This window comes from Butyrivibrio sp. WCD3002 (assembly GCF_000424265.1).
GTDB lineage: Bacteria > Bacillota > Clostridia > Lachnospirales > Lachnospiraceae > Butyrivibrio.
This window is the reverse complement of sequence record NZ_AUJO01000008.1, coordinates 115,343-173,013: the sequence shown is the minus strand read 5'-3', so window position 1 is coordinate 173,013 and position 57,671 is coordinate 115,343. Positions and strand designations below refer to the sequence as shown.

The 57,671-nt window shown below is 42.5% G+C and carries 51 protein-coding genes and 1 tRNA gene (2 of these 52 running past the window's edge); 42 read left to right on the top strand and 10 right to left on the bottom strand.

Going from position 1 to position 57,671, the window contains the following annotated elements; translation table 11 throughout:
* From dnaJ to thiI, 7 genes are all read left to right on the top strand, one after another.
* Positions 1–412: the end of a molecular chaperone DnaJ gene (dnaJ, locus tag G608_RS0110960; RefSeq protein WP_026496057.1), read on the top strand. Its footprint begins 770 nt before the window's first position; the window shows 412 of its 1,182 coding nt (coding positions 771–1,182); its start codon lies beyond the left edge, outside the window; its stop codon occupies positions 410–412.
* Between the two features lie 237 nt (positions 413–649).
* Positions 650–1,888, top strand: coding sequence for a PD40 domain-containing protein (locus tag G608_RS22880; protein WP_051209198.1), 1,239 nt, complete (start codon positions 650–652; stop codon positions 1,886–1,888).
* 89 nt (positions 1,889–1,977) lie between these two features.
* A complete protein-coding gene (locus G608_RS20920) occupies positions 1,978–3,159 on the top strand; it encodes a Gfo/Idh/MocA family protein (RefSeq protein WP_051209195.1) in 1,182 nt (393 codons plus the stop codon).
* Positions 3,160–3,407: 248 nt separating this feature from the next.
* Entirely contained in the window at positions 3,408–4,466 is a 1,059-nt protein-coding gene (prmA, locus tag G608_RS0110945) for a 50S ribosomal protein L11 methyltransferase (protein WP_026496056.1), read from the top strand.
* A 15-nt stretch (positions 4,467–4,481) separates the two neighbouring features.
* Complete coding sequence (locus tag G608_RS0110940) at positions 4,482–5,264, top strand: RsmE family RNA methyltransferase (protein WP_026496055.1); 783 nt, start codon at positions 4,482–4,484, stop codon at positions 5,262–5,264.
* 41 nt (positions 5,265–5,305) lie between these two features.
* The gene (locus G608_RS0110935; protein WP_026496054.1) at positions 5,306–6,514 is read left to right on the top strand and encodes a cysteine desulfurase family protein; all 1,209 of its coding nucleotides are present in this window, start codon (positions 5,306–5,308) and stop codon (positions 6,512–6,514) included.
* 93 nt (positions 6,515–6,607) lie between these two features.
* Positions 6,608–7,810, top strand: a complete 1,203-nt coding sequence (thiI, locus tag G608_RS0110930) for a tRNA uracil 4-sulfurtransferase ThiI (RefSeq protein WP_026496053.1) — start codon at positions 6,608–6,610, stop codon at positions 7,808–7,810.
* A gap of 269 nt (positions 7,811–8,079) precedes the next feature.
* Here thiI and G608_RS0110925 read toward each other — a convergent pair whose 3' ends face one another.
* A complete protein-coding gene (locus G608_RS0110925) occupies positions 8,080–8,310 on the bottom strand; it encodes an HPr family phosphocarrier protein (protein ID WP_026496052.1) in 231 nt (76 codons plus the stop codon).
* Positions 8,311–8,399: 89 nt separating this feature from the next.
* Between G608_RS0110925 and mtaB the strand changes: the two genes are divergently transcribed.
* The 12 genes from mtaB to G608_RS0110865 all read left to right on the top strand — a co-directional run bounded on the left by mtaB (position 8,400) and on the right by G608_RS0110865 (position 18,503).
* A complete protein-coding gene (gene mtaB / locus G608_RS0110920; RefSeq protein ID WP_026496051.1) occupies positions 8,400–9,740 on the top strand; it encodes a tRNA (N(6)-L-threonylcarbamoyladenosine(37)-C(2))-methylthiotransferase MtaB in 1,341 nt (446 codons plus the stop codon).
* Positions 9,741–9,858: 118 nt separating this feature from the next.
* Positions 9,859–10,134, top strand: coding sequence for an IreB family regulatory phosphoprotein (locus G608_RS0110915; protein ID WP_026496050.1), 276 nt, complete (start codon positions 9,859–9,861; stop codon positions 10,132–10,134).
* Entirely contained in the window at positions 10,134–10,553 is a 420-nt protein-coding gene (ruvX, locus tag G608_RS0110910) for a Holliday junction resolvase RuvX (RefSeq protein ID WP_026496049.1), read from the top strand. The genes G608_RS0110915 and ruvX overlap by 1 nt, the downstream gene beginning before the upstream one ends.
* Positions 10,554–10,571: 18 nt before the next feature.
* Positions 10,572–10,832, top strand: coding sequence for a DUF1292 domain-containing protein (locus tag G608_RS0110905; protein ID WP_026496048.1), 261 nt, complete (start codon positions 10,572–10,574; stop codon positions 10,830–10,832).
* Positions 10,833–10,859: 27 nt separating this feature from the next.
* The gene (locus G608_RS0110900; protein WP_242829379.1) at positions 10,860–11,348 is read left to right on the top strand and encodes a Fur family transcriptional regulator; all 489 of its coding nucleotides are present in this window, start codon (positions 10,860–10,862) and stop codon (positions 11,346–11,348) included.
* Positions 11,341–13,023 carry a ribonuclease J gene (locus G608_RS0110895; RefSeq protein WP_026496046.1) on the top strand — a complete coding sequence of 561 codons (1,683 nt, stop codon included), beginning with the start codon at positions 11,341–11,343 and terminating at the stop codon, positions 13,021–13,023. The genes G608_RS0110900 and G608_RS0110895 overlap by 8 nt, the downstream gene beginning before the upstream one ends.
* Positions 13,024–13,034: 11 nt before the next feature.
* Positions 13,035–13,430, top strand: a complete 396-nt coding sequence (locus G608_RS0110890; protein WP_026496045.1) for an endolytic transglycosylase MltG — start codon at positions 13,035–13,037, stop codon at positions 13,428–13,430.
* Positions 13,427–14,068, top strand: coding sequence for an O-methyltransferase (locus G608_RS0110885; RefSeq protein ID WP_026496044.1), 642 nt, complete (start codon positions 13,427–13,429; stop codon positions 14,066–14,068). Before G608_RS0110890 ends, G608_RS0110885 begins: the two co-directional genes overlap by 4 nt.
* Before the next feature lie 43 nt (positions 14,069–14,111).
* Positions 14,112–15,359 (top strand): peptidase U32 family protein, encoded by a 1,248-nt coding sequence (locus G608_RS0110880; RefSeq protein WP_026496043.1) that lies wholly within the window; start codon positions 14,112–14,114, stop codon positions 15,357–15,359.
* A gap of 73 nt (positions 15,360–15,432) precedes the next feature.
* The gene (locus tag G608_RS0110875; protein ID WP_026496042.1) at positions 15,433–17,544 is read left to right on the top strand and encodes a glutamine synthetase III family protein; all 2,112 of its coding nucleotides are present in this window, start codon (positions 15,433–15,435) and stop codon (positions 17,542–17,544) included.
* Positions 17,545–17,733: 189 nt separating this feature from the next.
* Positions 17,734–17,806, top strand: a tRNA-Gln gene (locus G608_RS0110870).
* Between the two features lie 40 nt (positions 17,807–17,846).
* On the top strand, positions 17,847–18,503 hold the full coding sequence (locus tag G608_RS0110865; RefSeq protein ID WP_026496041.1) for a hypothetical protein: 657 nt from the start codon (positions 17,847–17,849) through the stop codon (positions 18,501–18,503).
* Positions 18,504–18,574: 71 nt separating this feature from the next.
* Here G608_RS0110865 and G608_RS0110860 read toward each other — a convergent pair whose 3' ends face one another.
* Both G608_RS0110860 and G608_RS20915 read right to left on the bottom strand, forming a co-directional pair.
* Positions 18,575–20,257, bottom strand: coding sequence for an EAL domain-containing protein (locus tag G608_RS0110860; RefSeq protein ID WP_026496040.1), 1,683 nt, complete (start codon positions 20,255–20,257; stop codon positions 18,575–18,577).
* A 3-nt stretch (positions 20,258–20,260) separates the two neighbouring features.
* Positions 20,261–21,409: an AI-2E family transporter gene (locus G608_RS20915; RefSeq protein WP_196810184.1), complete on the bottom strand. Its 1,149-nt coding sequence runs from the start codon at positions 21,407–21,409 to the stop codon at positions 20,261–20,263.
* A 142-nt stretch (positions 21,410–21,551) separates the two neighbouring features.
* On the opposite strand from G608_RS20915, the gene G608_RS0110850 reads away from it, so the two are divergent.
* Positions 21,552–21,989: a sugar 3,4-ketoisomerase gene (locus G608_RS0110850; protein WP_026496039.1), complete on the top strand. Its 438-nt coding sequence runs from the start codon at positions 21,552–21,554 to the stop codon at positions 21,987–21,989.
* On the opposite strand, the gene G608_RS0110845 is transcribed toward G608_RS0110850, so the two are convergent.
* Positions 21,960–23,555 carry a hypothetical protein gene (locus G608_RS0110845; protein ID WP_026496038.1) on the bottom strand — a complete coding sequence of 532 codons (1,596 nt, stop codon included), beginning with the start codon at positions 23,553–23,555 and terminating at the stop codon, positions 21,960–21,962. The genes G608_RS0110850 and G608_RS0110845 overlap by 30 nt on opposite strands.
* 67 nt (positions 23,556–23,622) lie before the next feature.
* Between G608_RS0110845 and G608_RS0110840 the strand changes: the two genes are divergently transcribed.
* The 3 genes from G608_RS0110840 to G608_RS0110830 are packed head-to-tail and all read left to right on the top strand — an operon-like array spanning position 23,623 to position 27,035.
* Positions 23,623–25,404 carry a DUF6020 family protein gene (locus G608_RS0110840; protein WP_196810183.1) on the top strand — a complete coding sequence of 594 codons (1,782 nt, stop codon included), beginning with the start codon at positions 23,623–23,625 and terminating at the stop codon, positions 25,402–25,404.
* A gap of 3 nt (positions 25,405–25,407) precedes the next feature.
* Positions 25,408–26,181 carry an acyl-[acyl-carrier-protein] thioesterase gene (locus G608_RS0110835; protein ID WP_026496036.1) on the top strand — a complete coding sequence of 258 codons (774 nt, stop codon included), beginning with the start codon at positions 25,408–25,410 and terminating at the stop codon, positions 26,179–26,181.
* A 20-nt stretch (positions 26,182–26,201) separates the two neighbouring features.
* A complete protein-coding gene (locus G608_RS0110830; RefSeq protein WP_026496035.1) occupies positions 26,202–27,035 on the top strand; it encodes a CvfB family protein in 834 nt (277 codons plus the stop codon).
* On the opposite strand, the gene G608_RS0110825 is transcribed toward G608_RS0110830, so the two are convergent.
* Both G608_RS0110825 and G608_RS0110820 read right to left on the bottom strand, forming a co-directional pair.
* On the bottom strand, positions 27,028–28,569 hold the full coding sequence (locus tag G608_RS0110825) for a hypothetical protein (RefSeq protein ID WP_196810182.1): 1,542 nt from the start codon (positions 28,567–28,569) through the stop codon (positions 27,028–27,030). The genes G608_RS0110830 and G608_RS0110825 overlap by 8 nt on opposite strands.
* A 231-nt stretch (positions 28,570–28,800) precedes the next feature.
* Positions 28,801–28,992, bottom strand: coding sequence for a YjfB family protein (locus G608_RS0110820; RefSeq protein WP_026496033.1), 192 nt, complete (start codon positions 28,990–28,992; stop codon positions 28,801–28,803).
* A gap of 224 nt (positions 28,993–29,216) precedes the next feature.
* Here G608_RS0110820 and G608_RS0110815 point away from each other — a divergent pair, with 224 nt between their 5' ends.
* From G608_RS0110815 to G608_RS20910, 5 genes are all read left to right on the top strand, one after another.
* Positions 29,217–30,299: a PucR family transcriptional regulator gene (locus G608_RS0110815; RefSeq protein WP_026496032.1), complete on the top strand. Its 1,083-nt coding sequence runs from the start codon at positions 29,217–29,219 to the stop codon at positions 30,297–30,299.
* A 241-nt stretch (positions 30,300–30,540) separates the two neighbouring features.
* The gene (ftsE, locus tag G608_RS0110810) at positions 30,541–31,230 is read left to right on the top strand and encodes a cell division ATP-binding protein FtsE (RefSeq protein WP_026496031.1); all 690 of its coding nucleotides are present in this window, start codon (positions 30,541–30,543) and stop codon (positions 31,228–31,230) included.
* Positions 31,217–32,113, top strand: coding sequence for a permease-like cell division protein FtsX (ftsX, locus tag G608_RS0110805; RefSeq protein ID WP_026496030.1), 897 nt, complete (start codon positions 31,217–31,219; stop codon positions 32,111–32,113). The genes ftsE and ftsX overlap by 14 nt, the downstream gene beginning before the upstream one ends.
* The gene (locus G608_RS0110800) at positions 32,106–33,338 is read left to right on the top strand and encodes a murein hydrolase activator EnvC family protein (RefSeq protein WP_026496029.1); all 1,233 of its coding nucleotides are present in this window, start codon (positions 32,106–32,108) and stop codon (positions 33,336–33,338) included. Before ftsX ends, G608_RS0110800 begins: the two co-directional genes overlap by 8 nt.
* 12 nt (positions 33,339–33,350) lie before the next feature.
* Complete coding sequence (locus tag G608_RS20910) at positions 33,351–34,613, top strand: S41 family peptidase (protein ID WP_035795341.1); 1,263 nt, start codon at positions 33,351–33,353, stop codon at positions 34,611–34,613.
* 85 nt (positions 34,614–34,698) lie between these two features.
* Here the strand turns inward: G608_RS20910 and G608_RS0110790 are convergent, their stop codons facing one another.
* Positions 34,699–36,264, bottom strand: coding sequence for a glycoside hydrolase family 43 protein (locus G608_RS0110790; protein ID WP_026496028.1), 1,566 nt, complete (start codon positions 36,262–36,264; stop codon positions 34,699–34,701).
* A gap of 198 nt (positions 36,265–36,462) precedes the next feature.
* On the opposite strand from G608_RS0110790, the gene G608_RS0110785 reads away from it, so the two are divergent.
* From G608_RS0110785 to G608_RS0110770, 4 genes are all read left to right on the top strand, one after another.
* Complete coding sequence (locus tag G608_RS0110785) at positions 36,463–37,422, top strand: hypothetical protein (RefSeq protein ID WP_026496027.1); 960 nt, start codon at positions 36,463–36,465, stop codon at positions 37,420–37,422.
* 33 nt (positions 37,423–37,455) lie between these two features.
* Positions 37,456–39,243 (top strand): alpha-galactosidase, encoded by a 1,788-nt coding sequence (locus G608_RS20905; protein WP_035795338.1) that lies wholly within the window; start codon positions 37,456–37,458, stop codon positions 39,241–39,243.
* A gap of 20 nt (positions 39,244–39,263) precedes the next feature.
* Complete coding sequence (locus G608_RS22490; RefSeq protein WP_051209187.1) at positions 39,264–39,875, top strand: rhodanese-like domain-containing protein; 612 nt, start codon at positions 39,264–39,266, stop codon at positions 39,873–39,875.
* 69 nt (positions 39,876–39,944) lie between these two features.
* Positions 39,945–40,124: a hypothetical protein gene (locus G608_RS0110770; protein ID WP_026496026.1), complete on the top strand. Its 180-nt coding sequence runs from the start codon at positions 39,945–39,947 to the stop codon at positions 40,122–40,124.
* On the opposite strand, the gene G608_RS20895 is transcribed toward G608_RS0110770, so the two are convergent.
* On the bottom strand, positions 40,125–40,898 hold the full coding sequence (locus G608_RS20895; protein WP_051209185.1) for a PHP domain-containing protein: 774 nt from the start codon (positions 40,896–40,898) through the stop codon (positions 40,125–40,127).
* Positions 40,899–41,045: 147 nt separating this feature from the next.
* Between G608_RS20895 and G608_RS0110760 the strand changes: the two genes are divergently transcribed.
* On the top strand, positions 41,046–42,353 hold the full coding sequence (locus G608_RS0110760; RefSeq protein WP_026496025.1) for a zinc ribbon domain-containing protein: 1,308 nt from the start codon (positions 41,046–41,048) through the stop codon (positions 42,351–42,353).
* A 20-nt stretch (positions 42,354–42,373) separates the two neighbouring features.
* Complete coding sequence (locus tag G608_RS0110755; protein ID WP_026496024.1) at positions 42,374–43,759, top strand: uracil-xanthine permease family protein; 1,386 nt, start codon at positions 42,374–42,376, stop codon at positions 43,757–43,759.
* Positions 43,760–43,854: 95 nt separating this feature from the next.
* On the opposite strand, the gene G608_RS22485 is transcribed toward G608_RS0110755, so the two are convergent.
* Positions 43,855–45,099, bottom strand: a complete 1,245-nt coding sequence (locus G608_RS22485) for a helix-turn-helix domain-containing protein (RefSeq protein ID WP_051209182.1) — start codon at positions 45,097–45,099, stop codon at positions 43,855–43,857.
* A gap of 339 nt (positions 45,100–45,438) precedes the next feature.
* On the opposite strand from G608_RS22485, the gene G608_RS0110745 reads away from it, so the two are divergent.
* The 8 genes from G608_RS0110745 to G608_RS23250 all read left to right on the top strand — a co-directional run bounded on the left by G608_RS0110745 (position 45,439) and on the right by G608_RS23250 (position 56,882).
* Entirely contained in the window at positions 45,439–47,388 is a 1,950-nt protein-coding gene (locus G608_RS0110745) for an ABC transporter substrate-binding protein (RefSeq protein WP_026496023.1), read from the top strand.
* Positions 47,389–47,536: 148 nt separating this feature from the next.
* Entirely contained in the window at positions 47,537–48,541 is a 1,005-nt protein-coding gene (locus G608_RS0110740; RefSeq protein WP_026496022.1) for an ABC transporter permease, read from the top strand.
* Between the two features lie 15 nt (positions 48,542–48,556).
* On the top strand, positions 48,557–49,801 hold the full coding sequence (locus tag G608_RS0110735) for an ABC transporter permease (RefSeq protein ID WP_026496021.1): 1,245 nt from the start codon (positions 48,557–48,559) through the stop codon (positions 49,799–49,801).
* Between the two features lie 72 nt (positions 49,802–49,873).
* Complete coding sequence (locus G608_RS0110730; protein WP_026496020.1) at positions 49,874–50,917, top strand: ABC transporter ATP-binding protein; 1,044 nt, start codon at positions 49,874–49,876, stop codon at positions 50,915–50,917.
* Positions 50,874–51,725 carry an ABC transporter ATP-binding protein gene (locus G608_RS20885; protein WP_051209180.1) on the top strand — a complete coding sequence of 284 codons (852 nt, stop codon included), beginning with the start codon at positions 50,874–50,876 and terminating at the stop codon, positions 51,723–51,725. The genes G608_RS0110730 and G608_RS20885 overlap by 44 nt, the downstream gene beginning before the upstream one ends.
* Positions 51,726–51,841: 116 nt before the next feature.
* On the top strand, positions 51,842–54,463 hold the full coding sequence (locus G608_RS0110720; protein WP_026496019.1) for a beta-mannosidase: 2,622 nt from the start codon (positions 51,842–51,844) through the stop codon (positions 54,461–54,463).
* 191 nt (positions 54,464–54,654) lie between these two features.
* Positions 54,655–56,325, top strand: coding sequence for a SulP family inorganic anion transporter (locus tag G608_RS0110715; RefSeq protein WP_026496018.1), 1,671 nt, complete (start codon positions 54,655–54,657; stop codon positions 56,323–56,325).
* A 56-nt stretch (positions 56,326–56,381) separates the two neighbouring features.
* Positions 56,382–56,882, top strand: a complete 501-nt coding sequence (locus tag G608_RS23250; RefSeq protein WP_155833271.1) for a zinc-ribbon domain-containing protein — start codon at positions 56,382–56,384, stop codon at positions 56,880–56,882.
* Between the two features lie 10 nt (positions 56,883–56,892).
* On the opposite strand, the gene G608_RS0110705 is transcribed toward G608_RS23250, so the two are convergent.
* Positions 56,893–57,671: the 3' portion of a YitT family protein gene (locus G608_RS0110705; RefSeq protein ID WP_026496016.1), read on the bottom strand. 82 nt of this gene lie beyond the right edge of the window; the window shows 779 of its 861 coding nt (coding positions 83–861); the start codon falls outside the window, past its right edge; its stop codon occupies positions 56,893–56,895.

Genomic DNA, 57,671 nt, shown 5'->3' with positions numbered 1-57,671 from the left:
TGAGGTTATTGTTGCAGATCATCCTATTTTCCAGAGACAGGATTACGATATTTATTCAACAGTTCCTATGTCTTATGCTATTGCAGCTCTTGGCGGAACAGTGGCAATCGATACTGTTGACGGCAAGGTGCTCTATGATGTTAAGGCTGGAACTCAGACAGATACCCGTGTAAGACTTCGCGGTAAGGGTGTTCCTACCCTCAGAAACAAGGACATCCGTGGTGACCACTATGTAACACTGGTTGTTCAGGTTCCTGATAAGCTTTCTAAGGAAGCTAAGGATCTGCTTAAGCAGTTTGATGAGAAGACCGGTGACAGTCTTCACGCAGCCGATACCATTACCGGCGATTCCGACGGTGATAACGATAACGGCGGAAAGAAAAAGGGCGGATTCTTCGGTAAGAAAAAATAAACCTCTGCACATATATTTAATGATTATCAGCCCATCTGTGGTTTGTGCCTCAGATGGGTCTTTTAATGGAAAACTGCACTCTGATTTCTAAACATTGGAATAAGCGACAGCCCCAATTAGTTGTGTTAAAATTATTAGAGGTAAATTTTTTAATAATTTATCTGTCAGGTGTCAAATAAATGGACATATTATATTTTTTTCGAATACTGTTGCCTTTTTTTCTGATTGGAGGTCAGCATGAGATTTTCCGCGATGTTATTTGGGGTTTTCAGTAAAAAGGGGTGTAGTGAGGATACTGTACAACAGATATCCGGTGCCGGTTTCAAATTGGCAGAGCCCTGTGTTTCTGTTGAGGAGATAGGCTGTCAGCTGCTTATACACAATGAAGATGCTGATATAAAAACAAAAATAAATGGTGTAAGTGCCTATGAGTACCTGCTGGAGATCTGTCTTGGTAAAGTTTATGCCCAGGTGGATGCAGGCTGGGCAATGCATGCAGGTGAGAACCCGGTTTCTCTGCTTTGGAGAAATAAGGATTTAGTTAAATCGGTACATTATAAGGATTTTGAGAAGGATGCTGACGGAAGCTTTAGGGAAGTAAGGATTGGTGATGGCGAGCTTGATGTGGGTTCAGTTTTTCAGTTTGCGAGAGCGCAGGGGCTTATTCAGATAGCTGATCAGGACAGCTCTGATGGGGACATCATTGATGACCTTAAGCATTTTAGAGAGAGCTTTTCATACCTGTCCCAGTGTAGGGATGATTCTGTCAGCTATTTAAATATCCTCGACACTGTGACCGGAAAGGTTAAGGTACTGCAAAAATTCGATAAGGTAATAGAAGCTCCTAACTGGGTGAAGTGCACTAACACCTTGATTTTCAATTCCGAAGGTAAGATATGGAGCTACGGAATTAATACAGGTGAGACGAAAGAAATTCCAAGCGGAGAGTGCGACAACTGCAATAACGACCATGTGCTGTCGCCGGATGAAAAATATATTGCTGTAAGTCACGGAGCAATAGGAGAAGGCTTTACATCCAGGATATATATTCTTCCTATCGATGGAGGAGAGCCAAGACTCATAACTCCAAATACTCCCAGCTTTTTACATGGATGGAGCCCTGATGGAAAGCATATTTGGATGAACTCCACAAGGTCCGGCCTTATGCAGGTCTGGAGAATGAACCGGGATGGAAGCGGACAGACTCAGATGACTGATAATGAGAGGAATAACTGGTTTCCGCATGTATCTCCTGATGGAGAGAAGGTAATCTACTTATCCTATGCAAAGGATGAGCTGGATCCCGGAGAGCATCTTCCAAACATGAATGTGGAGCTTTGGCTCATGGACTATGATGGGAATAATAAGAAGAAACTGCTGTCATTCTTTGGAGGACAGGGGGCAATAAATGTTAATTCCTGGTCAGAGGATAGCAGATATGTTGCTTTTGTAAGTTATGAGCTGATGCATCAGTGATTTGTGATAGGCGGAGCTTGGTGCTATTATTGAAAACCATGGCAGAACTTTAAATGATAAGGCAGAACTTTAGCTGATAAGGGGGAAGCATGAGCGAAATGAGAAAATTGAAAACAGCAGTTGTGGGATGCGGAATGATAAGCGATATCTATATCAGGAACCTGGCACAGCTTTTTAGTGTCACGGATCTTGTGGCAATCGCTAACAGAACTGTGGACAAGGCAAAAGAAAAGGCCGGTTTTTTTGGAATTTCCAAAGCAATGACCATTGATGAAGTGGCTGATGATCCTGAAATTGAGCTGGTGGTTGTACTTACGCCTGCGCCAGCCCACTATGATATAATCAAAAAGATGCTCCTTAAGGGGAAGCATGTTTATACAGAGAAAATGTTCACCACAGATGTGGATCAGGCAAGGGAACTGGTAGAGCTTGCTTCATCAAAAAATCTTCTAATCGGTGTTGCTCCTGATACCATTCTTGGAGCAGGAACACAGACAGCAAGACTTGCTTTAGAGAGAGGAATGATAGGCGACGTAACAGGCGGTGTTGTCTCAATAAACAGGAATCAGAACCTCAACTCTGAGCTATTTAGATTTTTGCAGGAGGATGGAGGTGCCCTTCCTTATGATGTAGGCATCTATTATGTGGCGACTCTTGTGACATTGCTTGGACCTGTTAAAGAGATAAGGGCCTTTACAAGTCCTGCGCCGGTTCATGAAAGGGAACTTCTTTTTACAGATGAAAAGAAGGACAGCTGGCAGATTCCGGGCAGCAATGTGGTAGCTGCAGCTTTGAAGTTCGAAAGCGGAGCCCTTGTAAGTCTTCATGTAAATGGAAACACCATAAACAATGAGCAGAATCTTATAATGCTCTTTGGTACAAACGGAATAATGAAGGTGGGGAATCCTGATACCTTTAACGGCAAGACAGAGATTCTTCTTGCAGAGAATGACTGGGTAACACTTCCATTTACCCACGGATATAATGGCGTAAATAAAGTATCAGAACCTATGCCCTTTGATCACTACGGAAGCAGAGGCGTCGGAGTTGCAGAGCTTGCCTATTCCGTTCTTGCAGGCAGAACCAATCGCTGCAGCAAGGAGTACGGCCTCCACTGTATGGAGATCCTCAAGGGCATCGACATAGCAGCAGAAACCGGCACCACCTACGTGGTAGAATCAAACTTTGAAATGACCACCCTAACCCCTGGATACTACTCCACAGTATTCGGCGGTTTCGGCAGAGGCGACGCGGAACGCTCTCTCATTTGATCTATACAGAATACCAAAAGATTTACCTTACGAGAGCATTACTGCCTCTATATAATCGAAGAACTAACAATTTATATTATATTTTTCACATAACAGCCTTGAAATCATGTATGATGCATGATGCTGCGTTTGAATGCGTCGGTACTTAGGTGCCGTATTATGGCGCCTTAGTACCGTTACGCATGAAATCGAGCGAAAGCGTCAGCTGAATGCAATATACATGATTACAAGGCGTTAGGAGGAATAACATGAAATGGATGAGATTTAGAATAAGGACTAATGAGGAGTCGGAGGATATCATTGTTAGCAGCATGATGGATATCGGCCTTGAGGGTGCTCAGATTGAGGATAACGCGCCTCTTACTGCCGCAGATAAAGAGCAGATGTTCACTGACGACCTTCAGGATGCCGATGATGAAGAAACCGGCGTTGACAGCTGCGCAGTTGTGGCTCCCGGTGAAGACGGCGTTGCTTACCTTAACTTCTTTGTGGAAGTAAGCGATGAGAATATCCTTACACTTCATGAGTATGATGAAAACGGTAATGAGGTTGAAGTTTTCAGAACACCTGATGAGATGAAGGCCAATATTAAGGAAGTCCTTGATGAGCTTAGAGAGTTTTCGGATATAGGAGACGGTACAATATCTGTCGATATTACAGAGGATGTGGACTGGATAAATAACTGGAAGCAGTATTTTCATAAATTCTTTGTGGATGATGTGCTTGTAATTCCTTCATGGGAAGAGCCCAGCGAGAAGGATAAGGAAAAGGCAAATATCACACTCCATATCGATCCGGGTACAGCCTTTGGAACCGGAATGCATGAGACCACTCAGCTTTGCATAAGAGCCCTCAGAAAATATGTTAAGGGCGGTGAAGAGATTCTTGATATAGGAACAGGAAGCGGCGTGCTTTCAATCCTGGCTCTTAAGTTCGGCGCAGGACATGCTGTGGGAACAGACCTTGACCCCTGCTCTGAGCCTGCGGTTGCAGATAATAAAAAGCAGAATGATATTGAGGAAAAGGATTTTGACCTGATAATAGGCAATATTATAGACGATAAAAAGGTCCAGGATGAAGTTGGCTATGGCAAGTACGATATAGTTGTTGCAAATATCCTGCCCTATGTCCTTGTTCCTCTTACTCCTATTGTTCCGGGACTTCTTAAGGATGGCGGAATCTATATCACTTCAGGAATTATCGAGGCAAAAGAGGATGTTATCGTTAAAGCTCATAAGGACGCAGGTCTTGAGGTGCTTGAAGTAACGAGACAGGGAGAATGGGTATCAGTAATCTCCAAAAAGTAATGGAAGGAAACAGAAATGTACCATTTTTTTGCTGACAGTGCTCAGTTTATAGATGATGGAAAGAAAATAATCATAGACGGTGATGATTTCAATCACATGGTGAACGTCCTTAGAATGAAGGTGGGCGAAGAGTTTTCCGTAAGCATCAGGGATGAAGATGGAATTCCCGGAGCTGAGGATGAGTTTTCCGGAAGAAAAGAGTATAGATTCGGTATAGAGTCCATAGAGGATTCTCAGCTTGTGGGAGAGCTGCGTTTTGTAAAGGAAAACGGGGCAGAGCTTCTTTCAAAGATATATCTTTTCCAGGGACTTCCCAAGGGAGATAAAATGGAGCTCATAATCCAGAAGGCGGTTGAGCTTGGAGCTTATCAGATCATCCCTGTTTCCATGAAAAGATGCGTTGTGAAGCTTGATGAAAAAAGAGCGGCATCGAAAGTGAAAAGATGGAATGCCATTTCAGAGGCAGCTGCAAAGCAGAGTAAGCGCGGAGCTATTCCTGAGGTTACGATGCCAATGTCATATAAGGAAGCAGTTAAGTATGCTGAGCAGATTGATGTAAAGCTCCTTCCCTACGAGATGGCTGAGGGTATGGATTATACCAAAAAGGTCATTGAGAGTATTAAGCCCGGGGAGAGTGTTGGAATTTTTGTGGGCCCGGAGGGCGGCTTTGCCGATGAAGAGGTGGCTTTTGCAGGTGAAAACGGATTTAAGACCATCACTATGGGTAAGCGAATCCTCAGAACAGAAACTGCGGGCTTTACAATGCTGGCGTGGTTAATGTATACTTTTGAAGTTTGAATTGTAATTGATTGCCAACCGGCATTAGTAAGGAAACGGTAATGGAAATTTATTTAGATAATTCCGCAACCACCAGGGTTTACAAAGAGGTGGCAGACCTTGTGGTGAAGACAATGACGGAGGATTACGGTAATCCGTCAAGCATGCATCACATGGGCGTTGTGGCAGAGAATTATACGAAGCAGGCAGCAGAGCAGATTGCAAAGACTCTTAAAGTAAATGCAAAGGATATTCTTTTTACATCCGGCGGAACAGAGTCAGATAATACTGCAATAATAGGCGGTGCCATGGCAAAGCAAAGGCTGGGCAAACACCTTATAACTACAGCGGTTGAACATCCTGCGGTTTTAAATACAATGAAATATCTTGAGGAACAGGGCTTTGAAGTGACTTACCTCGGTGTAGGAGAAGATGGCAGGATCAATCTTGCAGAACTTGAAAGTGCCATCAGAGAGGACACTATCCTTGTTTCCATAATGGCAGTTAATAACGAAATTGGTGCAAGACAGCCCGTTGAAGAAGCTGCCCAGATAATCCACAAGAAAAATCCCGATATTCTTTTCCATGTGGATGCGGTTCAGGGCTACGGCAAGTATCGCTTTAACCTTAAGCAGGCGGGAATCGATATGATGTCAGTTAGCGGACATAAGATTCACGGACCTAAGGGTATTGGCTTTTTATATGTAAGATCCGGAGTAAGAATAATTCCCATAAGCTATGGCGGTGGCCAGCAGGGAGGACTTCGTTCAGGTACTCTTAATGTTCCCGGAATAGCAGGACTGGGCCTTGCATCAGAGATGATATATAAGGATTTTGATGAGAAGTCAGAAAAGCTGTATTCTCTTAAGAAAAGACTGATAAAGGGACTTTCGGAAAAACTTCCAGACATCAGAATAAACGGACTTTTTGCCGAAGATAAGAATATCTTAGAGCTTTCGGATGAGGAACTTTCAAAAGCCATAAGAAATACTGCTCCCCACATAATAAGCGTATCCGTTAAGGGAGTAAGGGCTGAGGTTTTACTCCATGCCTTGGAAGATAAAGAGATTTATGTATCTGCAGGTAGTGCCTGCGCAACAAATCATCCAAGCGTATCAGCTACACTAAAAGCAGTAAGTCTCCCCAAGGAGCTTCTTGACAGCACAGTCAGACTTAGTATGTCTGAGTTTACTACGGAACAAGAGATAGATGATACAGTAGAAGCTTTTGCTCAGATTATTCCGATGCTGAGACAGTTTGCAAGGCGATAAGCTTGGAAGCAGATAATGTTAACGTAAGTAGTTTGAATGCATTCCTGAGAAAACAGGACTGCATCGTGGTATGTATTTAGGAAGGAAATTATTATGCAGTACCATGCATTTGTAATTAAGTATGCAGAGATAGGTATCAAGGGAAAGAACAGATATCTGTTTGAGGAAGCACTAGTTAAGCAGATGGAGCGAGTTCTTGAAAAATGCGAGGGCAAATTTAGTATATTCAGAGTTTCGGGAAGAATATATTTAAATGCTGCAGGCTTTGATTTTGATGAGACCGTTGCAGCACTTCAGACAGTATTTGGAATAACAGGTATTTGTCCTGCAGTCTGCATTGAAAGAGACGGAGATAACAAGCTTCCTGATATAAACGGCCTTTCACAGGAGGTCATTAAGTTCATAGATGGCGTATACCCTGATAAGAACAAGACCTTTAAGATAAAGTGCAGACGTGTTGATAAGACCTATCCCCTTGATTCAATGGAGGCAGCAGCTGAGATCGGGGCACAGGTCCTTGATGCTTATCCGGAGATGAAGGTTGATGTTAGAAATCCTGACATTCTCATAAGTGTTGAGATTCGTGAGAAGGTAAATATCTTCTCAGAGATTATTCCGGGACCCGGCGGAATGCCCATTGGTACCAGCGGAAAAGCAATGCTTCTTCTTTCAGGCGGAATTGATTCCCCTGTTGCAGGCTATATGATAGCTAAAAGAGGTGTTGAGATTGAAGCAGTTTATTTCAATGCTCCGCCTTATACAAGTGAAAGAGCAAAGCAGAAGGTTGTTGACCTTGCAAAAGTAATTGCAAAATACACAGGTAAGGTAAGACTCCACGTAATCAACTTTACCGATATTCAGATGTATATCTATAAAGAGTGTCCTCATGATGAGCTTACTATCATCATGCGCAGATATATGATGAGAATTGCAGACATGATCGCTGCTCAGAATAAGTGCATCGGACTTATTACAGGTGAGAGCATCGGCCAGGTGGCATCACAGACCATGGAGTCACTTATGGCCACCAACGAGGTTGTCCAGGATATGCCGGTATATCGCCCTGTCATCGCCTTCGACAAGCAGGACATCGTAGACATCTCCCTTAAGATCGGTGCATATGAGACATCAATCCTTCCTTACGAGGACTGCTGCACAATCTTTGTTGCGAAGCACCCCGTAACCAAGCCTCGCCTTGAGGTTATAAGAGCTCACGAGAAGCGCTTGGTAGAGAAGATAGATGAATTAGTTCAGACTGCTCTTGATACAGATGAGATCATAGAGTTAGAGGTATAAGGAATTTTAGTGTATCAGCGCTTCAATCTGTTTCTGGCAGAACCGGAAAACATGTATGATCCACGAAGCTGCTTTAAAAAACGTCGGCACTTGGGCGGCGTTTTTTGACGCCCTAGTACCGCTACGTTTTTTACAGAGCGGGAGCGTCAGCTGAGTGGAATATACATGTTTGCAGGTGATTGCGGAGACAGATTGAAACGCAATACTAAAAAAACCTGTGACGTAAGTCACAGGTTTCAGTAGTTTTCTAAATAATTGATCTGATTAGATCAGATCATGTACGGCTTTAAGATTGCCAGTACTTCATCGGCGCCATCTTCAGCATGGATGTTAAGATCGATCGGCTTTGAAAGATCGAGTGAGAAAATACCCATGATGGATTTTGCGTCAATTACGTATCTACCGGATACAAGGTCAAAATCATAATCAAACTTTGTAATATCATTTACAAAAGACTTAACCTTATCGATAGAGTTTAAAGAAATTTTTACGGTTTTCATTGCGCAAATACCTCCTTCTTTTCCTTAATAGTAAACGGAAGGACGTTAAAAGTCAATGATAGAAACGTCAAAAATAATGGAGGTTCAATATGAAAAGTGTCGCACTACATAGCCTCGGATGCAAGGTAAATAGGTACGAGACCGATGTGATGGGACAAAAGTTACAAGAAAGCGGATATAAGATTGTAGCATTTGATGAAACAGCTGACATTTATATCATAAATACCTGCTCAGTAACCCAGATTGCAGACCATAAAAGCAGACAGATGCTTCATAAAGCAAAAAGAAAGAACCCATCTTCGGTGGTTGTGGCCTGTGGTTGCTATGTAGAGACTGACAAGGACAGAATTAAAGATGACGAATCCATCGATATCATTGTCGGAAATAATAAGAAGTCTGATATTGTAGGCATTCTTGAGGAATATTTTAAGGAGCAGGAAGAAGCAAAACAGGAAGAGCTTGCAGGAAGAATCTGCATGTCCGATATTAACGATCCGTCTCAGAGATATGAGGATATGGAGCTTACACGTATGCCTGGGCATACAAGGGCATACATTAAGATTCAGGATGGCTGCAATCAGTTCTGTTCCTATTGTATAATCCCTTATGCCAGAGGAAGGATCCGCAGCAGACAGGAAGCGGATATTCTTAACGAGGTCGAGCTTTTGGCGAAGGATGGCTGTAAGGAAATTGTCCTGACAGGTATCCATATAAGCTCCTATGGCCTTGACAGAGGCGGCAGCGAGCTTTTGCAGCTTCTTACAAAGCTAAATGATATCGAAGGAATTGAGAGAATTCGTCTAAGCTCCCTTGAACCCAGAATCATCACAGAGGAATCTGCACAGAAAATGGCGTCACTGTCCAAGGTTTGTCCCCATTTCCACCTTTCACTCCAGAGTGGAAGTAATGACACATTAAAGAGGATGAACAGGCATTATTCTGCTGAGGAATATGCGGAAGGCGTAAGGCAGCTGAGACTTGCTTACGATAAGCCTGCTATAACAACAGATGTGATCGTCGGATTTCCCGGAGAAACAGAGGAGACCTTTGAGGAGAGCAGAGCATTTGTAGAGAATATCAATTTCTATGAGATGCATGTTTTCAAGTATTCTGCAAGAAAAGGCACTGTTGCCGCCAAGATGGAGGATCAGCTGACTGACAGAGAAAAAACAGAAAGAAGTAATATTCTTTTGACAATGACTAAGGAACAGTCAAGAAACTACCGAAATAACTTTATCGGAGAAACTGAGAAGATTCTTTGGGAAGATATTGAGGAAATAAAGGGAAAGAGATATCTTATCGGCTTTACTTCAAGATATGTCAGAGTAGCGATACCGGAGCAGGAAGCTGCAGATAAGGGCATAAAGAGTGGGGATATTACTCAGGGTACGATAAAAGAATTCCTTTCTGACGATACATTGCTAATTTAATATTTATAGGGTAATATTAATATAACTATGTAACATGCCCTAACTGTTTTTATTGCTGGGACTTTAAATGTACTGAGGGTACATTTGGATATAAAAAGAAAAAAAGAGGAAAAAGTGAATGGCAGATCAGAATTTAGGTAACACACAATTTTTCAAGGTTGATGTTGAGCCGGAGACTGGTGTCAAGAAGGTACTTTCAATAGTATATGAGGCACTTCTTGAAAAGGGTTACAATCCGGTAAATCAGATTGTTGGTTACATCATGTCAGGTGATCCCACTTATATTACCAGCCACATGGGTGCCAGAAGTCTGATCATGAAGGTAGAGCGTGATGAGCTCGTAGAAGAGATGCTCACAGAGTATATTAAGAACAACAACTGGTCCAGAAAATAATGCGAATAATGGGTTTGGATTACGGCTCCAAGACCGTGGGAGTCGCTATCAGCGATGAGCTGCTTTTAACGGCTCAGGCCAAGGAGATTATCCGTAGAAAAGAAGAGAATAAGCTTCGTAAGACGCTGGCGCGTATAGAAGAACTGATCCAGGAGTATGATGTCGAGACGATAGTGCTTGGACTTCCGCTGAACATGGATCAGTCTGAGTCAGTGCGCTCAGCGCTGTCTGAAGAGTTTAGGGAGAAGCTTGAGAGAAGGACCTCTCTTCCAGTTATTATGTGGGACGAACGACTTACGACGGTGGAGGCTGACGCCATAATGGATGAAGTCGGCATAAAGAAAGCCGATCGCAAGGAGTACGTCGACATGATAGCCGCACAGATTATATTGCAGGATTATCTGGACAACAGAGGCTAGAAAGAGGCGAAACAAAATATGGAAAAAATTACATTCCGTCCGGAGGGTGAGGAGCCCGTGGACTTTTTCGTGTTGGAACAGACTGTGATAGGAGCAAAATCCTATATATTGGTCACAGACGTAGAGGATGGTGACGGAGAGGCTCTGATTTTAAGAGATGATTCTGAAAAAGGCGATGATGAAGCAAACTACACCATTGTCGAGGATGATAAGGAACTTAACGCTGTTGCCGTTGTATTCAGAAAACTATTGGAAGATGACGATATCGGCCTAGATTAATTCTTATGATAAATCCGGGGGTGGATTTTGAAGAATAAAAACACGACGCAAAGAGAGATACTTACATCTGAGGAATTTAAGACATTATTAAAAGAGCGCGGTCTTAAGGTGACTACGCAGCGTCTTGCTGTGCTTGACACATTGGGAATTAACCCGGATGCACACCTTACCGTGGAAGAAATTTATGATTTGGTAAAAAAGTCGAACCCTGAGATAGGGCTTGCGACTATTTATAGAACAGTTCAGGTATTGAAAGAGCTTCAGCTTATCGATCGGGTTAACTTTGATGATGGAATAGAACGCTATGAACTGGTACATCTGTCAAAAGATGGCAGTCATAAGCACCACCATCATCATTTGATTTGTGTAAACTGCGGAAGAGTATTTGAATTCGAGGAAGACATGATGGAGAACCTCGAACTCAAGATAGCGAAGAAAACAGGTTTTAAAGTTATCGATCATGAGGTGAAACTCTACGGTTATTGTAAAGAATGTGGAGGAAAACCGATTGAATAAAAAGAAAACGAATACTGCTGCTTCAGGACTTCAGGTAATACCCCTTGGAGGATTGGAGCAGATTGGAATGAACATTACTGCCTTCCGCTATGAAGACAGTATTATTGTGGTGGATTGCGGTCTGTCATTCCCTGATGATGATATGCTGGGAATCGATCTTGTTATCCCTGATATTACCTATCTGAAGAATAATGCGGATAAGGTTAAGGGATTTGTCATAACCCACGGACATGAGGACCACATCGGTGCGCTCCCTTATGTTTTAAAGGAGCTTAATGTTCCGATTTATGCAACGAGACTTACCATGGGTATAATCGAGCATAAGCTTGAGGAGCACGGTCTTGTTAAGAAGGTAAGACGTAAGGTTGTTAAATTCGGACAGTCTATTAATCTTGGTGATTTCAGAGTGGAATTTATCAGAACAAACCATTCAATCGTAGATGCTGCGGCACTTGCGATTTATTCTCCTGCGGGAATAGTGGTTCACACCGGAGATTTCAAGGTGGATTATACACCGGTTTACGGAGACCCGATCGATCTTCAGAGATTTGGTGAGATTGGTAAAAAGGGCGTCCTTGCGCTTATGTGTGATTCCACCAATGCAGAGCGACCCGGCTTTACTGCATCAGAGAGGACTGTTGGAAAAACCTTTGACTCTCTGTTTGAAGAGCATGCTAATTCAAGAATAATAGTTGCTACCTTTGCATCAAACGTAGACAGAGTTCAGCAGATCATTAATACGGCCTACAAGTTCGGACGTAAGGTTGCGGTAGAAGGCCGAAGTATGGTAAATATTATAGATATTGCCCAGAAGCTTGAGTGCATTCAGATTCCGGAAAATACTTTGGTGGATGTTGAACAGCTTAAGAGCTATCCGGATAATAAGACTGTTATCATAACAACCGGAAGCCAGGGCGAGAGTATGGCTGCACTTAGCCGCATGGCCAGCGGTCAGCATAAGAAGATTAGCATAAGACCCGGCGATACAATCATTTTTTCATCTCATCCGATACCGGGTAATGAGAAGGCGGTTACAAATGTTATCAATGACCTGCTTATTAAGGGCGCTGATGTTATTTTCCAGGATGTTCACGTATCCGGACATGCCTGTCAGGAGGATATCAAGCTTATCCATACACTGGTAAGACCTAAGTACTTTATACCTGTGCATGGAGAGTACAAGCATCTCATAGCTCAGAAGAACATTGCCATGGGCCTTGGTATGGATAAGGATAATATCTTTATCATCAGATCAGGTGATGTACTTGAGCTTAGAGAGGATAGTGCCAAGGTTACCGGCAAGGTGCCTGTAGGAGCTATTTTGGTTGACGGTCTTGGCGTAGGTGATGTCGGTAATGTGGTTCTCAGAGACAGACAGAGACTTGCTGAAGACGGTATTGTCATTGTTGTATTTGGCATTGATAAGGAAAATGCTCAGCTTGTATCAGGCCCCAGCATTGTTTCAAGAGGCTTTGTATATGTAAGAGAATCCGATCAGCTCATCGATTATGCTACGGACCTTGTTCTTGATGAGGTGACAGAAGCACTGGATAGTGGTATAACTGATTGGAACAAGTTAAAGAATATTGTTAAGGATGTCCTTTCGGATTTCATCTGGAAGAAGACAAAGAGAAGACCCATGATTTTACCTATTATCATGGATAATAATTACTAAAGGATTTTATTATGAGTGCAAGAAGCTTAGGACTTGGATTACTGGATACCATTTTTAAGGTGATGCTTGTTATCGTTGCCATAATGATGATATCCAAATATGCAAAGGTTGCGTATGAATACGGATATAATATTTATAATCAGTCACCTGCTTCTGAGTATGATACCAGAACGGTTACCATCTCGGTTACAGAGTCAATGTCGGTTATGGATATAGCAGAACTCCTTGAAAACAGAGGGATAGTTGATGACAAGTATCTTTTCTGGCTTCAGGAGAGATTCTCTGAGTATCATGGAATGATCGCAGCCGGTACTTATGAGCTGAGTCCTTCGCAGAATGCAGACGAGATCATAGGCGTCATGAGTGCCAAGACGGTCGAGGAAAAAGAGGCGGAGGCAGCTAATTGATTAGCGAAGAGAGAATACGTACCTTTATCAATTCTCTTGATAGGGGTAATGCTCCATTTTTGGATGAACTGGAAAAAGAGGCTCTGGGGGGAAACGTTCCGATTATTAGGAAGGACTCACAGGGCCTTATGAAATTTTTGATGGCAATGTGCAGGCCGGCGAATATCTTAGAGGTTGGATGCGCTGTGGGCTTTTCAGCACTACTTATGGCAGAGTATACAGATAAGGATACTAAGATCACAACCATTGAGAAATTCGAAAAAAGAATTCCTGTTGCCAGGAGCAATTTTGAAAAATATGACAAGGATCATAAGATAACTCTTCTTGAGGGAGACGCGGCAGATATTCTTGCCGGGCTATCTGATGCCTATGATTTTATTTTCATGGATGCGGCCAAGGGACAATATCTGACTTTCCTGCCGGATTGCAAGAGACTTCTTAAAAAGGGAGGGCTTCTTGTATCTGACAATGTGCTTCAGGACGGCGATGTCATGGAATCCAGGTTTGCCGTAACCAGGAGAAACCGCACCATACACGAGAGGATGCGGGATTATCTGTATGCCATAAAGCATGACCCTGAGCTTGAGAGTGTTATTATAAATATTGGTGATGGCATGGCGCTGTCATATAAGTTGTAATTTAGAAAGTGAAAGATGCCGGATGAACGGCAAGAGGAAAGTAATGAGCAGAGAAAAAAAGAAACCGGAACTTCTGATACCCGCAAGTAGTCTTGAGGTGCTTAAGACTGCGGTAATATTTGGAGCGGATGCAGTTTATATAGGAGGAAATTCCTTTGGACTCAGGGCTAAGGCCAAGAATTTCAGTCATGATGATATGGCTGAGGGTATAAAGTTTGCCCATGAGCATGGTGTTCATGTCCATGTAACTGCTAATATCCTTGCCCACAATGATGATCTTAAAGGAGCCGAGGAATATTTCCACGAGCTTAAGGAGCTTGGACCGGATGCGCTTATTATTGCAGATCCCGGCATGTTCATGATGGCAAGAAGAATCTGCCCTGAGATTGATATTCATGTTTCAACCCAGGCAAATAATACAAATTATGAGACCTATAAGTTCTGGGCTGATCTTGGCGCAAAGAGAGTTGTTGCGGCAAGAGAGCTTTCACTTAAAGAGATTGCCCAGATAAGGGACAATATTCCTGATGATCTTGAAATAGAGAGCTTTATTCACGGAGCTATGTGTATAAGCTATTCCGGACGATGCCTGTTATCTAACTATTTTACAGGAAGAGATGCCAACCACGGCGAGTGCACCCATCCCTGCAGATGGAAGTATGCAGTTGTTGAGGAGACAAGACCCGGCGAATATCTTCCGGTATATGAGAATGAGAGAGGTTCCTTTATTTTCAATTCAAAGGATCTGTGCATGATAGAGCATATTCCGGAGCTGGTTGAAGCGGGCGTCGACAGTTGTAAGATAGAAGGCCGCATGAAGACAGCGCTTTATGTTGCTACTGTTGCAAGAACCTATAGAAAAGCCATAGATGACTATTTTGAGTCTGAGGAAAAATACAGACAGAATATGCCCTGGTATCTTGATGAGATTTCAAGATGTACCTACAGGCAGTTCACCACAGGCTTTTATTTTGGCAAGCCTTCCGATGAAGCGCAGATATACGATGCCAATACCTATGTAAATGAGTATACCTATCTTGGTATTGTAGGTGAGGTTGACGAGAGAGGTCTTGCAAGAATAGAGCAGAGAAATAAATTTTCCGTTGGAGATACAATTGAGATTATGAAGCCCGATGGCCGCGATATAGAGACAAAGGTCCTTGGAATTATCAATGAAAACGGTGAGGAAGTGGAAAGCTGCCCTCATCCCAAGGAGGTTCTGTATATTAAGCTCGATCAGGAAACCGAGAAGTATGATATTTTAAGAGTACATACCGCATCTGATAATTGAGTATTTTATTCTTTTAGTGTACAATCATTTGCGATATTGTAATTTCAAATCATAAATAGAAAACGAGGTAGGCATGAACGAGCAGGTCAAGGTAGAAGAGTTATTCGGAAAAAATGTATTCACTTTGGAAAAGATGCGTCAAAGACTTCCAAAGAGCGTATACAAGGAAGTAATTGATGTTATGGAGAATGGCGGAGATCTTTCTCTTGCATCAGCGGATGTAGTTGCTAACGCCATGAAGAACTGGGCAATGGAGAACGGTGCTACACACTATACACACTGGTTCCAGCCTCTGACAGGCATTACAGCTGAGAAGCATGACGCATTTATTACAAGTGCCCGCGGTGACGGACACATGATGACATCTTTTTCCGGAAAGGAGCTCATAAAGGGCGAGCCTGATGCTTCTTCTTTCCCTTCCGGCGGACTTCGTGCCACTTTTGAGGCCAGAGGCTATACAGCATGGGATATCACATCTCCCGCTTTCCTTAAGGAGAGCGGAGCAGGTGTTACTCTGTGCATTCCCACAGCGTTCTGCTCATACAACGGAGAGGCTCTTGATAAAAAGACCCCTCTCCTGCGATCTATGGAGGCTGTTAATAAGCAGGCTCTTCGAATTGTTCATCTCTTTGGAAATACAGCAGCAAAAAAAGTAAATGTATCGGTTGGTCCCGAGCAGGAATATTTCCTAGTAGACTGGAAGAAGAGCCTGCAGCGTCCTGACCTTATCTTTACAGGCAGAACTCTTTTCGGAGCTCAGCCTCCTAAGGGACAGGAGATGGAGGATCACTATTTCGGTGTTATCAGAGAACGTGTCGGTGAGTTCATGAAGGACTTAAACGACGAGCTTTGGAAGCTTGGCGTTCCCGGAAAGACTCAGCATAATGAGGTTGCTCCCGGACAGCACGAGCTTGCACCTATATATGAGACAGCAAATATAGCTGTTGATCATAACCAGATCATCATGGAGACCATGAAGAGAGTGGCAGAGCATCATAATATGAGATGCCTTCTTCACGAGAAGCCCTTTGCAGGAGTTAACGGTTCAGGTAAGCATGATAACTGGTCTCTTTGCACAGACAATGGGGTAAATCTTCTTGATCCAGGCGATACACCCAATGAAAATATTCAGTTCCTTTTCGTACTTGCTTGTATCGTTAAGGCTGTAGATACCCATGCAGACATACTCAGACAGAGTGCTGCGGATGTGGGAAATGACCACAGACTTGGTGCTGACGAGGCACCTCCGGCTATCATATCAATGTTCCTTGGTGAACAGCTTGAGGATGTGGTTCAGCAGCTTATCGAAACAGGTGAGGCAAGACGTTCCAAGCGCGGCGGAAAGCTTAAGACCGGTGTTTCCACACTCCCTGAATTTGAGAAGGATGCTACAGACAGAAACCGTACATCACCCTTCGCATTTACAGGTAATAAGTTCGAGTTCCGTATGGTCGGATCCTCGGATTCAATGGCAAGCTCCAACACTGCCCTTAATACAATAGTTGCGGAGGCTTTCTGCGAGGCAGCGGACAGACTTGATAAGGCTTCCGATTTTGATATGGAAGTACATGATATCATTAAGGAATATCTCACAGATCATCAGAGAGTAATCTTTAACGGCGACGGATATTCAGATGAGTGGAAGGAAGAAGCAGCAAAGAGAAAGCTTCCCAACATTCCTTCAACAATTGAGGCAGCAGAGGTTCTTACAACAAAGAAGGCTGTTGATCTCTACAAGAAGTTTGGTGTATTTAATAAGACTGAGCTTGAAGCAAGAAAAGAGATCATCTTTGAGACCTATGCAAAGACCATTAATATTGAAGCACTCACCATGATCGATATGGCCAGCAAGCAGATCATTCCCGCAGTTATGAAGTATGCCGGAACTCTTGCAATCAACATAAATGCTATTGCTGCCGCAGGCTGCGATGCTTCTGTGGAAAAGGCTGAGCTTAAGGAGATATCAGATAATCTTAAAGCCATGAAGAAGGCTCTTGATCAGCTTAAGAAGGATGAGGAGAAGGCAAGAACCATTTCTGATACAAGAAAGAGAGCTTACTACTGCAAGGATAAGGTAATGCCTGCAATGGTGGCATTAAGAGAGCCTGCTGATAAGCTTGAGATGCTGGTTGATAAAAAGGATTGGCCCTTCCCTACATACGCAGATTTGTTGTTTGAAGGCTGAGAGCACTTGGCGAAGTAATTTTGAGCCTGGTGTGAACGTGTTCCGGCGAGCGATAGCGGAACTTTCTTGTTAAATAAAACTGCAAGGCGCCCTAAACCAGCGCCTTGCGGAAACTAAAAATTTTTTATAAATTTATGAAAAAAGTGCTTGCATTTTTTTTATATCTTACGTATAATCAATTCTTGTCGGTGGGCTATCGCCAAGCGGTAAGGCAACGGACTCTGACTCCGTCATTTCGTAGGTTCGAATCCTACTAGCCCAGTTCAAACCTCAGAATTTGATTCTGAGGTTTTTTTACTAAAATGGCAAAGAACGCGAGGTGCGTTGTGAAGTCTCTTGTGAAGGATTTTGCGTTCCCTGTTTTGTGGGAGCTGTTATTTATAGTGATGTGCATAATGCGCCCCATAAAGACGCTTTATTTGTTCTTTGTATTTTATCTCGTTCTTCTCGTTTATTATCATGAGAGTTTTTCAATAAAAGAGTTTTACGGTAATTTTAAAAAGATCAAAAAGTTCTGGATTCCGGTTGTGATAACCTTTATAGCTATGCTTGCTTTATACTGGGTTAAAACCAATGTGATCCAGAGAAACATAATTATGCTTGATGGTACCTTCAGTATCACCTGGGAGAACAGCTACCTGGGAGAATTGCTTTATGCCATTACAATAATGTTTCTTGGACCTATAGCCGGTGAGATATATTACAGGAAGGCTGTCATGAGGTTCGATACCATTGCATCAACAATGATAAGCTTTGTTGTCGGGCTGTTACTTTGCGGCTTTGGAAGCGCATATCTTCCTCTTGGAGTTGCCGAGGCTGTTATGCTGGCTATACCCCTTGCTCTTTGTTATTTCATAACTAGGAATGTATATGTGTCCATGGCAGCGAACATTCTGTTTATGATGTATCAGCATATTCCAAATATTGTTTATGATGTAGCGAGAATTTCTCTTAGATAATGGTTATAGAAATGCAAACCCCTGTCTTTTATTGAAGACAGGGGTATTTGTTTATGTTATAAAATTTGTAATCAGAAATTACTCTCAAATTCTGATATGGGTATGGGCCTTGCCAGATAGTAGCCCTGGAAACGGTCACAGCCAAGGGATTTGAGGTATTCAAATTGCTGCTGCGTTTCGATACCTTCTGCTACCACATTCATTCCAAGGCTCTTGCAGAGCTTTAGGGATGATTCCAGTACCATTTTGCTGCGGGGATCCGATTCGCTGCCCGCAATGAAGGTGCGGTCAAATTTTACATATTCCGCATGGACATCCTTTAGCATGTTCAGCGATACATTGCCGATACCGAAATTATCGATGGCAACTCTAAAGCCCTCTGTCCGGAATGCATCTATAAGCTCAAATTGTTTTTCCGTGTCATTCATAAGATCCACTTCGGAGAACTCCAGAACCAGTCTGTTTGGATCTATCCTATAGTTGTTTACAAGCTCTTTAAGAGCCTTTAAGGCATCCATGTAGAAGAAGACCTTAGGGGTTACATTAACGCCCATTATAATGTTATATTTGGGGGTATTTTGCCATGCACTCAGCTGGCGCATAACAAGCTCCCAGTTTTTATAATCCAGCTGGGCTATGTGCTCTGTCTTTTCAAGAATGCGGATGTATTTTTCTGAAGGTATTACGCTGCCATCCGGCTTTATCCATCTTGTCAGGGCTTCAACACCTGTTACGGATTTATCTGAATTAAAAAGCGGCTGAACATAGATAGTAAACTGGCCGTCGGACAGATTGTTTTCAAAGGTACTTAGGAATTCCTCCTCATTCTCGCTCTGTTTAAGAAGCTTGTTGGTATAGAAGGTGAGAATATTTTCCCTGTGATCATGAAGAGATTGAAGGGCCATATCAGCTCTCTCAATCATCGTGGTAACCGGAACGTCGGGGTCATCTATTTTGTAGACGCCAAGATGGAAATAAAGGTGATAATTCTCACTGTCAACAAGCTTACCGATCTCCTCTACGGCATCGATGAAAATACCCTCATCAAATCTGTTTTCGGGCATACATAATACGAAATGATCGGCCTGGATTCTGCCATATACGGTGTCGGGACCGCACATTTTTCTAAGCATATCGGCTATTGCAATGAGGACTTCATTTCCTCTTTGTCTTCCGTATCTTTCGTTAAGAACCCTGAAATGCCTGATGTCTCCCGTTATGAGAAGTCTGCCTACATCGGGATCATCCACCAGGAGTTTTCTTATGGCGCGGCAGATGCCGTCCAGGTTAAAAAGTCTGGTGAGAGGATCATGGGTTACTACATAATCGGTATCCGTCATGCCTTGAGAGAGCTGTATTCCTTCTGAGTTTAGAATGGGGACAATGGCTTCACCGGGCTTTGGCAGATTTTCGGTATCTACACTTATAAGCTCAAGTACGCAGGAAAAACTGTTGTCATCGGGTAAAAGGAGTTTAATTGGAATGGATTGGATGAGATGACGCCTGTTTTCATAAATTTCTTCTTTGCTTTGCCTGTTGGAGCTAAGGCATGCTCTGTAGCTGCTGCAATTTGAGCATCTTGAAGTGGCATTCCACACAGAATGACATTCTTTTCCGTAATGGACACCGCCAGATGCATCAACGGTGATCTCGCGGCATTCGATGGGATCAACAAGGCGAACGGTATCGTACATTCGCTTCATTGTCTCCATCATCTGACCAAGATCTTTGTGGGTGTACTCATCTACTCGCATAGATTATTCCTCTTCTTCGGGAGGCTGCTTTGCCAGTGCTGCGGCTTCCCTCTTTTCAATCCAGTTGGTATATACAACGTTAAATATAGCAGCAAAAGGAATTGCCAGCATGATGCCTGCAACGCCGAACATTCTTCCGCCAACAACCAAGGTTACAAGGATCCATATTGCGGGAACATTGAGGGATCCTCCAAAAAGCTTGGGCTTGATGATATATCCGTCCACGGTCTGAAGAATTATTGTAAAAATAAGGAACAAAAGGGCGTGGAAAGGATTAACAAGTACAAGGATAAATGCGCCAATGACTGCGCCAAGGATGGGGCCAAAGGTGGGGGCCAGATTGGTAATTCCTACAACAACTGAAATAAGCACTGAGTAGGACATACCTGTTATCAGCATAAAGAACCAGTTGATGACTCCCACGATAATTCCATCAAGAAGATCGTATGTAATGTACTGCAGCAGAATGTTGTTACACTTATCAAGGAATGCTTCCATGCTCCTGAAGGCAGGCGCAGGAACAAACTGCTTTAAGAGTCTTCTGCAGCCAAATTGGAGCTTTTCCTTACCCATAAGGAAATATATGGCAAGAATAAAGCCAAGTACGACGTTAACAACATTTCGTCCAATACCGGCAGATACGTTGATAACCTGTTCAATTGCCTGTGGCAGCTTTTGTGCAAACTGTGCCAGGAAGGTGTTGATCTTGGATGTGATACCTGAAATATCCAGATGGAAGCTTCCCGCCTTTATGCTCAGTGTATTAAGCAACGATTCAAGGGAACCGGCATAGCCGTCCAGGTTGGATATAAAGGTTGAGATACTATCAATAAGCTGAGGTATCAGCGCTATCATCAAAAGTACAATCACAAGTATTATTGTAGCTATGGCAAGTACAACTGATAAAATGCGTTTCGCATCTGCGTTCTTTAGTCCCTTAAGCAGTTTTTTCTCAAAAAGAGCCACAAGGGGATGCATGATATATGCAATGATGAGGCCTGTTATTACCGGAGAAAAATATCTGCCAAGAACACCAAGAGCCCCCAGAAGTACGTTAAGGTGAGAGAGCACAAGATATAAAACAACTGCGGAGCAGGTTGCAATAGTGTAAGGAAACCAATTTTTGTTAAACCAATCTTTGTTAAATTTCATAATGTCTGTATGTGCATAGAATTTGCACATTTCCCCAATCTATAGTATTTTATCGTTATACTAATTCTAGTCTTTAAGAGAATCTGAATCAATTAAAAAAGTATTAAGATTCGTCTAATTTTAAACGAATAGGAGTTAAGATATGATCAATCACATGGACCGCGTAAAAATGATAGAATTCAAGGATATGGGAGATGAACGCGGACAGCTTATAGTTGTAGAAGGGGCAAGAGACATCCCTTTTGAAATAAAAAGAACCTTCTATATATACGGAAGTGATGCCACTGTTGTAAGGGGCAAACACGCCAACAGAAGGACGGAGTTTGTGCTTATAAATGTTGCCGGTTCAAGTAAGGTAAAGGTTTTGGACGGTGCGGGAAATGAGACAATTTTCTGCTTAAACAGACCCAATACAGGAATATACCTTCCTAACATGGTTTGGAAGGAAATGTATGACTTTAGTCCCGATTCAGTACTTTTGGTACTTGCCAGCGAGCATTATGATGCTGCTGAATATATCAGGGATTATGATGAATATGTAAAAGAGATATCATCTTTTTCTGATGAGTCCAATAATTGAGAAAAGCAGAACACAGATGACACCTGTGAAAAAGCCGCAGGTTATTATGCTCCGTATATATTCCATATGCGGGGCAGTTTTTTTGAATACATACATTGTGGGATCGCTGCTGTTGTATCCCTCGACCAGATCGCCCTTTGCCAGAGCCGCATCCACATCTTCCTGAGTCATTTCAATGTTTTTATGCGTGAAATATGGGTCAGCGATTTTGGTGTTTGTGTATAGCACTGCAGGTTCGGAGGTTCCTGCGTAATAGGCGGCTGATGCAAGAACAAATGACACCGCAAACAGGGCTGCGAACCTTACGAAGTGACAGCTTATGTGAGCAGTTGTTTTGATAAAGGCTTTGTGAAGCCTAAAATCAGAAAGCTCCGGAAGGGCAAGCTCCTTTGCACCGGCAGGGATTAACTGTATCTCCTTATTCAGGATTGCAGGAATTCTATCTGCATTTTTCGAAAGGGTCTTATAAAGCCAGGAGCCTATGAAAATAAAGGTGAGGTTTTTGTAGCTTAGATTAAACAGGAATGGATCGCTCATACCTATGAAGCAGAAGGTTATCATGATAGCCAGCTCGGGCTTTTTATTTTCCTTAACAAGATACTTTATCCAAAGCAGATAGATTGAGCAAACCAGTATAAAGGACACGATTCCCAGCTGCAGGAAAAGATACAAAAACGAATTATCCAGCATGTACCAGCTGTCGGGAGTTTCTCCAAAATATGAACCAAATGGTGTCACCTTCTCATTTGTAAGGAAATAAAGCGCATATTCGTAGCGCTTGTGAAGAAGCTTATTCATGAACTCAAAGGCGTCTCCTTTTGCAAGAAGAGGACCTGCAATTGAGAAAATAACTGTTGCAGGGAAAAGAATGCGTATAAGAGTATTCTCAAGCCATGAGCGTTCCTTTCTGGCCTGAAGATAGAGATTTACCACAAGGTATATGGAAATGGAAATAAGTCCCGTGAGACTTACGGTATAAATGTAGATAAAACAGTTAAGAAGCATTGCAATAAGGGATGCTCTTATAAGTCTGCCGATGTTTTCAGCTTCGTAGAGATAGAAAAATAGCATTATGAGAATAAGAAGCGTTGTGTGGGTTGTGTTTGGATAGGGATAGCCCAGTGAGTGGCGAAGAAGGAAGCCAAAGCCATTACGTTTATTCATGTGGTTCAGTTCTGTTATTATGTCTGTCACGGATAAGACATATAGCACAGGATAGGATATTCCAAGAATGTAGAGACCGAGTCTCATGACTTTTTTCTCATTTATACCCTTCATAGCCAACATCATGGTAAAGTATATTAGAAGACCCTTTTCGCCGGAACAGATGTAGGTCAGTGATCCGGCACCCAGAAAGCAAATGATAACAAGACATTCTGCCAGTGTGTGCTTTGTGGAAATGAGTTTAAGTCCAAACATTGCTGCACCTGCCACAAGGAGCAGGTTATAGATGGTCTGGCCGTCATAGAAGCCTGCAGCGCGGGCGCCAAAGAGAATCAGGAAGTATATATAGTAAAAAAGCTCAGAGGCGATTATTCTGTTACCGTATGTTTTGGATATTTCCATGTGATAATAGGGTTCCTTTCATCTAGCCAATAATATTAAAAGGATTATAGCATATATGCACGATTTAATGATTAATGAATTGAAGAATGTGCTTGTTGCCTTCATTTGTACGTGGGGGCTTCAGCTCCTTACGGGTATCACTGTAAGAAACCCACTGACGATTGTTTATTTTGTCATTTTCTGGATACTTGGATGCTGTAAGGATGGCGAAAGGAGTAATTCAGTCAGGGCAATAACAGCTGTGGTTTCCCTTGCGCTTGCAGGTCTGATTACTCTTTTTATCGGAAGAGAAGCAGTACTTGGTTTTGACAGCGGATTATTCAGGCTAATCGGAATTGTGATAATTTTTACCGGACTTTTTCTGGTTTTTTATAGCATGATAAAATTGCCTGCTTTAATAAAGAATGTTTTGAGCAGAGATTTTACCTTTCTTTTGAATAACAGGAAGGCTACAAAAAAAACTGTTGAGGGCAAGGTGTTTGAGCTTAGCGATATTATGGTTGTGGCTATTTCTGCATTGATCTGCTTTTTATGCTATTTGCCCTATTTTCTTTATGAATATCCGGGAATAATGACTGCGGATTCTCTGGTGCAGTATGAGCAGATAATAGGTGTTACACCCTGGTCAAATCATCACCCTGTGGTTCATACCCTTGTGATTTCTTTTTTCTACAGGCTTGGGATGGCGATTACGGGAGATATAAATAATTCCATCAGTTTCTATACGGTTGCACAGATGATTTTTATGTCTGTTTGCTGTGGCAGGGTGGTGCTTCAGGTGAAAAAGGTAATTGGTAATGTCGCAGGACCTGTGCTTGCTCTTGCCTTCTTTGCACTGGTTCCATTTAATGCGGTATTTGCAGTTACACTGTGGAAGGATGTTCCCTTTGCCGGAATAGTCATGCTTACAGGCTGTGTTCTTTCTGATTTGGCAGCAGGCGGAAAAATAAAAATCGGAGATTGCTTAAAGCTGTTTGTGCTTTTTGTGTTGTTGTCCCTATTTAGGTCAAATGGCTGGTATGCCTTTATTTTGTGCATCCCATTCATTCTTTATTTTTTCAGGGAGAGTTTTGCAAGGCTTGCAATTACCATAGCGGCAGCAGTCATATTTGTTGTTATGGTGAAGGGACCTGTCATGGAAGGAGCAGGGGTAACCCAGCCGGATTTTACAGAGTCGCTTTCGGTTCCTGTTCAGCAGGTTGCAAGAGTTCTTGTTAATGATAGAAAAATTAGCGATGAGGATATGAAGCTCATCACGGATGTAATAGATACTACCTATATTCATGAGCTTTATGCTCCGGACTTTGCGGACAACATAAAAGAGCTTGTAAGGGCGGGACATCCGGAGGTCATTGAAAATAATAAGGGCACCTATCTTGGGCTTTGGCTAAGGCTTTTGACAAAATATCCACTTGATTATATAAGGGCATGGTTTGACCTTGTGGGCGGATATGTGTATACTGATTTTTCCTACGCTGTCGGAGATGCTGACGGAATAATGGCAAACGGATATGGTCTTGTTCCGACGCCCCTTATCGGAGGTAAGGCTGTAATAAAGGGAAAAGAGATACTTATAAAGCTTGGAGGCTTTGTTCCGATATATGGAATGCTGTGGTGCGCGGGGGCATATACCTGGCTTGTGATATTTTCGCTGATAGCTGTACTTGGAAAAGGCGGAAATAAGAGATGCGCCGTGATTATGATACTTCAGGCTGCCATGATAGCAACGCTGCTTATTGCTGCGCCTGTAATAGATTTCAGATATGAATATGCGGTGGTGATGCTAATGCCGCTTACGGTGTCGATATGTGTTATCATAAATAGAGAAAAAACAGCTAAGGAGCTCTGAGAAATGTACTCGTTTGACTCAAGGATCAGATACAGCGAATGCGATATAAACGGATTTCTTACAATAGAAGGGCTGATTGATTATTTTCAGGATTGCTCGACCTTTCAGACCCAGGAAGGACCTGCAACCATGGAAGCCATGGAAAAGCTTGGCATAGCGTGGGTAATTAACAGCTGGCAGGTAAATGTAAAACGTCTCCCAAAGCTTGGAGAGAACGTTACTATAGGAACGGTTCCCTATGAGCTTAAGGCGTTTTTGGGCCTAAGAAATTTTTTCATGAAAACAGCGGAGGGTGAAGAGCTTGCGGTGGCAAATTCCGTGTGGTCACTGCTAAACCTGGAGAAGGGAACGCCCTACAGAATAAATGATGATATAATTAAGACCTATCCACTCGATGAGAAGCTTCCCATGGATTACGCTTCAAGGAAAATTGCAGAGCCCCGGGATGGCAGGAGATTTTCTGTAAAGGAAAGGAAGGTGGGACTTCATCATCTTGATACGAATCATCATGTAAATAATGGACAGTACATCAGGATTGCCCTTGCTGCAATAGAGGAGTTTTCAGATAAAGAGAAGGCGGATGCCTTAAGGGCTCTTGCAAAAAACAGGAAGAATTTCATGGTAAGAGCCGAGTACAGGCAGCAGGCCCATTTAGGAGACATAATACATCCGGAAATAGTCATGGCAGGTGACGATACAGATACTGACGGCTGCGTTGTCCTGCTAAAGGATGATGAGGGGAAACCTTATTCAATAGTGGAACTTAAACAATTGTGATTTTTTAAAGGAGTTATAACGTGCTTAGAATTGGTGAAAAGCAGGAACTTGAGATAATTAAAAAAGTAGATTTTGGTGTATATCTTGCAGAAAAGCAGGGAGAAGAGGATAAGGTTCTTCTTCCTAAAAAGCAGGTGCCCCAGGATGCTGAGATAGGCGATGTGCTGTCAGTTTTCCTATATAAAGATTCTGATGACAGACTTATCGCAACCACCAGAATTCCAAAGCTTATGCTTGGCGAAGTTGCCATGCTTAAGGTTAAGGATGTGGGTAAGATCGGTGCATTCATGGATTGGGGACTTGAAAAGGATGTACTTTTACCCTTCAGAGAACAGACAAGAAAGGTAAAGAGCGGCGAAGAGGTTCTGTGTGCTCTTTATGTGGATAAGTCAGGAAGACTTGCCGTTACAATGAATGTGTACGAGTTCCTCAGAACAGACAGTCCTTATCATAAGGATGACAGAGTAACAGGAACGGTATATGAGACCAGCAACAATTTTGGTGCCTTTGTTGCGGTAGACAATATTTTCTCCGGGCTTATTCCTAAGAAGGAGCTTTACGGGGATATCAGAATCGGTGACCAGATCACAGCCAGGATCACTGAGATAAGAGAGGATGGAAAGATCACCCTCAGTATCAGAGAGAAGGCATATCTTCAGATTGATTCGGACGCTGAAAAGATTCTTTCCAGAATGGAAGAGGAGGGCGGAAGACTGCCCTTTACCGACAAGGCTGATCCTGAAAAGATCAGAACCGAAATGGGAATGAGTAAAAACGAGTTTAAGCGTGCTGTGGGACATCTCTTAAAAGAGGGCAAAATAAAGATAGGTGAATCCGATATCACTCTTATCTGATGCCTGATTCAAGCTCACGCTCCATGGCTTCCTTATAGGAAGCGTTGTCGGAGGTCAGATTTTTTCCGACGGTTCCGGAATAAATAAGATAAAAGAATAAAAGCGGTAAAACCAGCCTGAGGAATATCCTCAGGCGATTTTTTTTGAAAAGCTCCCTGGTATCAAAAAGAAGCTTGTGATAACCGACAGCAGCCATGGGCATGGTCAGCACAAAATACGGAAGTGTATACTGGGACTTTGCCTCCCACATGATATGGAAAAGAAATCCGCCGATGATGGTAGTGGCGAGAACTTCAAAACCAAAGCCTGTATTTTTGCTTTTGAAGACCAGAAACAAAAGGCAACCAAGCAGTATAAAGAACTGCAGACTGTTAAGAAAGCCTATTTGCAAAAAGTAGTTGTCATAGGTAAGAAGACTGGAGATGAGGTTATTTTTGTTTTGGTCATTCTTCGTGGGCCTTATTATCCAAAGAGCCTCGTAGCTTGGATCATTCCATTCTGAGGACAATTTCCTCGAGAAGAATTCCAGGCAGTCGTAGGGATTGTCCTTGAAGTAATTCATTCTGTCCTTAATGGCATTCAGTGCGATCTGTTTGTTTATATCAGGGTTGTAGCAGCTCTGCCGGTAGCTGTCCTTATTAAAGCCGTTGTACCAGCCCTCAGCCAGCTCGCTGTCCTGAAGACCCATGGCGATCCATGAATAAGAAGATGCTCCTTTTCCTACATCAATGCCTGTCATCTTCTGCACAATCATAGAAGGTGCCTTTGCCTGAATTAAAAAAGCTACAATAAAGAGAGTGGGAAGTGTAAGCAGAATGGCCTTTTTACATCTTATAGTTGCTATGACAATGTAGATGAAAATAGCAATGAAAAAGATCAGGTAATTGGACTTAAGCAGCATTGCCACAAGAATGGACAGTGCTGATAAGATACAGTTTTTTATGGATTTATTTTTTTCAAACCTAAGTGCATGATAAATGGCGCTGACAGACAGAGCGAGGCCCGGAATGGTTCCATATACGAAGGTACAGTAGATATGCATTGGATAAAAAACTATACCCAAAAGTAATACCATAAGCTGCGGCGCTGCGCTGTCTTCATATAAAAGACCTGTTATGTCACAGAGGCGCTTATAAAAAAGCACAAGGAAAAGGGCATTCATTATCTGGAATGCCAGGAAATTACCAAAGCCGAAGATGCTGAAGAAAACATAGCTAAAGAGGACCAGACCTATCTGATTAGGGTAGGTGTGGATATATCCGCCCTCCATAAAAAGACTGTAGTCAAAATGTCGAAGACCATAGGCAGCCTGCTGGACAAAGGCCTGATCCGATACCGGGGGCAGAGAGGAAAAATATACAAACAGGGTTGATACAACAAAGATAATCGTCAGCATAATAGCTTTTGCTGTAGACAGATCCTTTTTGTTTTTCTCCTTTAAAAGATCCTTAAAAAAAGAGGAATTGCCAATCAGTAATGTGATCGCAAGAATGGCTGCAGTGAAGATGGCATGAATATATATATTGTCTTTCAAAAAATATGTTTTCTCATTGTTGTCCACAAGGCAGGTCACTGTCGCTGAAATATACACAAAAAAGGCGAGAATGATCAGAGAAATAAAAGAGATAAGTATATTAAATGTTTTGGATATAAAACCGTCTGGTTTACTGATTTCCATATTATATAGACATCTCCGTCGTCTTAGAATTTGTCTATATAATAACATAAGTCACCGCAAAATGCGGTGACTTATTGCTGCCATGGCTTAGACTCTTAAATCAATATTAGCTCCTACATCCGGGTTTACGGACAGTTCCATTGCAGAAGTGTCTATCATTTCGGCGACGGCGCCACCGACATCCGAAAGAGTATCAAGGCTGTTTTTGAGCATTGCTGTGCCAAAATCAGTCTGGACTTTGCTTAATGATAAAGCCATGGATAATTCGGGTATGTCCATATAGCCACCTCCTTTTACTGCTTAAGTGGATACATCCATGTATTTTCGCTATACACGGCCCTCATAAAAAGAAAGCTAATATCCTAATTTGTATATCGATAAAGAGGCTATAGATGTTTATTGGGAAAATTCAACAAAAATTAAGTATTTTTTTGTGGATTTTTATGCAATTATCGAGTAGAATATAATCAACTATATTTATGTAATATGCATAGGAGAGCATTATGATTTCAAATCAGATCCTTCAAAACACAATAGATGGATTGAAAGGCATAGCACACGTGGATCTGTGCGTCCTTGATGTCGACGGGGGAGAGGTGGCTGCCACAAGACCGGACTTTGGCCTTGTGACGGATTCAGTTAGGGATTTTGTGAGATCACCTGCAGACTCCCAGGAGGTACAGGGACATCAATATTTTAAAATATATGACGAGCAGCAGTTGGAGTATATTCTGGTAGCTGCAGGCAGTGGTGAGAGCACCTATATGATAGGCAAAATGATTGCATATCAGATTCAGGGACTGCTGGTAGCCTACAAGGAGCGCTTTGATAAGGATAATTTCATAAAAAATCTGCTTCTTGATAACCTGCTTTTGGTAGATATTTACAGTAGGGCAAAAAAACTTCACATTCCTTCTGATGCAAAGCGTGTTACAATGATAATTGCTGCCGAGAAGGTAAGAGAAAATAATGTCCTTGAGATGGTACGCTCATACGGCGCCGGTAACGGTGGCGACTTTGTAACAGAAGTAGATGAGGACAATGTCACTGTTGTTAAGGATGTGACCGAGTTTAAGTCAGCAGAGGAAATCTCAGCTTCAGCTCAGCAGCTTCAGGAGCACCTTGAAAGCGCAGGCATTAAGAATGTTCATATCGCTATAGGTACTGTTGTAGGTGAGATCAAGGAGGTGAGCCGTTCCTATAAGGAAGCCAAGATGGCTCTTGATGTAGGAAGGATCTTCTTTGAGGAAAAGGGTGTAATCAGCTATGGCGAGCTTGGAATCGGAAGACTTATTTATCAACTTCCCATTCCTCTTTGCAAGATGTTCATAAAGGAGATATTCGGCGGCAAGAATCCCGACGGATTCGACCAGGAGACCTTGTCCACAATCGACAAGTTCTTCGAAAACAACCTGAATGTATCCGAAACATCAAGACAGCTGTTCATTCACAGAAATACGCTTGTGTACAGGCTTGATAAGCTCCAGAAGAGCACAGGCTTAGACCTTCGCGTCTTCGACGACGCCATCACATTCAAGATCGCACTGATGGTAGTACGGTATATGAAATACATGGAGCGATACTAGAAGACCAAAGTCATGAGCAGCTGTGCTTGCACGAAGCTGATTATGACCTTGGGATTCGAACGGACATGAGTAAGTAGCGCGATAGCGCGGATTACGAATGGCCGTAGGATTGCGGGAGCTCGAAGAGCGTAGCAATCCGTAGTATCGCGTTAACCTAAAACAATCAATATTTTTAGCAAGGGAAAAAGGTATGGAAAAAGTTAGAAGAAAGAGAGTAGCGCGTCCTGTCGGGGAGGACGACATTATCACGCTTGAAAACGTGACTAAGTCCTATTCCACGGGCGCTCCGGCACTTAACGGGGTCACCCTTCATATCAAGAAGGGTGAATTTGTTTTTATAGTAGGAGACAGCGGTTCCGGTAAATCCACCCTGATCAAGCTCCTGCTTCGGGAGCTTGTTCCCTCCGACGGTAAGATCACCGTTATGGGACAGGATCTTGGAAGAATGCGACACAGAAACATTCCCAAATTCCGCAGAAAGCTTGGAATCGTATTCCAGGATTTCAGACTTTTGATGGACAGAAATGTTTATGAGAACGTTGCATTTGCTCAGAGAATCATTCAGAAATCCTCAAGAGACATCAGAAAAAATGTTCCGTCAGTGCTGGCTACAGTGGGCCTTGCCGGAAAATATAAGAGTAAGATAAAAGCCCTTTCAGGTGGTGAGCAGCAGCGAGTTGCCATTGCAAGAGCCATGGTCAATAAGCCGGAAATCCTGCTTGCAGATGAGCCTACCGGTAACCTTGATCCCAACAACTCATGGGATATCATGAAGCTCATGGAACAGATCAATGCAAACGGCACAACGGTTATCATCGTTACTCATAACAGAGAGATCGTTAATGCCATGCATAAGAGAGTTATTACTATGAAAAAAGGCGTCGTGATTTACGACGAAGAAGAGGGTGAGTATCACGATGAGGATGAGTAGTTTTTTCTATACACTGGGACAGGGCTTTAAGAATCTTAGCAGAAACAGATGGTATACACTTGCATCTGTTGCAACAATAAGTGCCTGCCTGTTCCTGTTTGGTATTTTTTATTCACTGGTTTCAAATTTCCAGCATGTTGTAAAGACCGCTGAGGAAGGCGTATCCGTAACAGTTTTCTTCAATGAGGGTACAAGTGAAGAGGTAATGCTTGCGGCTAAAGCTCTTATTGAGAAGAGACCCGAAGTCAGCAAGGTAGTGTATATATCCGCTGAGGAAGCCTGGGAAGGCTTTAAGACAGATTACCTTGGGGAATACGCTGACGGCTTTACCGAGAATCCCCTTGAGGACATGGGAAATCTTCAGATTTACCTTAGCGATGTTTCAATGCAGCCTGCACTTGTAACCTATCTGGAGTCCATAAATGACATACGGACCGTCAACAGATCTGAGGTTACTGCTTCAATGCTGAGCGGCATTAACAGCCTTGTTGCTTATGTTTCAATGGGTATTATCGGAATACTTCTTCTTGTATCAATTTTCCTTATCAGCAACACGGTTACAATAGGAATTGCTGTAAGAAGGCAGGAAATAGAGATAATGAAGTACATTGGAGCGACAGACTTTTTTGTACGTGCACCCTTTGTAATTGAGGGTATACTGATCGGTCTGTTTGGCTCAGTTATACCGCTTGTGATCATATATGTGATTTATAATAAAGCGTCATATTATCTGGCAGAGAGATTTTCAATGCTCAATTCAATTCTTGATATTCTGCCGGTAAATACTATATTCGAAGCTCTTTTACCTATTTCGATTCTTATAGGTGTCGGAATTGGATTTATGGGAAGTGTGACGACAGTTAGGAAGCATTTGCATGTATGATTACCGATTAAGGAAAAACAGCAACAGAATATTGTCGGTTTTACTTGTCTGTGCAATGCTTCTGGTATGCGGAAAAAATGCCGCAATACCATCGATAGCGGCTGTTACCAAGGAGAGTATCAAGCAGAAGGAGAATCAGATAGCTGATGCAAAAAAAGAGAGGGAGAGCATGAAAAACTCCCTGACTGATCTCCAGGCTGTTAAGAAAAATCTCGAGGCTGAAAAGTCGGATCTTAATAAGTATATTACTGAGCTGGATGCAAACCTTACTCAGATTCAAAACAATATAGATGAGCTACAGGGTAAGATTGAAGAAAAAGAGCAGAAGATTGAAGAGACTACCGCTGAGCTTGAGGAAGCTGTAGAAACTCAGAATAAGCAGTATGAAGAAATGAAGGATAGAATCCGTTTCATGTATGAAAAGGGTGAGACTATTTATTTTGAACTGCTGGCCGAGTCGAATTCCTTTGGCGATATGCTGAATAAGGCTGATTACATCGAAAAGCTCTCTGCTTATGACAGACAAAAGCTTGAGGAATATATTGCACATACCGAGCTTGTGGAAATGACCAAGACCGCTTTGGAGGAAGAGAAGGAGACGCTTGATCAGGCAAAGGCCGATCAGCTTATAGAGCAGGATAACATGCAGAATCTCCTTGCTCAGAAAAACAGTGAGGTCAGTAAGGTTTCTTCCAATATAGCCGATAAAGAAGCAGCTATCAAGGAATACGAGGCACAGATTGCAGAAGAGAATGCAACAATCGCTGCTTTGGAAAAGGCTGTTGAAGCCGATAAGGCTGAGCTTGCTGCACAGAATGCAAGAAAATATGACGGCGGAATGTTTACATTCCCATGTCCTTCATATACCAGAGTATCGGATGATTACGGTATGAGAATGCATCCAACATTGGGGATTCAGAAGATGCATAATGGTATAGATCTGGCTGCGCCAAGCGGCTCTGCAATTCTTGCGGCCTATGATGGCAAGGTTGTGGCAGCAGCGTATAATTCATCCATGGGTAACTACGTAATGATCGACCATGGAAGCGGCTTATATACCATCTATATGCATGCGTCATCACTGAGTGTGTCCACAGGCGCAGAAGTAACGAAGGGACAGAAGATTGCAGCTGTCGGTTCTACAGGAAGATCCACGGGACCGCATCTGCATTTTGGAGTAAGATCCGGGGGTAATTACGTAAGTCCCTGGAACTATTTAAAGTAAGGAAGAATGGCAATGGAATCAGGATCAAGCAAAAAAACTCCTTATCTCATTGGCTTTGTCATCGGTGTACTGGTATGCATGATGATAGCAATGGGATTTATCAACTATATTGGCATCAAGAGATTTTTAAGGAGCGCTGCTTCGGCAGAGAATGCTTCCTCAGCTTCGGAAGCTGCAAGTAGCAGCTCAGCTGACACAGTCATTGATGATGAGATACTAAAGAAGATCAAGATAGTTGAAAATGCTATAAATGAGAACTATTACAAGACGGATATAGACAGGGATGCGGAAGCGGTTTCCATCTATAAAGGAATAGTTTCATCTTTGGGAGATCCCTACTCAGAGTACTACACACAGGAAGAATATCAGGATCTTATGTCAGATACCAAGGGTATTTATTTTGGTATCGGTGCCTATGTCAGCATGGATAAGGAAGCAAACCTTCCACGCATTACTGCAACGATTCCTGATTCTCCGGCAGAAAAGGTTGGACTTCTCGGAAACGATATCATCTATAAGGTTGATGACAAGCTCACTCAGGGGCTTACCCTGTCAGAGGTTGTAGGACTTATAAGAGGTGAGATCGGAACAACAGTTAAGGTAACTGTTTTCAGAGAGTCCGAGGGAGATTACCTTGATTTTGATGTGGTTCGTGACAAGGTAGAATCTCAGACAGTAAATGCATCCATGATGGATGATGAGATAGGATATATCGGCATCACAGAGTTTGATTCTGTTACAACCAATCAGTTCATAAATGGTTTGCAGGAGCTTAAGGATAAGAACATGAAGGGGCTTATCATTGATCTTCGTTCTAATCCCGGCGGAAGCCTCAGTGCTGTCTGCGACATAGCGGAACAACTCCTTCCTGAAGGCGTGATTGTTTACACTGTTGACAGAGATGGTAACAGAGAAGATTTTACCTGTGACGGGGCAAATGAAATAGATATTCCCGTGGTTGTTCTTGTTAACGGATATTCTGCAAGTGCTTCCGAGATTTTATCAGGTGCCATCAAGGATTATAAAAAGGGTACCATCGTAGGTGAGACCACCTATGGTAAGGGAGTTGTTCAGAGAATCTTCCCCTTTGAGGATGGAACAGCTGTAAAGCTTACAATCAGCAATTATTTCACACCTAACGGCAATAATATCAACGGAATCGGAATTGAGCCGGATGTGGAGATCGAACTTGATACAGAGGCACTTTCAAAGGATGGAACAGACAACCAGGTTAATAAGGCTAAAGAAATTTTAAGAAAAGAAATAAAGAAATAAAGAAATTAAAACATCTCAGACATTTGAATGCGGTCAATGTCTGAGATGTTTTTGTTTTACCTGAATTTAGTGATTTATTTAAAGCTTATTTTGCAGATATTTTAAAATCAGAGAAATCTGCATGTCCGCCGGCATTCTTTGTGCTGTATGCAAAAAGTCCGAATCTTGCGCCTATGAAAAGATCAAGCTTGAAGTAGAGGTTGTGTCTGCCATCTACGTCTACATATCCATCGCCTAAATCATAGGAGTAGGTACAAAAATCAGGGGCATCATTAAAGTCTGTTGTTACTTTAAGTCTTACGGAGTTTATTCCTGCAGGAAGTTCGCAAATAGTGGTGATCTTGGGATCCCTTTCATAGAAATCCTTATCGCCTCCTATTGAATCATTGTCTGCATCCGCCTCGATCTTTACAAGTGAAAGCCTTCCGTCGTCCTTACTTAGGGCTATAGCACCATAGTGCGCATTGTAAGCACTGATTCCGGCATAGTCGCCGTCATTTAATTCTTTTCCATCTACAGTTATTTCGCCTTCGCAAACGGTCTCAATGCATCTCTGGGTAAGAGTGTTTCTTGCTTTAAGAAGGTTAGAGGTAACGGCGCCTGTCCTGATCCTAAGGGCATTAGAGCTGCCATCCTTAACAAGGCAGATATTTTCGGTATCGATATTATGAGATACCTGCCACCATTTCTTTTTATCAAGAAGCTCTGAAAGGTTTTCTTCATCAAAGGCTTCATCATCAAAGAAGTGACCTCTGCCCCATTCATTAAGAGGTGTATCATCATCAGAGGGCATTTCCGGAACAACGCCTGATGTAGCGGGAACAGGATAGCCTTCCTCATCATATTTCATGGGGAAGATCATAGGAAGTCTTCCGACTGCGCCTCGGTCCTGGAACATGAACATGTAAAGATTACCTTCAGGATCATCAACGATTCCGCCCTGAGCAACCTGCAGAGCCTTCCTCTTATAGCCCATGGGATCGTTAATTATGGTCTTTCCTACGAATTCGCCTTCAAGAGTTTCACTTATGAAGCAGCATTCTGTTTTTCTGCCTTCCTCTTCTTTGGGCATGTGGCAGGTGTAAAGATAATACTTTCCGTTTAATTTATATAAATGTGAGCCCTCAAAGCCAAGAGGTTGTCCCGGCTCATCCTGAATGAGGATTCTCTGAAGACCGCCTTCCTTTGGCCCCCAGGTGCTTCTGTCAAGCTCAGTGATTCTTACGATAGTGTTACCGTGTACGATATAGACCTTTCCGTCATCATCGAAAAACAGGGATGAGTCATAGAAAAATCCATTCATTTCCTGCATTTTCCAGGGACCCTTTGCGTCTGTTGCCGTAAAAAGCAGAGAATTCGGGCGCTCGTTGCAGGCAAAAACAAGATAAAAGGTGCCGCTGTCATATCTTAGTGACGGAGCCCACATTCCTCTTGCATAGGCATGCTTGCCGTTTTTTAACTCGTACTCATCATCGTCCCCAAGAGTATCAAAAACATGTGCTGCTATATTCCAGTGAACCAGGTCCTTGGACTCAAGGATGTCGCCTCCCGGCATAAGGAACATGGTGGTGCTAGCCATATAGTAGGTGTCACCCACACGAATTACGTCCGGATCCGGAAAATCTGCGGGTATTATTGGATTTTTAACCATAACCTTCCTCCTCAAAATGTGTAAGCTTTCGCGTAGTTTCTTTCCAAAGCGCATTTTCTCTTTAGGAAAGAGCAACATTCGATTATCATTCTACATCGTTTTGATTTATAATGAAATCTGATTTGTTATGAAGGCAGAATTGTCAATATTTCTGCTCATAATGATCATGGTTTTAGTTTTATTTATTGGAGGTTACTTATGGAAGAAGTACGTTTTCATTTGCCGGGACTTCGGTATAATTTTCCGCTGAACATGTTCTGGCTCAGCCTTCAGGAGCAGCATCCTGAGTATTTTAGGGACGGTATTAAGATTGTTTCGTTTTTCGGATCATTCCCCTTTTCTTTGTGGAATGGCGGAAGACTTGTAAATAACGATCAGTGTGATGCAGCATTTGTTAAAAACGTTATAAAGACTATAAATTCAAAGGGTATTCCAGTTCGTTATACCTTTACCAATCCTCTTATTAGGGAAGAGGATCTGGACGATCCTTTCTGCAACTTCTGTCTTAAGGCTGCAGACAATGGTATGAACGAGGTTCTGGTATTTTCTCCTATTCTTGAGCAGTACATCAGGGATAAATATCCGTCATTTAAGATTGACTCCACAACCTGTAAAGAGATAAAGGATGTGGACGAACTGAATGCTGAGCTTGAGAAGGACTATCGCTATGTTGTTCTTGATTACAACATGAATAATAAGTGGGACCTGCTTGAAAAGATTAATCACAAGGATAAGCTGGAGGTTCTTATAAATGCCCTTTGCATACCGGATTGTAAGAGAAGAGGGGATCATTACAAGAACATTGCTCTTAATCAGCAGATTATCATGGATAATATGAAGCTTCCAAAGGAAAAGCAAAAGCACATCATTCCATGGAAGTGTAAGTATGGAGATACCAACTGTATACATACAATTCAGGGATATTCAACCTATGTATCTCCGGAGATGATCTATGAAAAGTATATGCCAATGGGAATTAACAACTTCAAGATCGAAGGCAGAACAGCCAGCATCTTTTCACTTGTTGAAACCTATTGTCATTACATGATAAAGCCGGAATATCAGGGACAGGTAAGGATTCTTATTCTTAAGAACCTTGAGGCAGCAAAGGTAATCTCTGTAAATAAGCCCCGCCCTGCAGTATTTAAGGCAGAGTAACTATTAATAACTTTACTTGCATTGGAGACTTGTATGAAAAACAGTAGTTTAGAAGGGCTGGACAGGATTCCGGAGGACCACAGATACGACAGATTTGACGATGGTCAGGTGCTTTATGGCAAAAAGCAGGGAAGGCTGCCTGCCATGGGCTGGAACAGCTGGAATGCCTTCGGAAGCGGAAACACGGAAGCGCTGACTAAGGCCATGGCTGATAAGATTAAAGAGCTTTCTTTAGATGAGCTTGGCTATAAGTACCTTGTGCTTGATGATGGCTGCTATAAGGATGAGAGAATAGACGGAAGGCTATCAAACAATGAGGAGAAATTCCCGGGAGGCTTTAAGGCCCTTGCGGATTATATTCATGGTAAAGGCCTTAAGTTTGGTATGTACAATGACATAGGAACCAATCTCTGTGCGGGAGCTGCTGTTGGCACCTGCGGTCATGAGAAGGAAGATGCAGAAGCCTATGTCAGCTGGGATGTGGATTTTCTTAAGGTTGATAACTGCTATTACTTGTGGGATAATGCTACATTTTCAAAAGAGGAAAATGCAAAATATGTTTATGCACCTGCTGTTACAAAGGTGACGCTACAGGGCGAGAGCTTTGAAGCAGGTATAGATCTTGCTACTGCCGGAAGCGGAATTAAGACAGAGAAGATCGGGGATGAAACATTTTTCACCTTTATCGGTACCTTTGATGGTACTGGCCCTGCGCAGACGCCTGTCGGCCCTGAGAGCGGTGAGCTTTTCTTTGATGTGGATGTGCCTGAAGCTGGTGAATATGAGCTAACTGTTCGCCATATAAATGGCAAGAAAATCGGTATGGGTTCCTGGCTTCAGATCGCAGAAGGAGAGGGAGCGGGCAGCAGGATTCTCTTTGATGATTTTTTAGGTGATACAGATTCTGATAAGGTTCAGGAGACTACAGTTAAGGTTAGCCTTACTAGGGGCAAAAGCAGGATCAGGCTTATGAACCACAGAAGGCAGGAGAATACTCTTTATTCCTATGCAAGGCTTAAGGAAGGCCTTTTAGAAGCTGCTCCTGACAACGAGATTATCTATTCTCTTTGCGAATGGGGAAAGACACAGCCTCAAAATTGGGCAAAGAAGGTTGGAGATTCCTGGAGAATTCTTAACGACATTACCTTTAATGTGGGAAGTGACGGGAATCCCGGCAAGGCAGCCTGGACCAGTGATTACACAACAGGAGTCACAAGCCAGTATAACAAGTGCGTTGTCATGGATGAATTTGCAGGGCTCGATAAGGGATGGAATGATCCTGATATGATGGTCATCGGTATGGATGGCCTTAATGATGCTCAGAACCGTACACACATGGTTATGTGGTGCATGATGAATTCGCCTCTTATGCTTGGGCTGGACCTTCGCAGGGTGAATAAGGGAGATGGGCTCTATAACATAATTGCCAATAAGAAGCTCATAGAACTTAATCAGGACAGTCTTGGAGTTCAGGCAAAGAGAGTGTACTGCAGTCTCTTAAAAGAAGCTGCCGATAAGGAATATGTTACAAACAACGACAGAGTTGATATTCTTGCAAAGCCTTTGAGCGATGGAAGTGTTGCGCTTTCATTTATTAACTTAAGTGATGAGGCAAAGGAAGATTCCTATAGTGTTACAAAGGAAGAAATATTAAAAGCCCTTAAGGATAAGCTGTATGGGGATAGCTTTGAAAAGTCGGGCAATTACGAAATTGAGGATCTCTGGACAGGGGAAGTCCGGGATCTTGATGGTGAGGTATTTAAGGTAGATAGGTTAGAAGCTTTTGATAATGTGACAATAAGGGTGATTCCTAAAGCATAATCGCCGGGGGGTATTTTAAGGTGAATGAAGGGGTAAAAACAATTTTCAGAAGGGATAAAGAGATTACAAAAAAGCAGGCGGCAAAGATTGCTCACGAATATGTGACCGGTGTTCTGGATGAGAACGATATTGAGGATATTCTTGGGGCTGCTATTTTGAAGGATCTCTATGACTGTAATACCTGTGCATATCATGTTGCGCAGATGTTTCTTAAGGGAATTATTCCGCCTGATTCAGACAGGGAATTTGGTATGGACAGGGTTCTCAGCGAGGAAGAGCTTGAAGAGATTGAGAACAGGATTTTCAATGTGAGGCTAAGACGGATTCCAAAGACCCTTGAGGATGTGAGACTTGCAGTTGATCTTCCAAGGAAGCTTACAAAGGAACAGACAAAGGGCTTTCTTAGTGATGGCAGAATCATTGATGTTCGCGGAACGGAACAGTTCGAGGTTCAGCATATTGAAGGCGCGGAAAATATTCCGCTGTCTAAGATAATAATAAATCCGTTTATAATTGGCGGAGATAAGTACCAGAAAATTCTTTTTGTCTGCAAGACAGGGATGAAGTCCACCATGGCTGCGGAATACGCAAGAATCGCAGGTTATAAAAAGGTCTACGTATCTAATATTTAATACATTTTTTAGAATATATCAGATAAAATAATACTAGAGTTAACTTTTGTATTAGAAAGGAGATATCAAATGAGCAGATTATCAGAAGTTACAGCACTTTATCAAAAGCGAACACGTGAGGTTGAAGAGAAGCTCGCTAATGCTCCGGACAACCCTAGACTAGAAGCATTTATGCAGATAATGGTGGGAACTCTTAATGATATCTCACAGACTCTTGCTATTATTGCAGATGAAAATGCTAAAAAATAATTATTCGTTGTGAATAATCACATCAAGAGTAGGTCCCTGGCTGATTTCGGTCAGGGATTTTTCTGTTTCAACAGGCAAAAAGCCTGTGTCTGTATGGGTTACATCCTTCCAGAATACCGGGGTTCCGTCGCCTGCAAGGAAGGCTTTGCAATATTCTTCGATGCTGTTTATCTTGTAGGGGAAGCTCATTCCGCCCATATCATCCATAGGGAAATGAATATCAGAGCCGGAGGCCATTCTAAAGTTATTTTTAACTGCATAGTCGTAGGCAAGAGCATTCATATAATCATCATTACCTGCGTTAAATACCTCTGCGCCGTCACCGATTGTAGGAGAGAGGTGTATTGCAGACAAGTAGCCGCGCTCTCTGTAAGGGTGAGCCTGCAGCATGATTCCGCCTGATGCATGTACAAGATCATAGAGCTCTCTTCGTGATATTTCCATAATTTCAGGATGATCCTCGAGCCATTTTTTATCTACGCCATAGATCATGAATTCATCGCCCTGAAAATTGAATTCAATACCGAACATAACGGTGAAGTCGTGACCCTTAGCAGCTTCCAAAGCATGCTCATAGCCGCTGCAGTAAATTGCTATACGTTCCTTCCAGGGAAGATCCTTGGGAACACAGCTGTTTCCTGTAAAGAAGTGATCGGTGACAATTATTCCGCTGTAGCCAAGACCCATCATATGATCTATATAATCCTTGGCGGGAGTTCTTGAGCAGGCACTGGCTTCAATGGTATGTAAATGAGTTTCGTAAATATATTTCATTTTTTCCTCTTATTTTTATGAAAATGCTGTTATAATTTATAAGGTTATTAACCAATAATAACACGACTTTATTTATTTGTATCAGAATAAATAAGTCCGGGGGGATATGATTTAAAAAGTTCTACAAGGTAGTAAAGGGGAGAGGCAATGGTTAAGTGTGAAAATTGTGGCGCTGCCACGCGTGAAGGGCAGAAGTTCTGCTCAAGCTGCGGCGCTCCGCTGGCTGCAAAGGCAGTAGGGGAGACGCCTGTAATGATGGCGTATGCTGAGCCTGCAGATCGGAATGTTATTCAGGGGTTCACTCCGCTTCAGGAGAAGTTTGAAGTAGGAACCAATTCAAATGGTTCTGTTAAGGAGCTTGAAAAGCTTCTCATTGCAGCAAACGGCGGCGACTATGTTACGTATCTTAATAAGGGAAGCTGGTCCAACTGGAATGTTTTTGCTAAAGCAGGTTGGGGACTTCTTTGGGTTCTCTTTTTTCCAATTATGACAATATATTATCTTTCCACTTCATATAAGATGGGAAAGGGAAAACTTAAGGCTGATGAGCTTAGGCGTGCAAATATAGTTGAGAACTATGTTTTTGCAAATGATCAGAATACTACTCTGGAGGCTCTTTATTTTATAAAGGGGCAGATCGATCAGCTTGAGAATATCAGTAAGAATTCCTACATGGCATTCTGGGTAAATCTCTGGAGAAATAAAGCCATGCAGCTTTATCAGAGGTCTGTTACAAATCACGGAGTAAATCCTGCGATCAAGGATATCTATGATGAAATAGATAATCAGACCCAGTACCTGCTGGATTCTTCCAAAAAGAAATACTGGGTGAAGTTTGTACTTCTTGTTGCGGCATCACTTCTTATAACCACCGGATCTGTAGCCTATAAGAAGTATACAGACTATAAGACTCAGCAGTATTACAAGACTATTCTGTATTCTGAAGATGATGAAGAGCTTTCAATGGATGCTGTAAATGAGACCAATACCGTTGTGCCTTCTGAGTTCAGCATGAGAAATATAGTCGGTAATTGCTTTGATATTTCCGATAAGAATATTGAGATGAAGCTCCTCAAAGAGGATAATCTCGTACAGCTTGATTTTGAGCTTGTCTGCAAGAAGGATTTCAGACCTGAGCTTGAGGCACTCATTAAGGAAAAGGGTGTAACAGGAACCATAGATGATTATTATTACGGCAATTTTGTATTCAACGGAAATATGAGAGCTAATATTTCCAACTACGGCGGAATGGGTTCAGCTGCAGGTGCAAGTGCTCTTGAGAAAATGCTGGCAGCAAAAGAGGGCGATGTTATTCCTATCAGACTTTACTGCGAGTACAGTACCTATTCAAAATATTCCATCGAAGAGGTGGCCAGCTTCATGAGAACAGATACACTTATGATGAATATGGAGCTCACATTCTTTGAAGGTGAAGAATTTATAGATATTAAATAATTATATTTAGGAGGAGAAAAATGGGAGAAAAGAGACAGGCTATTACGGATGCGCGTTCCCTGGGAATGCCGAAAATGATGATTTTGGGGTTACAGCACATGTTTGCAATGTTTGGAGCAACGATTCTTGTACCAATACTTGTAAACAATTACTTTGGAGGTCAGGGCCTCTCAGTACAGGTTACATTGTTTTTTGCAGGAGTAGGAACACTGCTGTTCCATCTGTTTGCTAAGTTTAAGGTACCGGCTTTCCTTGGTTCATCCTTTGCATTCCTTGGCGGCTTTGCAACAGTTGCTGAGCTTAAGTCAGGAAAATTCGCTGACATGACATACGCTGAAAAGCTTCCTTACGCATGCGGCGGTATCGTAGTAGCAGGACTTTTATATCTGGTACTTGCAGTATTTATCAGAATCGTTGGTGTTAAGAAGGTAATGAGATTCCTTCCCCCTGTAGTAACAGGACCGATCATCATCTGTATCGGACTTTCTCTTGCACCTTCAGCTGTAAGCAATGCTTCTGCTAACTGGTTCCTTGCTATAGTTGCTCTTCTTGTGGTAGTTTTCTTCAATATCTGGGGAAAGGGTATGTTTAAGATCATACCTATACTGATGGGCGTAGTAATTTCTTATGTTGTTGCAGTTGTTATGCAGCTGGCAGGCTTCACCAATGCAGATGGCAGTGCTATCCTTAATTTCCAGCCTATTGCAGAGGCAAGCTGGGTAGGACTTCCTCCTTTCCTCATTGCTAAATTCGATATAACAGCTATTCTTGTAATGGCTCCCATCGCTATCGCAACAATGATGGAGCATGTAGGTGACATTTCAGCAATCTCCGCTACAACAGGCAATAACTTCATCGAAGATCCCGGTCTTCACAGAACTCTCTTTGGTGATGGTCTTGCAACAGCTGTAGCAGGTCTTTTCGGTGGCCCTGCCAATACAACCTATGGAGAGAACACAGGCGTACTTGAGCTGTCAAAGGTATATGATCCTTCGGTAGTTCGCCTTGCAGCTGTATATGCTATCGTAGTAAGCTTCATTCCCAAGATTGCAGATATCATCGGAACAATGCCTACAGCAATCATCGGTGGTATAAGCTTTGTATTATACGGAATGATCTCAGCTATCGGTGTAAGAAACGTAGTTGAAAACAAGGTTGATTTCACAAAGTCACGTAATCTTATCGTTGCTGCTGTAATCCTTGTTTCAGGACTTGGCTTCTCAAACGGCATCACATTCATGGTTGGTAACACTTCCATTACACTTACATCACTTGCTATAGCAGCTATCCTTGGAATCCTGTTCAATGCAGTACTTCCCGGAAATGATTACAACTTTGGCGTTAACCATCAGGGTGATATCAACAGAGGTGTAAGCTTCAACAATAAGATCGAAGACGAGAAATAATTCTTCGGAAAAAGAAAAATAAGAAACAATAAGAAAAGGGACATTGCTTTGGATGATATTCATCACTGCGATGTCCCTTATTTTGATCGGATAATTTATTTTTCTGCCTCGGATAATTTAAAGGCTTGCTCTCTGTATTCCTTGGGAGTAAAGCCTGTTTTTTTCTTGAAGACAAGATTGAAATAACTCTGTGAGCTGAAATTCAGGGAGTTACTTATCTCAAGGTAGGACAAGCTCGAACTTGTAAGCAGATGCTTGGCTTCGTTAACTCTGATATCCTGCATAAAGTCTGTAATAGATGAACCTGTTTCCTTGTTGAAAAGAGCGGACAGATATTTTGCGGATATATGAAGCTCCTTTGCCAGCTCCTCAAGAGATATCTTGTCGGGGAGCCTTTCTATGATACGCTGTATACATTTGTTGGTCATAGGTGAGTAGTTGCTGCTTGTATAATGATGGATATCGTGGGTGCCTTTTGCGAAATCTATGGCAGCCTTCTGCAAAATGTCTACCATTTTCTCATAGGTCTTTACATTTTTAAGCATATCAATATATTTCTGGAATCTTGAATGGCTTACCCTGCTGTCGTTGCCGCTTTCAGTCGAAGCCATTTTTGCAATTGTCAAAAGCTCTACACATCTTACCGCGCATTCTGTCGGAGAAGATTTATTGGTAAAAAGTGTGCACATAGCATTCTCGTCTTTGAAAAAGCCATAGAGCTGATAGGTGCTTCCGTTGATTATGTAGAAACGGAACAGGTCTTCAAGCCTGCAGATTTCGTTGTACTCAGACAAATCATCTCTGTCATAGCTCTGCTCAGTGGGAATATTTACAATAACGTTATTTACAGGCTCCTCAGAGGATCCTTCTGATACAGGGAATGATGGAGCTGTGGTCTCATAAACCTCTTCCATTATAGTCGTGATGGAAAGTTTAAAATCTTCTTCACTTATCACAGGTATGGAATGTGAGAGGACTCTCTTTTGCTCAGCGAACAAATTCTGATTAAAAGAAAGCTCTTTCCATATATTCTCAGTGGGTTTGATCTTGAGCACGGGACCAACAATAACAGTATTTGATTGGTGTTTTCCTACATCAAAAGAAAACAGGAAATACATTTCGTGTGGATTATCGAAGTTGAGATAATAGCCCTCGATGGAGTGAGCAAGTCTGAAGGAACGAACCTGTGACTGAACAGACTCCAAAATGTTCAGAATAGCAGACGTCGTAAAGTTGGTATAAATGATCTCATAGTTCTGACCAAATACCCAAACCGGAATCTTCTTATCTTTATAAAAATTATCTAAACGATATCTTAGAATTTGAATGTTTGTCTGCATATCTGACCCCTCTTACGATTTTGATATATTAATCGTTTTCGAAAGCAAACTTAATCGATTTAGACACATCAAATTAATATTAACGACACAAAAAGTTTACAATAATTTGCAATTAATTGCAATTTGTTATTAAAAATTGCCATAGGTAAAATGCGGCTTTAGGGGTTATTTAACAAATGAAACCGATTTCAAAAAGTAAAATTATACAAAATGCACAAATGAGGATATTTTTTTATAGATGTGGAATTATTGATATAAAAGATTATTAACAAAATATTAAAATTCTATCAACTAAGGTGAGTCTATGACTCGAAAAAATTAAAAAAAGGGAGGTAAGTTATGAAGAAAAACTTACAGAAGGTTATGTCACTTCTGTGTGTATCCGCTCTTACAATGTCCATGATAGCTGGATGTGGCGGATCAACAAGCGACACAACTACAACTGAGGCTCCTGCAGCAACAGAGGAAGCTTCAACAGAGGCACCTGCTGAAGAGACAGCAGAAGAGACAACTGAAGAAGCAACAGAAGAAGCAGCTGAGGAGACAACAGAAGAGGCAACTGAGGAAGAGGCTACAGAAGACACAGCTTCATCAGATGCTGATGCAACACCCAGAAACGAGACTCTGTACGAAGCAGGTCAGCAGTGGGGCACAATCAATGACTGGAACCCTATGTCTGCAAACTCAAACAACGGTCTTGCATTGTCTGCCAACGAGCAGGCTCGTGAACTTGTTTACGAGACACTGTTCATGTTCAACTCACTTGATGGTAAGCTTTATCCTCTGCTTGGTTCAGAGTACAGCTGGAATGATGACCAGACCGAGCTTACTGTTACACTTAACCCCGATGCTAAGTGGAGCGATGGAACTCAGTTCACAGCTGAGGACGTAGCTTACACATTCGATACACATGTTAAGTATCAGTCATCTACAGGTGCTGATTTCTCAACATATATCGATTCTATCGAAGCAGTTGATGACACTACAGTTGTTATCAAGGCTAAGACAGATGACAACTTCAATCCTCTTAAGGTTAGCTCTTTCCTTAACAGCGTATACATGATGCAGAAAGCTTATCTGCAGACTGTAGAAGAGAGAAACGGTGAAGATGCTGATGCTGTTAAGCAGGATACAATGGAAGATCTTGTACACACAGGCCCTTATGGTCCGTACCTTTCTAACGATCAGAAGGCAGTTATCATCAGAGACGACAACTACTGGGGACAGGCTGATTCAATGTGGGGCAAGCTTCCTGTTCCGAAGTACATCGCTCATACAATTTATAAGGACAACGCTGCTGGACAGGTTGCTCTTTCACAGGGCGAAGTTGACGTATGTCAGCAGTTCATCACAGACGTTCAGAACCTCTGGCTCGAAGATGGACTTCCGATTTCTACATGGCTTGACGATGCTCCTTATGGCGCTTGCGAAGCTATCCCTTCAATGTTCTTCAACACAGAGAGACCTGGTCTTGACAAGAAGGAAGTTCGTCGTGCTATAGCAATGGCAGTTGACTATGAGCAGATCATCGCATCAGCTATGTCTGGTCAGTCACCTACTTTCGCTGAGTATCCCAGATCAGTTGTAGGTCCTACAGATGGTGAGAGAAAGTACGTTGACTTTGATGCTATCGCAGACCTTCAGTGGGATAACGCAGATGTTGACGGCGCTAACAAGCTCCTTGACGATGCTGGCATCGTTGATACAGATGGCGACGGAATCCGTGAAGTTGATGGAACAAACCTTTCCTTCAAGGCTGAGTGTCCTACAGGTTGGTCAGACTGGAACGCATCTATGGAGATCGTTGCAGCAGCTGGTCAGAATATCGGTATCGACATCCAGACATACTTCCCTGAAGCATCTTCTTACTACGACGATATGACAACATGTAACTTCGATATCTGCATGTGGTCAGCTCCCGGCGCAGGTATGATGAACCCTTATTCAAAGGGTATGTTCTACTTCTCAGAAGAGTATGCTAAGCTTCCTTCTAACTGGAGTGGTAACTTTGGTCACTACATGAACGACGATGCAGAGAAGATCCTTAAGGCTATCCCTACAGAGACCGACGAAGCTAAGCTTAAAGAGTACTACACAGAGCTTTCCAAGATCCTTCTTGATGAGTGCCCTGCAGTAGCTCTTATGTATCGTCCTTCACTGTTCTACGCTGTAAACGAGTCAGTATGGACCAACTATCCTGCAGCTGATGACGGAAGAAACATTCCTCCGACAGACTGCACAGACGGTTATGGTATTGCAGCACTTTACGATCTTGAGCTCGTTGAGTGATAAAAACTGAAAAAGTAATTAGTTAAATCAGGGCTGCCGTTAGGGCAAAAACTCTTACGGCAGCCCTAATTATCAGAAAAATCAGTCAAAAATCGGTAAAAATGGTAAAAAATAACCGGCGTATGATAGCAGAAGGGAGGTTTTTCAATTGAAAGGGTATAAAAAATACTACGGTCAGAAACTTTTCTGGTATTTTCTGACACTCATCTTTGCCGTAATCCTCAACTTTATTCTGCCGCGCCTGATGCCCGGAAATCCTGTTTCCGCTCTCGCATCAAAGGCAGTAAGTGGTATGACGGATTCCACGGCTATCCAGAAAGTAATTAATGATTATGCAACAAGGTTCGGCATAAATGAGCCCATGTACAAGCAGTTCTTCATGTGGCTCGGCAACGCATTAAGGGGTGACTTCGGCGTATCATTCAGCCAGTATCCCAGACCTGTTTCAGACATAATTGCAAAAGCAGTATGGTGGACTGTATGTCTGCAGCTCCCTGCAATTATCGTAGGATGGATCCTCGGAAATATTCTTGGTGCTATTGCCGCTTATATCAAGGGCGTATTCGATAAGGCTATTCTTCCTATTTTCCTTTTCATCGGTAACGTTCCTGCATTCGGTATGGCAACAGTTCTTCTTTTCCTGTTTGCGATTAAGTTAAGGATTGCACCTTCTTCAGGTGGATATGGATATGATCTTATTCCTTCAGCAAGCTGGACATTCATTAAATCGATTATTTCGCACTATCAGCTGCCTTTCTGGTCAATCGTGCTTATCACAATCGGTGGTCAGGCAATCGGTATGCGTTCAATGTCAATATATGAGTTAAATGCAGACTATGTAAAATATTCAAGATTCCTTGGTATCAAGGACAGAAAGATCGTTGGATATGTGTTCAGAAACGCTATGCTTCCTCAGATCACAGGTCTTGCTCTTTCACTTGGTACAATGATGGGTGGTGCTCTCGTAGCAGAGATGGTATTCTCCTATCCAGGACTTGGTATGACACTTCTTACAGCTGTAAACGGTCAGGATTATCCTCTGCTGTCAGCTTGTACACTTATTATTACAATCATGGTACTTGTAGCTAACCTTGCGGTCGAGCTCCTCTATGGTGTTATCGATCCTCGAGTTAAGGCTAATCAGATGGATTAAGAAAGGGGGATTTAAATGAAAAACACATTAAAGCAAGTTTTCCATTCAGGTAAATTCCTCTTTGGATTTTGCATATTTGTAGTTATTATCGCAACATGTATTATCTATCCTATTTTTGTAACAGCTGATCCTCTTCAGATGATCGGTCAGGGTAACTTCTTTAAGCCCGGAACCTATGTATCTATAGAAGAGTCAACACTCAGTAAGAGCTATACACTTCAGCTTCCCAAAGAGTTTTCCAAGCTTGAAGCTGTACTTGATATAGACACAAGATCTGAAATCCAGCAGTTCCTCATTAAGCAGGCAGGCATTGCTGAATCAGAAATCGATGTTACTGATGCAGAGGCTCTTGTAGAACAGTGGAAAGCAAACTACGATCCTGATACAAAGTATAAGGGACTTACAACAGCTAAGAGAAAAGCTCTTAAGAGACTTAACAACGAGATCAATGCAGCGCTCAAGGATTCAGGCGTTATCATCGCTGAAAAAGATGAAGAAGGCGCACTTGCTCAGAGCAAGGTTATTAAGGATACAGACTATGTAAATATCAATGATGTAACTAAAAAGACATTTATTCTCGGAACAGATAACTTTGGTCGTGACGTTTTGACAGAGCTTATAGCAGCTACAAAGTCTTCACTTAAGATCGGTCTTCTTGCAGGAACTATTGCAACAGCTATAGGACTTATCCTTGGACTTCTTGCAGGTTACATGGGTGGTCTTGCCGATAACATCATTATTTTCATTACAAACCTGTTTACAGTTATTCCTTCATTCGTAATCCTTATTCTTATTTCCTACTCAGTAGGTGATAACGCAAGAGGTATTGCGATGGTAGGTATCATCATCGGAGTTACATCATGGCCCTGGACTACACGTTCCGTTCGTTCACAGGTTATATCTCTTAGAAACAGAGATCACGTTAACTTAAGTAAGCTGTCAGGACACAGTATGTTCCGTATCATTTTCACGGACATCCTTCCTTACATCGCTTCTTATGTAGTAATGGCTTTTATTCTCCAGATTTCTTCAGGAATCCTTGCAGAGGCACAGCTTTCAATGATCGGACTTGGACCTGCAACTACAAAAACCGCAACACTGGGACTTATGATGCAGTGGGCTATGACCTACTCAGCACACCTTAATGGTTCATGGTGGGCATACTTCCCGGTAGTAATCCTGATCGCACTTATTTCATTCTCACTGAACCTTATGAATACAGGTTTGGATCAGGTATTCAACCCGCAGCTTCGTGACTGATGTTAAGACGTAACTATGGAAATGTGATCAGCAAAATGCTGACACTAAGAACAGTAAAGGAAAAGGTTAAGTATGGGAAAAGTAATGCTTGAGGTTAAGGACCTCAAAACAAAATATGTAACCAGATTCCATGAGGACGTGTATGCGGTTGATGGTGTTTCCCTGAAAGTAGAAGAAGGAAAATCACTGGGTATTGCCGGAGAATCCGGATGTGGTAAGTCAACACTCGCACTTTCCCTTATGGGTTACTATTTCGCTCCGCTTCATTATATAAGCGGTGACATTATAGTAGATGGTCAGACAATTTCAAATATGAAGCCCGACGATGTACGCCGTAGAATTCTCGGTAACGAGATAGCATACATCCCTCAGGCAGCTATGAATGCTCTGAACCCTACACAGAAGATCATCCGTTTCATAGAGGACGTTATCCATGCTCATGGAATTAAGATGACAAAGAAAGAAATTTATGACATGGCAAGAGAGCGTTTCGCTGAGCTTGGACTTCCCGAAGAGGTTCTTGAGAAGCACGCTGTTGAGCTTTCAGGTGGTATGAAACAGCGTACCGTAATCGCTATTTCTACTATCCTTTCACCTAAGGTACTTATTGCGGACGAGCCTTCATCAGCTCTTGACGTTACATCTCAGAAGATGGTTATCCGTATGATGAGACAGCTCATGGAAAAGGGTTACATCAAGTCCATGATCTTCATCACGCATGAGCTTCCGCTTCTGTATAACGTTACTGATGATATCGCAGTAATGTACGCAGGACAGTTCGTAGAAGTCGGAACTGCAAAAGAAATGGTATTCGATCCGGTTCATCCTTATGCTAAGGGTCTTATGGGATCCATCATCGTTCCTGAGGAAGGAATGAAGGCACACGAGCTCACCGCTCTTCGCGGCACACCTCCGAACCTGAAGAACCCGCCTAAGGGATGCAGATTTGCACCCAGATGTCCTTATGCAGTACCCACATGTACAGCAATGGCACCGGATGAGAAGGAATTTGAGAATGGCAGATGTTATCGCTGCCTGATGTCAGTAAGAAAACTTAGGGAGGTATATGCAAATGGCAACGAATCAAAACCAGAGCCCGAAACAGAATTCGACTGAATCCAAGCCTTGCCTCTCAGGTAGAGGACTTACCAAGGTTTTCGGCGTTGGTAAGGTACAGACGGTGGCAGTTGATCATGTTGACTTTGATTTCAACGAAGGTGAGATTATTTCAATAGTTGGTGAGTCAGGAAGTGGTAAGACAACTCTTTCCAAGATGCTTCTCGGACTTATCAGCACAACAGAAGGAACAATTGAGTATCAGGGCAAGCCCCGTGATATCAGCACAAATGCAAAGAAGAAGGAATATTGGAAGAACATTCAGCCTATATTCCAGGATCCTTTCTCTTCATATAATATCTTCTATAAGATAGATGCAGTTCTTGATGACTGTCTCAACATGAGAGGCTTCAAGAATCTTCCTGAAGAGCAGAAGGTCCAGATGAAGACAGAGGCCTGCAGCTTCGTTAACCTGAAGTATGCAGAGCTTACCAATAAGTATCCTTTCGAGCTGTCAGGTGGTCAGATGCAGCGTCTTATGATCGCTCGTATCTTCCTTCTTAAGCCGAAGATTCTTATGGCAGATGAGCCTACGTCAATGATCGATGCGTGCTCAAGAGCAACAATCCTCGATATGCTTCTTAAGCTTCGCGATGAGATCAACATGACAATCATCTTCATCACACACGATATCGGTCTTGCTTATTACATTTCCGATAAGGTTTACATCATGGAGCATGGTAAGTTCGTAGAGTCAGGTTCAGCAGAGGACGTTATCATCAATCCTCAGGCTGACTACACAAAGAGACTTATCAGCGACGTTCCCAAGATCTATGAAAAATGGGATCTTGATACTGTTGCTAATTAAACGCTTCTGTGTGAAAATTAATGCCGGGTGGATGCAATTTTGCAGCTACCCGGCTTTTGTAAAGAGCGAAAATTATGAAAATTATCTATGATTGGAATTTCTAGTGAGGTACTGACATGAACAAAATGGAACTTAACAAAAACTGGAAAATGCACAAAGTGGGCGATGGCGACATGATAAATGCCGTAGTGCCCGGAACTGTTTACACTGACCTTCTAAGGGAAGGCAAAATGGATGATCCTTTTTTCAAGGATAACGAAGACAAAGCGTTAAAGCTCATGGATGATGACTATGAGTACATCTGCAATTTTGCAAAGCCTGCGGATGCAGATTCATCTGATGTTGTAATGCTCCACTGCGATGGTCTTGATACCATTGCGGACTTATACTTGAACGGAACGCTTCTTGGTAATGTCAATAACATGCACAGAACCTGGGAGTTTGACATAAAAGATATTCTTAAGGATGAAAATGAACTTAAGGTTTATTTCCATTCTCCCACGAAATTCATTGCAGAGGCTTATGAAAAGGCTCCTACAAAGGGTACAGATGATGCAATGCCCGGCTTTGTTCATATCAGAAAAGCGCACTGCATGTTTGGATGGGACTGGGGCGCACACCTTCCCGATGCCGGAATATTCAGACCAATCTCTGTCATTTGCTTTAACAAGGCGAGATTTGAATCTGTTTTGATCAGTCAGAATCATGACAATGTGAAGATTGATGATGCAGGCAATGAAAGCGGAAGCGTTGTTTTGGAACTAAAGCCGTCCATAAGAGATCTGTCTGTAGATAAAAACGATCTGAAATTTGACGTTGAGATCACATCTCCTGATGGTGAAGTGATAAACTGCGAAAATATCTCTTCTGAGCATATGGAGATAAGCGATGCTATATTCAACTATGCAAAGAGCGGTGCCCAGACACCTACAAATGCAGTAGATAGTCTTTGGGAGGATGTTAAGGGTACAGAGATCAAGATTGATAATCCTAAGCTTTGGTGGCCCAATGGCTACGGCAGGCAGCCTCTTTATACAGTTAAGGTAACCCTCAAAGATGATGCAGGAAATACGCTTGATGTATGGGAGAGAAAAATCGGTCTTAGAACCTGCACGGTAAGCACTCAGAAAGATAAATGGGGCAATGAATTCTGCTTTGTTGTAAATGGCGTAAAGGTCTTTGCAATGGGTGCAGACTATATCCCTGAGGATCATCTTCTTGGAAGAGTTACCCCTGAAGTTACAAGAAAGCTCCTTGAAAAAGCGGTATTTGCAAACCATAACTCCATAAGAGTATGGGGCGGCGGATACTATCCCGATGACTGGTTCTTTGATATTTGTGACGAGCTTGGACTTCTTGTTTGGGAAGACTTCATGTTTGCCTGCGGTGTATATGATCTTACACCTGAATTTGAGGCCAACATCAAGGCAGAGTTCAAGGATAACCTCTTAAGACTTCGCCACCACGCATCCCTTGGACTTATGTGCGGTAATAACGAGATGGAGATGTTCGTTGATTATGGCGTATGGGTTACAAAGAAGACAGAGAAGCGCGATTATACAATAATGTTCGAATATATCATCCCTAATATGATGAAGGAGTATGCTCCTGATGTTTACTACTGGCCTGCTTCACCTTCTTCAGGCGGATGCTTTGAAGAACCCAATGATGAGAACAGAGGAGATGTTCACTATTGGGAAGTATGGCATGGTAACCAGCCCTTCTCAGCATACAGACAGTTCTATTTCAGATTCCTCTCAGAGTTTGGATTCCAGTCCTTCCCTGCAGAGAAAACTGTTGAGAGCTTTACGGATGATCCTGAAGATAAGAATGTTTTCTCCTATATTATGGAAAAACACCAGAGAAATGGCGCTGCTAACGGTAAGATAATGAACTACATGCAGCAGACCTATCGTTATCCCAGTGATTTTGCAACCGTTATCTACGCATCTCAGATGCTTCAGGCAGATGCCATCAGATACGGTGTTGAGCACTTTAGAAGAAACCGCGGACGCTGCATGGGCGCTGTAGTATGGCAGCTCAATGACTGCTGGCCCGTTGCTTCCTGGGCAAGTATCGACTACTGCGGAAGACTTAAGGCTCTCCACTATGCAGAGAAGAGATTCTTTGCTCCGATCCTTGTTTCCTGTCAGGAAGAGGGCGAGATGACCAATCCTCAGCAGCTTAACTGGCTCCCCAGAGAGATTAAGCAAGAGGCGGTATTCAGTGTTGCCAACGAGACAAGACAGGATATCGAGGCAAAGGTTCGCTGGGCCTTGAGGGATGCTTCAGGTAAAATCCTTAAGGAAGGTGTAGCAGAGTTTGATTCTGAGAGAGAAGAGAATCCCGGCAGCGCCGGAAGTAACGGCACAATCCATGTACCTGCTCTTTCCAGTGTATGGACAAAGAAGGTTGATTTTGCAGATGCGGACAGATTCAGCCAGTATGTAAGCTACGAAGTAGAGGTTGATGGCAAGGTGGTTTCATCAGGAACCGTTATCTTCACAATGCCTAAGTACTTCAAGTATCAGAATCCTAAGCTTTCTGCCACAGTTCATGACGGTAAGATTACCGTTAAGGCTGATGCATATGCAAGAGGTGTTGAGATTCTTAATGACAATGAAGACCTTGTTCTTTCAGATAATTACTTTGATATGAACGCAGGTGAAGTTACCGTTGATATTATTTCCGGTGATGCTTCCAATTTAAGACTTAAGAGTGTATATGACATAAGATAATTTAAAAGACTTCCGAAGATAGGCGTTTATGCTTATTCTTCGGGAGTCTTTTTATTACATAGGGATTTTTCTTTGAAATAAAAAAATGCTCAGCAGGATGTTCTGGTTTATAAAAAATACTTGCGCTGTCAGGATAAAAGCATTAGCATATTTTTGGTTTAATTTTAGATATTTTAGTAAGTGAGGATATTATGAAGAAAGAAAAGCTAAAACCGATGCTGTTTTCGGTAATCAAGAAGTATTCCGCAAAGCAGTTCACAACTGATGTTATTTCCGGAATTATTGTTGCTATCATTGCACTGCCGCTTTCAATTGCGCTTGCTTTGGCTTCAGGTGTTGGCCCTGAAGAAGGTCTTTACACAGCAATTGTTGCAGGCTTCATTATTTCATTCCTTGGAGGAAGCCGTGTTCAGATAGCAGGTCCCACAGCAGCCTTTGCCACAATTGTAGCGGGAATTGTTGCTAAGAACGGAATGGAAGGCCTTATGATGGCTACCATTATCGCCGGCATAATCCTTATTCTGATGGGGCTTTTCAAGCTGGGAAGCCTGATCAAATTTATTCCTTATACAATTACCACAGGCTTTACCGCAGGTATCGCAGTTACAATTCTTATCGGACAGATTAAGGATTTCCTTGGACTTACATATCCCAAGGGAACAGTTACAATTGAGACAGTTGAGAAGGTGGAGGCTATTGCTGCCAACATCGGAACAATAAATTTTCAGGCAGTTATCGTCGGAGTAGTATGTCTCCTTATTCTTGTGATCTGGCCCAAGTTTTTCAAGAAAATTCCTGCATCCTTAATTGCAGTTACCGTTGGAATCCTTATGGTAAAGGTTGTAGGTCTTAAGGTTAATACAATCGGAGATCTCTACCAGATAAACGGAGGACTTCCTAAGTTCCATGCACCCAGCTTTTCATGGAGTCTTGTAAGGGCTTCCTTCTCAAACGGATTTACAATTGCAATACTTGCTGCTATTGAGTCTCTTCTTTCTGCGGTAGTTGCAGACGGAATGATCGGTTCAAAGCACAGATCAAATATGGAGCTTATTGCACAGGGTGCAGGTAATATCGGATCAGTTCTTTTCGGCGGTATCCCTGCAACAGGTGCTATCGCAAGAACCGCTGCTAATATTAAGAACGGCGGTAGAACTCCTATAGCAGGTATGGTTCACTCCGTTGTACTTTTACTGGTACTTGTGGTGCTTATGCCTTATGCAGCACTTATCCCTATGCCTACAATCGCTGCTATTCTTTTTCAGGTTGCATATAATATGTGTCAGTGGAGACCCTTCATGAAGCTCTGCAAGACAGCACCTAAGAGCGACATCATTGTACTTGTAATGACATTTGTACTGACTGTAGTATTTGACCTTGTTGTTGCTATCGAGGTTGGTATGATCGCAGCTTGTCTCCTTTTCATGAAGAGAATGAGCGAGGAGTCATCTGTTCGCGGATGGACTTATGTTGATCCTGATATTGACCCCGAGAATGACCCTGATGCCATTGAGCTTAGAGTAATTCCCAAGCATGTGCGAGTTTATGAGATCAGTGGTCCCATGTTCTTTGGTGATGCTGATGCTCTGGCAAATATCACTACCAAGGACTTTACAAAATGCCTTGTAATCAGAATGAGAAGTGTTCCTGCTCTTGATGCTACAGCCATGAGAGCCCTTGAAATGCTCTACGAAGACTGCAAGAAGAAGGGAGTACGCCTCATATTCTCACATGTAAATGAGCAGCCCATGAGAACCATGGAGAAGGACGGCTTTGTGGAGAGAGTCGGAAAAGAAAACTTCTGCCCGCACATTGATGATGCTTTAGAGCTTGCAGCTAAAGTGAATGCGGACTTTACATAAGCGCAGAACAGTTTGTATAATTTTATGAGAAAAGTTTTGTAGAGGAGGATTTCGAAATGAAGATTTGTTCAAAATGCAACGCGAATGTTGAAGATCATATGGCTTTTTGCCCTAATTGCGGCGCACCTGTTGAAGACGCTGCAGTGGCACCTGCAAGCGAGGGTGAAGCAGCTTCAACTGTTAACTCTGATGAACCTGCTCCTTCACAGCAGTATCAGCAGCCTCTGTACCAGCAGCCTGTTTATCAGCCGCAGTATCAGCAGCCCATGGGATATGCTCCTCAGGGCGGAGCTTCTTATGGATATATGCCTGTGAATAATGAGCCTGTTTCGCTTGGTGACTGGCTTCTCACATTCCTTATTACCTGTATTCCGCTTGTTGGTTTTATCATGCTTATTGTATGGGCAGTAAGTGACGGTACAAAGGAAAGCAAGAAGAACTGGGCAAGAGCCAAGCTCATCTGGATGGTAATTGCTTACGTACTTTCTTTTATTTTCATTATGGCATTTGGCGCTGTTTTTGCATCTGTTTTAAATGAGATCGGCGGATTATATTAAGAAGATTGATTTAATCTCTTGGTCTTAAATAGAAATTACCACGAACCTCATCCGTGCGAATAGAGTTGATGAAGGCGTTTTCGTCTATCTCCTTTATCGCGGGGATGAGTTTTCTTGTATCTGAAGCACTTACGACTGAGTATACGATCATTTTGTTCTGATGCTCGAAGGAGCCTTCGCCGTGAATCAGAGTTGCACCGTGATTGGCTACGCGGTATATAAGGTCGCAAACCTCAGCAGGCTTATCGGTGATGATGAAAAGAGTCTGCTGCTGATAAACTCTGTATAGAATATGCAGTACCTGAGTGGTTACATACTGGAATATCATGGAATAAAGAGCTTTATCCCAACCAAAATAGATTCCTGCTATAAGAAGGATCACGGTATTTATGCCAAGGATAAAGGGAAAAGCATCCACGCCTTTTTTCTGAGACAGATATATGGAGATAAAATCTGTTCCGCCGCTTGTAGCATCGACCATAAGGCACATGCAGATGGCAGCAGCATTTATAATACCACCGAAAACCGCAATAAGAAGCGGGTCATAGGTGATGGCATGGGCAGGAATGATATCTACAAAAAAGCCGTTGGCCAAAACCATTATCATTGAAAAAATGGTGAATCTTTTTCCTATGTAGCGAAAGCCCAGATAAATGGGGAAAATGTTAAGTACGATATTAACAGGTGAATATGGGATGTTTATGCCGAAATATTTAAGAACAATTCGCTGAACAACAATAGTAAGGCCCTGGGCACCGCCCGGGAACAGACCTCCTGCGTTGATAAATG

Bases quoted from the DNA above. Each gene is read 5' to 3' on its own strand.
- G608_RS0110815 (WP_026496032.1), top strand. From the start codon at position 29,217: ATGATTTCAAATCAGATCCTTCAAAACACAATAGATGGATTGAAAGGC.
- G608_RS0110745 (WP_026496023.1), top strand. From the start codon at position 45,439: ATGAAGAAAAACTTACAGAAGGTTATGTCACTTCTGTGTGTATCCGCT.
- mtaB (WP_026496051.1), top strand. From the start codon at position 8,400: ATGAAAAGTGTCGCACTACATAGCCTCGGATGCAAGGTAAATAGGTAC.
- G608_RS0110785 (WP_026496027.1), top strand. From the start codon at position 36,463: ATGGAAGAAGTACGTTTTCATTTGCCGGGACTTCGGTATAATTTTCCG.
- G608_RS22880 (WP_051209198.1), top strand. From the start codon at position 650: ATGAGATTTTCCGCGATGTTATTTGGGGTTTTCAGTAAAAAGGGGTGT.
- G608_RS0110835 (WP_026496036.1), top strand. From the start codon at position 25,408: ATGTACTCGTTTGACTCAAGGATCAGATACAGCGAATGCGATATAAAC.
- G608_RS0110915 (WP_026496050.1), top strand. From the start codon at position 9,859: ATGGCAGATCAGAATTTAGGTAACACACAATTTTTCAAGGTTGATGTT.
- G608_RS0110850 (WP_026496039.1), top strand. From the start codon at position 21,552: ATGATCAATCACATGGACCGCGTAAAAATGATAGAATTCAAGGATATG.
- prmA (WP_026496056.1), top strand. From the start codon at position 3,408: ATGAAATGGATGAGATTTAGAATAAGGACTAATGAGGAGTCGGAGGAT.
- G608_RS20885 (WP_051209180.1), top strand. From the start codon at position 50,874: ATGGCAACGAATCAAAACCAGAGCCCGAAACAGAATTCGACTGAATCC.
- G608_RS0110880 (WP_026496043.1), top strand. From the start codon at position 14,112: ATGAGCAGAGAAAAAAAGAAACCGGAACTTCTGATACCCGCAAGTAGT.
- G608_RS23250 (WP_155833271.1), top strand. From the start codon at position 56,382: ATGAAGATTTGTTCAAAATGCAACGCGAATGTTGAAGATCATATGGCT.
- G608_RS0110760 (WP_026496025.1), top strand. From the start codon at position 41,046: ATGGTTAAGTGTGAAAATTGTGGCGCTGCCACGCGTGAAGGGCAGAAG.
- G608_RS0110925 (WP_026496052.1), bottom strand. From the start codon at position 8,310: ATGAAAACCGTAAAAATTTCTTTAAACTCTATCGATAAGGTTAAGTCT.
- G608_RS0110755 (WP_026496024.1), top strand. From the start codon at position 42,374: ATGGGAGAAAAGAGACAGGCTATTACGGATGCGCGTTCCCTGGGAATG.
- G608_RS20910 (WP_035795341.1), top strand. From the start codon at position 33,351: ATGGAATCAGGATCAAGCAAAAAAACTCCTTATCTCATTGGCTTTGTC.
- G608_RS0110905 (WP_026496048.1), top strand. From the start codon at position 10,572: ATGGAAAAAATTACATTCCGTCCGGAGGGTGAGGAGCCCGTGGACTTT.
- G608_RS20920 (WP_051209195.1), top strand. From the start codon at position 1,978: ATGAGCGAAATGAGAAAATTGAAAACAGCAGTTGTGGGATGCGGAATG.
- G608_RS0110865 (WP_026496041.1), top strand. From the start codon at position 17,847: ATGGCAAAGAACGCGAGGTGCGTTGTGAAGTCTCTTGTGAAGGATTTT.
- G608_RS20915 (WP_196810184.1), bottom strand. From the start codon at position 21,409: ATGAAATTTAACAAAGATTGGTTTAACAAAAATTGGTTTCCTTACACT.
- G608_RS0110715 (WP_026496018.1), top strand. From the start codon at position 54,655: ATGAAGAAAGAAAAGCTAAAACCGATGCTGTTTTCGGTAATCAAGAAG.
- G608_RS0110875 (WP_026496042.1), top strand. From the start codon at position 15,433: ATGAACGAGCAGGTCAAGGTAGAAGAGTTATTCGGAAAAAATGTATTC.
- G608_RS0110730 (WP_026496020.1), top strand. From the start codon at position 49,874: ATGGGAAAAGTAATGCTTGAGGTTAAGGACCTCAAAACAAAATATGTA.
- G608_RS0110845 (WP_026496038.1), bottom strand. From the start codon at position 23,555: ATGGAAATATCCAAAACATACGGTAACAGAATAATCGCCTCTGAGCTT.
- G608_RS22485 (WP_051209182.1), bottom strand. From the start codon at position 45,099: ATGCAGACAAACATTCAAATTCTAAGATATCGTTTAGATAATTTTTAT.
- ftsX (WP_026496030.1), top strand. From the start codon at position 31,217: ATGAGGATGAGTAGTTTTTTCTATACACTGGGACAGGGCTTTAAGAAT.
- G608_RS0110860 (WP_026496040.1), bottom strand. From the start codon at position 20,257: ATGCGAGTAGATGAGTACACCCACAAAGATCTTGGTCAGATGATGGAG.
- G608_RS0110840 (WP_196810183.1), top strand. From the start codon at position 23,623: ATGATTAATGAATTGAAGAATGTGCTTGTTGCCTTCATTTGTACGTGG.
- G608_RS0110770 (WP_026496026.1), top strand. From the start codon at position 39,945: ATGAGCAGATTATCAGAAGTTACAGCACTTTATCAAAAGCGAACACGT.
- G608_RS0110790 (WP_026496028.1), bottom strand. From the start codon at position 36,264: ATGGTTAAAAATCCAATAATACCCGCAGATTTTCCGGATCCGGACGTA.
- G608_RS0110735 (WP_026496021.1), top strand. From the start codon at position 48,557: ATGAAAAACACATTAAAGCAAGTTTTCCATTCAGGTAAATTCCTCTTT.
- G608_RS0110890 (WP_026496045.1), top strand. From the start codon at position 13,035: ATGAGTGCAAGAAGCTTAGGACTTGGATTACTGGATACCATTTTTAAG.
- ruvX (WP_026496049.1), top strand. From the start codon at position 10,134: ATGCGAATAATGGGTTTGGATTACGGCTCCAAGACCGTGGGAGTCGCT.
- G608_RS0110940 (WP_026496055.1), top strand. From the start codon at position 4,482: ATGTACCATTTTTTTGCTGACAGTGCTCAGTTTATAGATGATGGAAAG.
- G608_RS0110720 (WP_026496019.1), top strand. From the start codon at position 51,842: ATGAACAAAATGGAACTTAACAAAAACTGGAAAATGCACAAAGTGGGC.
- G608_RS20905 (WP_035795338.1), top strand. From the start codon at position 37,456: ATGAAAAACAGTAGTTTAGAAGGGCTGGACAGGATTCCGGAGGACCAC.
- G608_RS0110800 (WP_026496029.1), top strand. From the start codon at position 32,106: ATGTATGATTACCGATTAAGGAAAAACAGCAACAGAATATTGTCGGTT.
- G608_RS0110820 (WP_026496033.1), bottom strand. From the start codon at position 28,992: ATGGACATACCCGAATTATCCATGGCTTTATCATTAAGCAAAGTCCAG.
- G608_RS20895 (WP_051209185.1), bottom strand. From the start codon at position 40,898: ATGAAATATATTTACGAAACTCATTTACATACCATTGAAGCCAGTGCC.
- thiI (WP_026496053.1), top strand. From the start codon at position 6,608: ATGCAGTACCATGCATTTGTAATTAAGTATGCAGAGATAGGTATCAAG.
- G608_RS0110935 (WP_026496054.1), top strand. From the start codon at position 5,306: ATGGAAATTTATTTAGATAATTCCGCAACCACCAGGGTTTACAAAGAG.